Annotated in this window: 51 protein-coding genes (2 of these 51 running past the window's edge); 20 read left to right on the top strand and 31 right to left on the bottom strand. The window is 65.7% G+C overall.

What is annotated here, in order from left to right; all coding sequences use genetic code 11:
• The 5 genes in view from AC1DN9_RS10750 to def are tightly spaced (at most 7 nt apart) and all read right to left on the bottom strand, a layout consistent with a single transcriptional unit that may run on beyond the window.
• On the bottom strand, positions 1-341 hold the 5' portion of the coding sequence (locus AC1DN9_RS10750) for an AzlD domain-containing protein (protein WP_478099892.1). It extends 16 nt beyond the left edge of the window; 341 of the gene's 357 nt are visible here — the first part of the coding sequence; the start codon lies at positions 339-341; its stop codon lies beyond the left edge, outside the window.
• Positions 338-1078, bottom strand: a complete 741-nt coding sequence (locus tag AC1DN9_RS10745; RefSeq protein WP_478099890.1) for an AzlC family ABC transporter permease — start codon at positions 1076-1078, stop codon at positions 338-340. Before AC1DN9_RS10745 ends, AC1DN9_RS10750 begins: the two co-directional genes overlap by 4 nt.
• Complete coding sequence (gene fmt / locus AC1DN9_RS10740) at positions 1078-2031, bottom strand: methionyl-tRNA formyltransferase (protein WP_478099888.1); 954 nt, start codon at positions 2029-2031, stop codon at positions 1078-1080. The genes AC1DN9_RS10745 and fmt overlap by 1 nt, the downstream gene beginning before the upstream one ends.
• Positions 2032-2038: 7 nt before the next feature.
• Complete coding sequence (locus AC1DN9_RS10735; protein ID WP_478099886.1) at positions 2039-2533, bottom strand: hypothetical protein; 495 nt, start codon at positions 2531-2533, stop codon at positions 2039-2041.
• Positions 2534-2535: 2 nt separating this feature from the next.
• Positions 2536-3069: a peptide deformylase gene (gene def, locus AC1DN9_RS10730; protein WP_478099884.1), complete on the bottom strand. Its 534-nt coding sequence runs from the start codon at positions 3067-3069 to the stop codon at positions 2536-2538.
• A 160-nt stretch (positions 3070-3229) separates the two neighbouring features.
• Here def and AC1DN9_RS10725 point away from each other — a divergent pair, with 160 nt between their 5' ends.
• The 3 genes from AC1DN9_RS10725 to AC1DN9_RS10715 all read left to right on the top strand — a co-directional run bounded on the left by AC1DN9_RS10725 (position 3230) and on the right by AC1DN9_RS10715 (position 6209).
• Positions 3230-4450 carry a LysM peptidoglycan-binding domain-containing protein gene (locus AC1DN9_RS10725; protein WP_478099882.1) on the top strand — a complete coding sequence of 407 codons (1221 nt, stop codon included), beginning with the start codon at positions 3230-3232 and terminating at the stop codon, positions 4448-4450.
• 18 nt (positions 4451-4468) lie between these two features.
• Positions 4469-5623, top strand: a complete 1155-nt coding sequence (dprA, locus tag AC1DN9_RS10720) for a DNA-processing protein DprA (RefSeq protein ID WP_478099880.1) — start codon at positions 4469-4471, stop codon at positions 5621-5623.
• Positions 5624-5693: 70 nt separating this feature from the next.
• A complete protein-coding gene (locus AC1DN9_RS10715; protein ID WP_478099878.1) occupies positions 5694-6209 on the top strand; it encodes a Smg family protein in 516 nt (171 codons plus the stop codon).
• Positions 6210-6345: 136 nt separating this feature from the next.
• Here the strand turns inward: AC1DN9_RS10715 and AC1DN9_RS10710 are convergent, their stop codons facing one another.
• From AC1DN9_RS10710 to AC1DN9_RS10690, 5 genes are all read right to left on the bottom strand, one after another.
• Entirely contained in the window at positions 6346-8760 is a 2415-nt protein-coding gene (locus tag AC1DN9_RS10710) for a DUF1631 family protein (protein ID WP_478099876.1), read from the bottom strand.
• A 131-nt stretch (positions 8761-8891) separates the two neighbouring features.
• Positions 8892-9845 carry a protein translocase subunit SecF gene (gene secF, locus AC1DN9_RS10705; RefSeq protein ID WP_478099874.1) on the bottom strand — a complete coding sequence of 318 codons (954 nt, stop codon included), beginning with the start codon at positions 9843-9845 and terminating at the stop codon, positions 8892-8894.
• A gap of 12 nt (positions 9846-9857) precedes the next feature.
• The gene (gene secD / locus AC1DN9_RS10700; RefSeq protein ID WP_478099872.1) at positions 9858-11735 is read right to left on the bottom strand and encodes a protein translocase subunit SecD; all 1878 of its coding nucleotides are present in this window, start codon (positions 11733-11735) and stop codon (positions 9858-9860) included.
• Between the two features lie 223 nt (positions 11736-11958).
• The gene (gene yajC / locus AC1DN9_RS10695; protein ID WP_478099870.1) at positions 11959-12288 is read right to left on the bottom strand and encodes a preprotein translocase subunit YajC; all 330 of its coding nucleotides are present in this window, start codon (positions 12286-12288) and stop codon (positions 11959-11961) included.
• Positions 12289-12498: 210 nt separating this feature from the next.
• Entirely contained in the window at positions 12499-16116 is a 3618-nt protein-coding gene (locus tag AC1DN9_RS10690; protein ID WP_478099868.1) for an indolepyruvate ferredoxin oxidoreductase family protein, read from the bottom strand.
• Positions 16117-16295: 179 nt separating this feature from the next.
• Here AC1DN9_RS10690 and AC1DN9_RS10685 point away from each other — a divergent pair, with 179 nt between their 5' ends.
• A complete protein-coding gene (locus AC1DN9_RS10685; protein WP_478099866.1) occupies positions 16296-16784 on the top strand; it encodes an Lrp/AsnC family transcriptional regulator in 489 nt (162 codons plus the stop codon).
• Between the two features lie 34 nt (positions 16785-16818).
• Positions 16819-18441 carry an MFS transporter gene (locus AC1DN9_RS10680; protein WP_478099864.1) on the top strand — a complete coding sequence of 541 codons (1623 nt, stop codon included), beginning with the start codon at positions 16819-16821 and terminating at the stop codon, positions 18439-18441.
• 28 nt (positions 18442-18469) lie between these two features.
• Here AC1DN9_RS10680 and AC1DN9_RS10675 read toward each other — a convergent pair whose 3' ends face one another.
• The 8 genes from AC1DN9_RS10675 to AC1DN9_RS10640 all read right to left on the bottom strand — a co-directional run bounded on the left by AC1DN9_RS10675 (position 18470) and on the right by AC1DN9_RS10640 (position 25377).
• Positions 18470-18784: a cytochrome C oxidase subunit IV family protein gene (locus AC1DN9_RS10675; protein ID WP_478099862.1), complete on the bottom strand. Its 315-nt coding sequence runs from the start codon at positions 18782-18784 to the stop codon at positions 18470-18472.
• 8 nt (positions 18785-18792) lie between these two features.
• Entirely contained in the window at positions 18793-19491 is a 699-nt protein-coding gene (locus AC1DN9_RS10670; RefSeq protein WP_478099860.1) for a heme-copper oxidase subunit III family protein, read from the bottom strand.
• Positions 19492-19566: 75 nt separating this feature from the next.
• Entirely contained in the window at positions 19567-20187 is a 621-nt protein-coding gene (locus tag AC1DN9_RS10665) for a cytochrome c oxidase subunit 3 family protein (RefSeq protein ID WP_478099858.1), read from the bottom strand.
• Entirely contained in the window at positions 20184-21968 is a 1785-nt protein-coding gene (ctaD, locus tag AC1DN9_RS10660) for a cytochrome c oxidase subunit I (RefSeq protein WP_478099857.1), read from the bottom strand. Before ctaD ends, AC1DN9_RS10665 begins: the two co-directional genes overlap by 4 nt.
• Positions 21965-23125, bottom strand: a complete 1161-nt coding sequence (locus AC1DN9_RS10655; RefSeq protein WP_478099856.1) for a cytochrome c oxidase subunit II — start codon at positions 23123-23125, stop codon at positions 21965-21967. Before AC1DN9_RS10655 ends, ctaD begins: the two co-directional genes overlap by 4 nt.
• A 48-nt stretch (positions 23126-23173) precedes the next feature.
• Entirely contained in the window at positions 23174-23689 is a 516-nt protein-coding gene (locus AC1DN9_RS10650) for a DUF1269 domain-containing protein (protein ID WP_478099854.1), read from the bottom strand.
• A 91-nt stretch (positions 23690-23780) separates the two neighbouring features.
• The gene (locus AC1DN9_RS10645) at positions 23781-25010 is read right to left on the bottom strand and encodes an NAD(P)/FAD-dependent oxidoreductase (RefSeq protein ID WP_478099852.1); all 1230 of its coding nucleotides are present in this window, start codon (positions 25008-25010) and stop codon (positions 23781-23783) included.
• Positions 24994-25377 (bottom strand): VOC family protein, encoded by a 384-nt coding sequence (locus AC1DN9_RS10640; RefSeq protein ID WP_478099850.1) that lies wholly within the window; start codon positions 25375-25377, stop codon positions 24994-24996. Before AC1DN9_RS10640 ends, AC1DN9_RS10645 begins: the two co-directional genes overlap by 17 nt.
• Positions 25378-25523: 146 nt before the next feature.
• Between AC1DN9_RS10640 and AC1DN9_RS10635 the strand changes: the two genes are divergently transcribed.
• The 11 genes from AC1DN9_RS10635 (at position 25524) to AC1DN9_RS10585 (ending at position 36236) form a co-directional block, all read left to right on the top strand.
• Complete coding sequence (locus AC1DN9_RS10635) at positions 25524-26084, top strand: SRPBCC family protein (RefSeq protein ID WP_478099848.1); 561 nt, start codon at positions 25524-25526, stop codon at positions 26082-26084.
• Between the two features lie 85 nt (positions 26085-26169).
• Positions 26170-28074, top strand: coding sequence for an acyl-CoA synthetase (locus tag AC1DN9_RS10630; protein ID WP_478099846.1), 1905 nt, complete (start codon positions 26170-26172; stop codon positions 28072-28074).
• A 164-nt stretch (positions 28075-28238) separates the two neighbouring features.
• On the top strand, positions 28239-29060 hold the full coding sequence (locus tag AC1DN9_RS10625) for a creatininase family protein (RefSeq protein ID WP_478099844.1): 822 nt from the start codon (positions 28239-28241) through the stop codon (positions 29058-29060).
• Entirely contained in the window at positions 29057-29860 is an 804-nt protein-coding gene (locus AC1DN9_RS10620) for an ABC transporter ATP-binding protein (RefSeq protein WP_478099842.1), read from the top strand. The genes AC1DN9_RS10625 and AC1DN9_RS10620 overlap by 4 nt, the downstream gene beginning before the upstream one ends.
• The gene (locus AC1DN9_RS10615; protein ID WP_478099840.1) at positions 29838-30719 is read left to right on the top strand and encodes an ABC transporter permease; all 882 of its coding nucleotides are present in this window, start codon (positions 29838-29840) and stop codon (positions 30717-30719) included. Before AC1DN9_RS10620 ends, AC1DN9_RS10615 begins: the two co-directional genes overlap by 23 nt.
• Positions 30716-32110, top strand: a complete 1395-nt coding sequence (locus AC1DN9_RS10610; RefSeq protein WP_478099839.1) for an FAD-binding oxidoreductase — start codon at positions 30716-30718, stop codon at positions 32108-32110. The genes AC1DN9_RS10615 and AC1DN9_RS10610 overlap by 4 nt, the downstream gene beginning before the upstream one ends.
• Positions 32111-32148: 38 nt before the next feature.
• The gene (locus AC1DN9_RS10605) at positions 32149-33168 is read left to right on the top strand and encodes an ABC transporter substrate-binding protein (protein ID WP_478099837.1); all 1020 of its coding nucleotides are present in this window, start codon (positions 32149-32151) and stop codon (positions 33166-33168) included.
• Between the two features lie 15 nt (positions 33169-33183).
• A complete protein-coding gene (locus tag AC1DN9_RS10600; RefSeq protein ID WP_478099835.1) occupies positions 33184-34152 on the top strand; it encodes a PDR/VanB family oxidoreductase in 969 nt (322 codons plus the stop codon).
• Positions 34153-34189: 37 nt separating this feature from the next.
• Entirely contained in the window at positions 34190-34852 is a 663-nt protein-coding gene (locus AC1DN9_RS10595) for a TetR family transcriptional regulator C-terminal domain-containing protein (protein WP_478099833.1), read from the top strand.
• 293 nt (positions 34853-35145) lie between these two features.
• Entirely contained in the window at positions 35146-35688 is a 543-nt protein-coding gene (locus tag AC1DN9_RS10590) for a hypothetical protein (protein WP_478099831.1), read from the top strand.
• Positions 35685-36236 carry a hypothetical protein gene (locus AC1DN9_RS10585; RefSeq protein ID WP_478099830.1) on the top strand — a complete coding sequence of 184 codons (552 nt, stop codon included), beginning with the start codon at positions 35685-35687 and terminating at the stop codon, positions 36234-36236. The genes AC1DN9_RS10590 and AC1DN9_RS10585 overlap by 4 nt, the downstream gene beginning before the upstream one ends.
• A gap of 15 nt (positions 36237-36251) precedes the next feature.
• On the opposite strand, the gene AC1DN9_RS10580 is transcribed toward AC1DN9_RS10585, so the two are convergent.
• The 7 genes from AC1DN9_RS10580 to mdeB form a co-directional block, all read right to left on the bottom strand.
• Positions 36252-36710 carry a RidA family protein gene (locus AC1DN9_RS10580; protein ID WP_478099828.1) on the bottom strand — a complete coding sequence of 153 codons (459 nt, stop codon included), beginning with the start codon at positions 36708-36710 and terminating at the stop codon, positions 36252-36254.
• Complete coding sequence (locus tag AC1DN9_RS10575) at positions 36707-37897, bottom strand: amidohydrolase family protein (protein ID WP_478099826.1); 1191 nt, start codon at positions 37895-37897, stop codon at positions 36707-36709. Before AC1DN9_RS10575 ends, AC1DN9_RS10580 begins: the two co-directional genes overlap by 4 nt.
• Positions 37894-38709 carry a 2-oxo-tetronate isomerase gene (gene otnI / locus AC1DN9_RS10570; RefSeq protein ID WP_478099824.1) on the bottom strand — a complete coding sequence of 272 codons (816 nt, stop codon included), beginning with the start codon at positions 38707-38709 and terminating at the stop codon, positions 37894-37896. The genes AC1DN9_RS10575 and otnI overlap by 4 nt, the downstream gene beginning before the upstream one ends.
• 32 nt (positions 38710-38741) lie before the next feature.
• On the bottom strand, positions 38742-39416 hold the full coding sequence (locus tag AC1DN9_RS10565) for a class II aldolase/adducin family protein (protein WP_478099822.1): 675 nt from the start codon (positions 39414-39416) through the stop codon (positions 38742-38744).
• A complete protein-coding gene (gene otnK, locus AC1DN9_RS10560) occupies positions 39413-40681 on the bottom strand; it encodes a 3-oxo-tetronate kinase (RefSeq protein ID WP_478099820.1) in 1269 nt (422 codons plus the stop codon). Before otnK ends, AC1DN9_RS10565 begins: the two co-directional genes overlap by 4 nt.
• Positions 40678-41622 carry an L-threonate dehydrogenase gene (ltnD, locus tag AC1DN9_RS10555; protein ID WP_478100021.1) on the bottom strand — a complete coding sequence of 315 codons (945 nt, stop codon included), beginning with the start codon at positions 41620-41622 and terminating at the stop codon, positions 40678-40680. The genes otnK and ltnD overlap by 4 nt, the downstream gene beginning before the upstream one ends.
• A 75-nt stretch (positions 41623-41697) precedes the next feature.
• Positions 41698-44355 carry an alpha-ketoglutarate dehydrogenase gene (gene mdeB / locus AC1DN9_RS10550; RefSeq protein ID WP_478099818.1) on the bottom strand — a complete coding sequence of 886 codons (2658 nt, stop codon included), beginning with the start codon at positions 44353-44355 and terminating at the stop codon, positions 41698-41700.
• A 106-nt stretch (positions 44356-44461) separates the two neighbouring features.
• On the opposite strand from mdeB, the gene AC1DN9_RS10545 reads away from it, so the two are divergent.
• Complete coding sequence (locus tag AC1DN9_RS10545) at positions 44462-44923, top strand: Lrp/AsnC family transcriptional regulator (RefSeq protein WP_478099817.1); 462 nt, start codon at positions 44462-44464, stop codon at positions 44921-44923.
• Here AC1DN9_RS10545 and AC1DN9_RS10540 read toward each other — a convergent pair.
• Positions 44883-45854 (bottom strand): methyltransferase, TIGR04325 family, encoded by a 972-nt coding sequence (locus tag AC1DN9_RS10540; RefSeq protein ID WP_478099815.1) that lies wholly within the window; start codon positions 45852-45854, stop codon positions 44883-44885. The two genes, AC1DN9_RS10545 and AC1DN9_RS10540, sit on opposite strands and share 41 nt — an antisense overlap.
• Positions 45855-46041: 187 nt before the next feature.
• Here AC1DN9_RS10540 and AC1DN9_RS10535 point away from each other — a divergent pair, with 187 nt between their 5' ends.
• Complete coding sequence (locus tag AC1DN9_RS10535) at positions 46042-48444, top strand: PhoX family protein (RefSeq protein WP_478099813.1); 2403 nt, start codon at positions 46042-46044, stop codon at positions 48442-48444.
• A gap of 121 nt (positions 48445-48565) precedes the next feature.
• Here the strand turns inward: AC1DN9_RS10535 and mltA are convergent, their stop codons facing one another.
• A complete protein-coding gene (mltA, locus tag AC1DN9_RS10530; protein ID WP_478099811.1) occupies positions 48566-49705 on the bottom strand; it encodes a murein transglycosylase A in 1140 nt (379 codons plus the stop codon).
• Here mltA and AC1DN9_RS10525 point away from each other — a divergent pair.
• Together AC1DN9_RS10525 and AC1DN9_RS10520 are read left to right on the top strand one after the other, a co-directional pair.
• Positions 49704-49862 carry a hypothetical protein gene (locus AC1DN9_RS10525; RefSeq protein WP_478099809.1) on the top strand — a complete coding sequence of 53 codons (159 nt, stop codon included), beginning with the start codon at positions 49704-49706 and terminating at the stop codon, positions 49860-49862. The two genes, mltA and AC1DN9_RS10525, sit on opposite strands and share 2 nt — an antisense overlap.
• A gap of 172 nt (positions 49863-50034) precedes the next feature.
• Positions 50035-50679, top strand: a complete 645-nt coding sequence (locus tag AC1DN9_RS10520; RefSeq protein WP_478099808.1) for a YiaD family glycine zipper/OmpA-like lipoprotein — start codon at positions 50035-50037, stop codon at positions 50677-50679.
• 228 nt (positions 50680-50907) lie between these two features.
• Here AC1DN9_RS10520 and AC1DN9_RS10515 read toward each other — a convergent pair whose 3' ends face one another.
• The 4 genes in view from AC1DN9_RS10515 to AC1DN9_RS10500 are tightly spaced (at most 24 nt apart) and all read right to left on the bottom strand, a layout consistent with a single transcriptional unit that may run on beyond the window.
• Positions 50908-51534: a response regulator transcription factor gene (locus tag AC1DN9_RS10515; RefSeq protein WP_478099807.1), complete on the bottom strand. Its 627-nt coding sequence runs from the start codon at positions 51532-51534 to the stop codon at positions 50908-50910.
• A 20-nt stretch (positions 51535-51554) separates the two neighbouring features.
• Positions 51555-53624, bottom strand: a complete 2070-nt coding sequence (locus AC1DN9_RS10510; RefSeq protein WP_478099805.1) for a two-component system sensor histidine kinase NtrB — start codon at positions 53622-53624, stop codon at positions 51555-51557.
• 5 nt (positions 53625-53629) lie between these two features.
• Positions 53630-54445 (bottom strand): carbon-nitrogen hydrolase family protein, encoded by an 816-nt coding sequence (locus AC1DN9_RS10505; RefSeq protein WP_478099803.1) that lies wholly within the window; start codon positions 54443-54445, stop codon positions 53630-53632.
• A gap of 24 nt (positions 54446-54469) precedes the next feature.
• On the bottom strand, positions 54470-56463 hold the 3' end of the coding sequence (locus AC1DN9_RS10500) for a YhdP family protein (protein ID WP_478099801.1). 2125 nt of this gene lie beyond the right edge of the window; 1994 of the gene's 4119 nt are visible here — the last part of the coding sequence; its start codon lies beyond the right edge, outside the window; its stop codon occupies positions 54470-54472.

Here is a 56463-nt window from a genome sequence, read left to right as displayed (position 1 = left end):
AGATGCAACGGCAGGTAGACCGCCATCCCCGCCAGCATCGTCCCCAGCACGCCGCGCCGCCAGAAGAAATAGGCGGTGCCGGCCACGGCGCCGTAAAGCCTGGCGTCATGCAGGGTCGAGGTCAGATGGCCTTGCGTCATCACGATCTCGGGAACAATCACCGCGGCGAGCGCGGCCGCGGGTGCATAGTGCAACGCCCGATGCGCCCATTCCGGCAGGCCCCAGGGGCGGTCGAGGATGAAGAAGAAGCAGCGCGTCAGCACCGTGACGCCGGCCATGCCGACGATCACGCCGAGCGTCCACAGATCGGTCTGGCCCCCGCCCAGGTTCGCCAGGTTCACTTGTCGTCCTCCGCGTCAGGGTCGAGTCCGAATTGCTTCTCCAGCCAGAAGCACAGCAGCACCGCCACGCCGATGCCGGCGACGATGTTGAGCTTGAGCGGCAATGCATACGCCGCCACCGCGGTGACACCCGCGATCAGCACGGCCAGTATGCGCAGACGCGTCGTGGCCATCGAGCACACGATCGCGACCAGGCTCAGCACACCGGCGAAGCCCAGGCCCCAGGTCGGCGGAATCATGTTCGCCAGGAAGATGCCGAGAAGGCTCAGGCCCATCCACGAAACCCAGGTCACGCAATAGTTGCCGGTGAGGTAGGCCTCCTGCCCGCGCTGCTCGGCCTCGGACTCGGGCGGGCGCGCGTACTTGCGGGTGAACAGCGCATAGCTCATGTCGGCGGTGAGGTAGCCGTGCGTCATGCGGCGCCAGCGCGGCATGTGCATGAGGTAGGGCCGCAGATGCAAGCTGAAGACCACGAAACGCAGATTGACGCAGAAGCTCGTGGCCAGGATCACCCAGGCCGGGGCGCCCGCGATCAGCAGTGGAATGGCCGCGAGTTGCGAGCTTCCGGCGTAGACGAGGACCGTCATCGCGATCGACTCGAACAGGCTCATGCCCGCCTGGAGCATTGCCACACCGGTCATGAGGCCCCAGGCGCCGATGCCGAGGGCGACCGGCAGCATGTCGCGCAGGCCCTCGCGGAACTCCGGCTGACGGCGGATGGATTTTGAGAGGAACATCAGCCGAAAACCTGCCCGGGCTTCACATCGAAGCCGCGCAGGAATTCGGCGACAGGTAGGCGCTTGCCACCGGCACGCTGCAGTTCGGAAATGACGACGACGGAATCCTTGGCGGCGACGAGGATGCCGGTGGACGAGACCGCGAGGACCGTGCCCGGCGGCTCGTCGGCAGCCTCGCCTCGGGCCTCCGCCGCCCAGAGCTTGACGGTCTCGCCATCCAGCGTGCTGCTCGCACCGGGGAAAGGATCGAAGGCTCGGATGCGACGCACGATCGTGGCCGCATCCAGCGACCACGCCACCTGCGCCTCGCTCTTCTCGACCTTGTGCGCGTAGGTCACGCCTTCAGACGGCTGGGGCTCGGCGTGGAGCGTTCCGGCGTCGGCCTGCTTCAAGGCTTCCACGATCAGGCGACCGCCCATTGCAGCGAGCCGGTCGTGCAGCCGCGCGGTCGTGTCGTCGCCGATGGGGGTCGATTCGCGCAGCAGCATGTCGCCGGTGTCGAGGCCGGCGTCCATCTGCATGATGGTGACGCCGGTCTCGGCATCGCCCGCCTCGATCGCCCGATGGATCGGCGCAGCGCCGCGCCATCGCGGCAGCAGGCTCGCGTGAATGTTGAGGCAGCCGAGCCGCGGCGCATCCAGCACCCACTGGGGAAGGATGAGCCCGTAAGCGGCGACGACCATCACGTCGGCTTTCGCGCAGGCGACGGCATCGCGCGCTGCCGAGGCATCGTCGGGATACTTGCCGTCGAGCCGCAGGCTGCGCGGCTGCGCTACCGGCCAACCGCGGCTGACCGCGAACTGCTTGACCGGCGAAGCTTGCAGTTTCATGCCGCGGCCCGCCGGGCGGTCGGGCTGGGTCAACGTCAGGACGATCTCGAACCCGGGCTCCGCTGCAATCGCCTCCAGCGCGACGCGGGCGAAGTCGGGCGTACCCGCGAACGCGACCTTCATGTGGCGCTCACCGGCCGACGCCGATCTGGTCTCGGAAAAACTCGTCGCCGACGTTGTAGTGATCGACCACGCCGTCCGGACTGACGTAGATATAGAGAAGGCGCCGTTGATTGATGTGCTTGTAGCGCCAACTCCACACGTTGCCGTCGAAGGAGGTCACGCGCGTGATTTCGTAAGGCCGCCCGTAGGTGCGCAGTATGTCGGCCTCTCGCCAGACACCGGGCTTGATGGTGCTGCCGAACAGTCCTTCGAAAAGCTCCTGCCGCACGGAAACGACTTTTCCGCTCGCGTCCACGTCGATGTTGGACACCTCGAATCCCATCGGCGCGCGCGAGTATTGCAACCGTTCACCGCCATCCGGCAAGGGATAGGTCGCCGTGGGCGTGCCCACTTGCTGCAGCACCTGGGCCCGCGGCGTTCCCAATGCAGTCCGTGTCGGATCGCTTGCGCAACCGGCCAAGGCCGTCGTCAATGCTGCGGCCAATAGCCATCGACGATTCATGATCAACGCCGCCCTTCGCGCTGGTCGAGCTTCTGGTCTTCGCGTTGCTGCTTGAGCAACTTGCTCTTGATGCGATTGCGCTTCAAGGGCGACAGATATTCGACGAACACCTTGCCGAGCAGGTGATCGAGTTCATGCTGGATGCAGACAGCCAGCAGGCCTTCGGCCTCGATGGTCTGCAACTCGCCCTCGGTGTCGAGCGCCGTCACGCGCACCGCGGTGGAACGCTCGACTCCGTCGTAGATGCCCGGCACGGACAGGCAGCCTTCTTCGTTGATGATCTTGTCGTCGCTGGCCCAGACGATCTCCGGGTTGATCAGGACGACAGGCTTGTCGCGTTCTTCCGACACGTCGATCACGACCAGGCGCTCATGCACATCGATCTGCGTGGCGGCGAGGCCGATGCCGTTGGCGTCGTACATCGTCTCCAGCATGTCGGCGACCAGGGTCTTGATGCGGGCATCGACACCCTGCACCGGTTTGGCCACCGTATGCAACCGCGCATCGGGGTAACTCAAAATGGTTCGTTTTGCCATGAAAGCGAGGAAAAGTTGTCGCTATTTTCGCCATTTCCGCGACGCGCGAATGTGAGACGGGGGATATACATTGCCCAATCTAGGGCTTCAGCGCAAAATTCGTAGCAAATTGTGAGGATTCGTACGTTCTGCGTGGCGCAGTGTGTGCACACCATCAACCATGAATAAATTCCGAATCAACGAACACCTGCGTCCCAGCCTTTTCGCCACCTTGACAGCCCTCGCCGCCATCGGCACGGGCGTCACGACGGCTTCCGCGCAAACCTATCCGATCACACCGCAACAGCGCGCCACCGCCCAGCAAACCGCCCAGGCCGGAATTCCGGTCAGCGAGCTGGCCCCCAATGCGCCCGACGAATACACCGTCAAGCCCGGCGACACGCTCTGGGCGATTTCCCGTCTCTACCTGCGCAGTCCGTGGCGCTGGCCCGAGCTCTGGGGCATGAATATCAGCGAGATCTCGAACCCGCATCGGATCTACCCGGGCCAGGTGCTTTATCTCGACAAGACCGGCGGCCGTGCCCGTCTGAGCACACGCCGTGGCGGCGCCCCCAATGGGACCGTCAAACTGTCGCCGCGCACACGGTACGAATCGCTGTCGGGCATGGCGCTGCCGACGCTCAATCCGAGCCTGATCGAGCCTTACCTGAGCGAGCCGATCATCATCGACCAGGACACGCTCAACACTGCGCCGCACATCGTGGCCGGCAACGACAGCCGCGTGCTCCTGGCCCGCGGCGACCGTGCCTATGCACTGGGCGACGCCAATTCGGCACTGATCGAGCAGCCCGGCCCGATCCAGACCTTCCGTATCTTCCGCAACGCGACGCCGCTGAACGACCCCGCCACGGGCGAACTCCTCGGCTATGAAGCGGCGTACCTCGGCAGGGCGCAGCTCATGCGCAGTCAATCGATCGAAGGCCAACTGGTCGAGGGCAAGGAAGTCACGAATGTCGTCCCGGCGACCATCGACATCGTTGCGGCACGCGAGGAAATGCGCGCCGGCGACCGTCTCCTGCCGGAGCCGCAACGCCAGCTGATGAGCTATGCACCGCGCGCACCGGAACAGGTGATCAACGGGCGCATCGTCTCGGTGTACGGCAATGCCGTGCAGTACGTGGCGCAGAACCAGGTGGTGGTGATCAACAAGGGCACACGCGACGGCATCGAAGCCGGTCATGTGCTTGCGATCCTCAAGAACGGCGAAACCGTCGTCGATCGCGCGTCCAACACCACCTACTCCGGAAAGCAAGTCGTGAAGCTGCCGAATGAGCGCATCGGCCTGCTGATGGTGTTCCGCCCATTCGAAAAGGCCTCCTACGCATTGGTGCTCGAGATCAGCGACGCGCCGAAGCCGGGCGACCTGCTGGTCAACCCCTGATGGTCGCTTTGCTTTCGCGTGGAGCGTGAAGAGCTAGCAAGCTGGCTGAGGCTATCGCTGACGCCGGGCATCGGCAGTACAGCGGGCCGGAGGCTGCTCGCGGCTTTCGGCCTGCCTGCCGAGGTCTTCCGGCAGACGCCGGGCGCGCTGCAGCAGGTCGCGACAGAGGCGCAAGTGCAAGCGCTGCTTCGGGAGCCGGCGGAACTGCCTGCGCTCCTCGACAAGACGCTCGAATGGCTGCAGCACACCGACAGTCAAGGTGCGACCAGACGCATCCTGACCCTGGGCGATGCGGGCTATCCGGCGTCGCTGCTGGAAATGGCCGATCCGCCGTTGATGCTCTACCTGCTGGGCGCACCGCAATTCGACCTGACGCAACTCGATCGCAGCATTGCCATGGTTGGCAGCCGCAACCCCACGGCCCAGGGCGCGGAGAACGCGCGCGCTTTCGCGCGGGCCTTCGGCGAAGCGGGCATCACGGTTGTGTCCGGCCTCGCGCTGGGTGTCGATGGCGCTGCGCACACAGGCGCGCTGGAGGCGAGCGGCGGACCTGACCGGCTGGCAACCGTTGCGGTGGTGGGAACCGGGCTGGATCGCGTCTACCCTGCCCGGCATCGCGAACTCGCGCATCGCATCGCGGCCCAGGGCCTGATCGTGAGCGAGTATTCGTTAGGAACACCGCCGCTCAACCAGAACTTCCCCAAGCGCAATCGCATCATCGCCGGCCTGTCGCGCGGCACGCTGGTGGTGGAGGCTGCCCTTCGATCGGGCTCGCTGATCACTGCACGGCTCGCGGCGGAACAGGGCAGGGAGGTGTTCGCGATACCGGGGTCGATCCATTCACCGCAGTCGCGCGGCTGCCATGCGCTCATCCGACAGGGCGCGAAGCTGGTCGAGTCCGTTGGCGATGTGCTCGAAGAATTGCGCTTCGATGCATCGCCGGCGCCTTCATCCGGGACATCCCCCCAGCCAACGCTTCACGCGGAACCTGCGGACGGTGGCGAATCCGGTCTGCTGGGCGAAATGGGCTTCGATCCGGTGAGCCTCGATGCGCTCTGCGCCCGCACAGGCTACAGCGCTGCGGAGCTTCAGGCTCGATTGCTCGAACTTGAACTGGACGGGCGCGTCGCCCGCCTGCCTGGAGGGTTGTTCCAGCGCGTCGCCGCTGCTTGAGCCGCTGGGCTGCCTGCATGTCGTCGTGTTGACGCAACTTTTGAGAGCCCGGGTGGGCTATATTGAACCCATGTTCGAAGTGCTTGTGTTTGTCTACGAAAACTACTGGCGCGGCGACGCGTGCCCCGAGCCCGAGCAATTGGGGCGCAAGCTCAGCGCGCAAGGCTTCGATGCCGAAGAGATCCGCGATGCGCTGCAATGGCTCGACGGACTGAGTCTCGCGACCCAGGGTATCCAACTCAGCAGGCATGCCGACAGGGCCACCGCCACCGTGAGCATTCGAAGCCGGAGCGATGACGTGATGGCCCCGTCCCCGGGATCGATTCGGGTCTATTCGAGCGTCGAGCAGACGCACATCGGCGCCGAATGCCTGGGCTTCATCAGCTTTCTGGAATCGGCCGGCGTCCTGCCTGCCGGCATGCGCGAGATCGTGATCGAACGCGCGATGGCGACCCCAAGCGAGCCACTGTCGCTCGACGAACTCAAGATCATCGTGCTGATGGTGCATTGGAGCACCGGCGTCGAGCCCGATGCGCTGGTGCTTGACGAACTGTGCGACGACAGTAGTTCACGCGTGGCGCATTGACTGAGCTCGCCCCCAGGTTGCCCGCACTTCGTGTCGGGCGCCCACCCCCTACCGGGGGCAACACCAGCGGCCCGGCCAAGCCGGTTCCGCGGTGTTTCACGAACGGGGCTGACTTCGTCGGCCGCGGGCGGAACCGCTAGTTCAGTAGGCGTTCGGGGTTGGCGTCTAGCTTGGCCAGGGCTTCGCGGGTTGCGCGTACCGTCAGCGTTTCTTCTTCTGCCGGCACCAACAGGCCTGCTTGGAGGTAAGACGCTAGCCTTCCGACCTGGATCAGGAAGCTGCGACCGTCGCTGGAGGCGAAGAGGTGCAGTTGCTTGCGGTCGCTGCGCCAGACGAATTGGACCTGGCTCACGCGGTCGTTGTGGTCGAGCATGAACCAGTTGCCGACCTGGAGTTCGTGCGCCCAGGCGAGCATGTCCTCGCTGACCTTGGTGCCGGTGTCGGGCACCACCTCGATCGAGGCGGCGTCGACGCCGAGCAGGAGTTCGATGCTCGCGGCGTCCAGGGGCAGGTCGGTCGCACTTTCGTCGGATACGAAATCTTCAAGGTTGGCGAGCCGCTTGGCCATGGCCTCGATCTTTGCCTGCGGGATGGCTTCGGTCTTCGACATGAAGGCATCGGACAGGGTCGCGCCGATGGTCTTGATGTGCGCTTCCTGGGGGTCACCGACGATGCCCAGCAGCGTCATGCCCTGGCGCAGGCGCTGGAGCAGCTTGGGAAGATCCTGGATCACGCGGGTGCGGTCGTTGCGGTTCGGCTTGGCGCTTGCGGCCCACACAAGATCGGAGGCGGAGCGCTTCAGTGTCACCGTCTGCTCGTCCTGCGGCCCGTAGCGCAGGGCCGCGATGGCCAGCACTTCGGCCCAGACCTTGAACAGGAATTCGCGGATCTCCTCGCGTACCGGCATGTCGTTGAGCATCTTGCGCAACTCGATGGTGTACTGGATCGCCATCGTCTCCTTCTGCTCGACCTGCTGTGCCACGCTCATCACCTTCTGGGTGGTGTCGCTCTGCGTGAGGTACTTGTTGAGGAAGGCGACGAATTCGTCGAACACCAGCTTGAACACGCGCTGGCCGGTTTCCGGATATTGCTCGATCACCTGCACGACACGGCGGATCTCGCCTTCCAAGGCGCTGCCGGAAATGGCGGCCGCGTCGAAGCCCATCACGCACGAACCCATGCGGTCGATCAACATGCGGGCCGGATGCTGCAGGGTGCCGAAGAACTCGGGCTCGGCGATGGCCACGCGCAGGACGGGCATCTGGAGCCGCGCGAACCACACACGCGCCGAGAAAGGAATGCGCTCCTCGGCGAGGATGGCCTGGAACATCAGCGCCACGATCTCCACGGTCGCCTTGTCCGCCGTCGTCGGCGCCTTCTTCTTCAGCTCGGTGCTGCGCCGCCGAAGCTCGTTCGAGGCGTTGTGAACGGCAGCGGCCTGATCGCCCACGACGTACTGCGAGGACGCGACTTGGTAGGCTGCTTCCGCATCTGCGATGGCCGCAGCGAAGGCCGGTGCGCCGCCGCCGACGCCGCCGCCCATGGCGCCGACCCCGCCGCCACCCACCATTTCGCCCCCGGCCGCCAGGCGCTGCTGCGCGATGTCACCGCCGATGCGAGCCGTCACGAATCGCTTGAGATTGAGCAGGACGCCCTGCGCGCGCTGACGGGCCATCAGCAGCGGCGAGCCGCCGGTCACGAGCATCGTGTCGCCGCCGGGCAGTCCCTGCCCGCTTGCACCGCGGCCCATGCCGACACCGATCGCGGCCGGCGCGAAACTCCCTGGCGGTGCGCCGAAGCCGCCACGCACGGGCTGGGCTTGTTGTTGCCCCGCAATACCCATCGGCGCGCTGGCGGCATGAGCGAAGCTGCCGCCAAGAGCGGCGGCGCCCGAACTGACCGAGCCTGTTCGCCGGACAAAGCTCTTGAGGTCGATCTCGGGCATCACGTCCTTCCCGACGAGGAAGGCGTTGGCATCCTTGTAGGCCTTGACGACGGTATCGACCATGTGCGACTGCACCTGATCCTGGACCTTGCCCCACAGTTCGCGGCTCAAACCCACGGCCAGCCATTTGTCGACCAGCACCTTGGCCAAGGCCTCGGGTTTCAGGATGTCCTTGGCATCGAGCTCATGGGTCCCTTCCAGGTGCTGGATCCGCAAGCGCAGGTCATTGAGTTCGAAATTGGCCTTGTCCTGGATGGACTGCGCGAGTCGCGACGAAAGGATCCCGGTTTCGACCACTTCGTCGCCAATCAACTCGAGGCGCGAGAGGGAATTGGACGCCGTTCCGGTCGGGCTGCTGCTGGCCAGCGCCTTTCGCCAGGCGGCCTGCGACTCCTTGACCCAGTTCGACCCGTTCGCCTGGAACGCCAGGAATCCGTCGCGGTTCTCCTGCATGTCGCGCGCATTACCGACTTGTGCAGCCAGCGCAACCAGCCGCTCCCGGATCGCATGGGCCACCGGCTCGATCACCCCCTCGGTGGCGGCAACGAAAAGCTCGCGCGTTTCGCGGGAAAGTTGGAGGGAAGAAGCGTGGGACCGCGTGGGCATGGATGAACAGGACGGCAATTAATTCGATTGGGCAATCACGCGAGCTTGCATCGGGAAACGTAACCGCACAAGAGCCGGCAATGCTCGGCAACCCCAACGCAACACACGTGCCGGGCCGAAAAGTTGACAGCTCACACGGTTGCGCCGGCATTCGGATCGTCCGGGTCCCCTTCCCGCTTGATCGGCCCCTTCACCAGATCCTCGCGCTTCACGCCCAGCCACATGGCAATGGCGGCCGCCACGAAGGCTGACGAATAAATGCCGAACAGAATCCCGATGGTCAGCGCCAGCGCAAAGTAGTGCAGCGTGGGACCGCCGAAGAAGAACATCGAGAGCACCACGAGCTGGGTCGAACCGTGGGTGATGATGGTTCGGCTGATGGTCGACGTGATCGCGTTGTCGATGACCTCGCGGGTGGTCATCTTGCGATAACGACGGAAGTTCTCGCGGACCCGGTCAAAAATGACCACGGACTCGTTGACCGAGTAGCCCAGCACCGCCAGCACCGCCGCAAGCACCGCCAGCGAGAACTCCCACTGGAAGAAGGCGAAGAAGCCCAGGATGATCACCACATCGTGCAGGTTGGCCAGCACGGTCGCGAGGGCGAACTTCCATTCGAAGCGGAAGGCCAGGTAGATCATGATGCCGACCACCACCATGCCCAGCGCCTTGAGGCCGTTGGTGGTCAACTCTTCGCCGACCTGCGGCCCGACGAATTCGGTGCCGCGCAGCGTTGCCGACGGATCGACCGCCTTGAGGGCGTCCATGACCTGGGTGCTCTGCTGGGCCGAGGTCTGGCCCTTTTGCACCGGCAGGCGGATCTGGACGTCGCGCGAGGTGCCGAAGTTCTGCACCTGCACGTCCGCGTAGCCGAGCTTGGAGATGGTCTCGCGCACCTTTCCGACGTCGACCGACTGCTGGTAGGCGACCTCCATCACCGTGCCGCCCGTGAACTCCACCGACAGATGCAGGCCGCGATGGAGCAGGAAGAACACCGCCAGCAAGAAGGTGATGAGGGAGATCGCGTTCAGCACCAGCGCGTGGCGCATGAACGGGATGGTCCTGTGGATTCGGAAGAACTCCATTTTCTGTCTCTCTTATTTCGCGTCGGGCACGACCTGATTGCCCGGCTTCCAGACGGTGCCGATCGACAGGGTCTTGAGCTTCTTCTTGCTGCCGTACCAGAAGTTGACGAGCCCGCGCGAGAAGAACACGGCGGAGAACATCGATGTGACGATGCCGATGCAATGCACGACGGCGAAGCCGCGGATCGGTCCTGAACCGAAGGCCAGCAGGGCAATGCCCGCGATCAGCGTGGTCACGTTGGAGTCGAGAATCGTGCCCCACGCGCGGTCATAGCCCGAATGGATCGCCGCCTGCGGCGTGGCCCCGCCGCGCAGTTCCTCGCGGATCCGTTCATTGATCAGCACGTTGGAGTCGATCGCCACGCCGATCGCGAGCGCCATGGCCGCGATACCGGGCAAGGTCAGCGTGGCCTGCAGCATCGAAAGGACCGCCACCAGCAACAACAGGTTGACCGCCAGTGCGATCGACGAGAACACGCCGAAGAGCGCGTAGTAGAGGCACATGAACACCATGATGGCGATGAAGCCGTACATCACGCTGTCGAAGCCCTTCTTGATGTTGTCGGCGCCCAGGCTCGGACCGATCGTGCGTTCCTGGATGATCTCCATCGGCGCAGCGAGCGAACCGGCGCGCAGCAGCAGCGCGAGGTCGTTGGCTTCGACGACGCTCATCGAACCCGAGATCTGGAAGCGGTTGCCCAGTTCGCCGTTGATCGAGGGCGCCGTCAGCACTTCGCCCTTGCCCTTTTCGAAGATCAGCATCGCCATGCGCTTGCGATAGTTCTCGCGGCTGACGTCGCGCATGATGCGGCCGCCCTTCGCGTCCATCGTCAGGTCGACCTTGGGTTGCTGCGTCTGCGAGTCGAAGCCGGGTTGCGCATCGGTGAGGTTCTCGCCCGTCACCAGCACCTGCTTCTTGACGATCACGGCGCGGCCCTGGCGATCGAGGAATTTCTCGGAGCCGAAAGGCACCGGCCCCGTGCCCATTTCGGCCGCGCGGCCCTCGGCGCTCTCGTCGACGAGGCGCATTTCGAGGGTGGCGGTGCGGCCCAGGATGTCCTTGGCCTTGGCCGTGTCCTGCACGCCGGGCAACTGCACCACGATGCGGTCCAGCCCCTGCTGCTGGATCACCGGTTCGGCCACGCCGAGCTCATTGATCCGGTTGTGCAGCGTCGTGATGTTCTGCTTGAGCGCCGCGTCCTGCAGGCGCCGCGCGGCCTCCGGCTTGATGGAGGCGACAAGCTTGAAGTCGGTGCCTTCCTGGCTCTCGACCGTCGTGAGATCGGGGAACTGGTCCTGCAACAGGGCCTTGGCCGCTTGCAGACCGGCGGTGTCGCGGAATCGCATGTCGATGGTCTGGTCGACGCGCGTGACCGACGTGCCGCGCACGCTCTTGTCGCGCAGCCCCGTCCGAATGTCACTCGCGAAGGATTCGGCCTTCTTGTCCATGGCGCCCTTCATGTCGACCTGCAGCAGGAAGTCGACACCACCACGAAGGTCGAGGCCCAGATACATCGGAAAGGCGTGCAGCGCCGATAGCCAGGACGGCGAGCGCGAAAGCAGGTTGAGCGCGACGACGTAGGGCGGCTCGCTCGGATCCGGCACCAGCGCGTGCTGGAGGACGTCCCGCGCCTTGAGCTGGTCGTCGGTGTTGGTGAAACGCGCACGCACGGAAGTGGCGTCGAGCGTCAACAGGTCGGGCGCGAGGCCGGCGGCCTTGAGCGCCTCCGCGACCCGGGTCTGGGTGCTGGCGTCGACCTTGACGGTCGACTTGGCCGCCGACACCTGCACCGCAGGCGCCTCGCCGAAGAAATTGGGCAGGGCGTAAATCAGCCCCACGAGCAGCACGATCACGATGATCGCGTACTTCCAGACCGGATATCTGTTCATGTTTTTACTCGCCCCCAGGTTGGCTCACTTCGTGTAGCCGCCCACCCCCTACCGGGGGCGCTACATGCGGCGCATGGGAAATAAAGTCACTGCTCATGAATTTCGGCCGGCAAAGCCAGGCCCGTTGGTGAAACACCGCGGAACCGGCTTTGCCGGGCCGCTGGTGTTGCCCCCGGTAGGGGGTGGGCGGCTACACGAAGTGAGCCAACCTGGGGGCGAGCCATTACTTGATTGCGCCCTTGGGCAGGACCTGGACGACGGCGCTGCGCTGGATCTGCACTTCGATGCCCTTGGCAATTTCGATGGTCAGGTACTGCTCGCCGATCTGGGTGATCTTGCCGAGGATGCCGCCGGACGTCGCGACCTCATCGCCCTTGGCGAGGGCCTCGATCATGGCGCGGGCTTCTTTCTGGCGCTTCATCTGCGGACGGATCATGACGAAGTACAGCACCACGAACATGAGGACCAGCGGCAGCATGCTGCCGAGCGAGGACATCATGTCGCCGCCTCCGGCAGCGGGTGCGGTCTGGGCGAAAGCAGAGGAAATGAACAAGGGAGTCTCCAGCAGAGGGAAGAAATAAGAGCGCCGGCCTCCAATACAAGAGGTCCCGCGGGTCCGCAGCAGTGCGAAAACCAGCCGCGCAGCGCGGCCCGGCCGCGCACAGCACCGAGCATTGTATTCGGCGGCACCCGACCCGCCGGGGGGAACCTGGCGAGGCGATCAAGGGCATTCAGCCCAGCGGCTGGAGGCCGCTCGTGACGCTCAGGCAGCGGCCTTGACGGCCTGCGGATTGCGCCACTTGGCCATCAGGTCGGCCCAGCGGACGCGGGCGGCGGCCAAATGACGGTCCTTCACGTGGCCGTAGCCGCGAATCTGCTCGGGCAGGCTCGCAATCTCGACGGCTGCCGCATGGTTCGCGGCGTTCAGGCTGGTGAGCACTTCGTCGATGCTCGCGCGGTATTCGCCGATCAGGGCGCGCTCGGTCTTGCGCTCGTCGGTGCGACCGAAGATGTCCAATGCCGTTCCGCGCAGGCCCTTCAACTTTGCGAGCAGCCGGAAGCCGGTCAGCATCGCGGGGCCGAACTTCTGCTTTTGCAACTCGCCCTTGGCGTTCCTCTTGGCGATGATGGGCGGCGCGAGGTGGTAGTTGAGCTTGAAATCCTTGCCCATCTGGCCCTCGAACATTCCTTCGACGCGTTCGAGGAAGCTGCGGTCGGTGTGCAGGCGGGCGACTTCGTACTCGTCCTTGTAAGCCATCAGCTTGAACAGATAGCGCGCGACGGCTTCGCTCAGGCTGGTCTTGCCCAGCGCCGATTCCGCCTTCTGCACCTTGGCGATGTACGTCTTGTACTGTTCAGCGTAGGCCGCGTTCTGGTAGCCGGTCAGGAATTCGACGCGGCGCGCCACCAGGGTGTCGATCGACTCGCGCTTCTTGAATTCGATGATCTGGCCCGGCTGGACGCGCTTTTGCAGTTCCACCGGCCGTTGCGCGGCCTGGCGGCCCCACTCGAAGGCCGCCTTGTTGTTGTCGACGGCCACGGCGTTGAGTTCGATCGCCCGCATCAGCGAAGCGAGTTCGAGCGGAATCCACCCCTTCTGCCAGGCGTAGCCCAGGATCATCGGGTTGACGTAGATGCTGTCGCCCATGAGCGAGGTCGCGGCGGCGTCGGCATCGAATGCACCAACCGCATCGACGCCGACCGCACGGGCGATCTCGGCGGCGCAGGTGTCCTGCGGGTTCTGCCAGTTGGCGTTGCGCACGAAGGCCGCCGTCGGACTGCTGTGGCTGTTGAGGGCCACGTGCGTGCGCCCTTCGCGCATGCGCGCCGTCGTTTCGGCATTGACGCTGACCAGCGGGTCGCAGGCCAGGATCAGGTCGGCCGCCGCCGTGCCGACGCGCGTGGTGCGGATGTCGTCCTGCGTGTCGCCGATCAGCACGTGGCTCCAGGTGGCGCCGCCCTTTTGAGCGAGGCCCGCCGCATCCTGCGTGACGATGCCCTTGCCTTCGATGTGCGCGGCCATGCCGAGCAACTGTCCGATGGTGATCACGCCGGTGCCACCGACGCCCGCCACCACGATGCCCCAGACCTGTCCGCCAGCGAGCGAGGGAATCGCCGGCTCTGTCAGTGCACCGAGTTCGACCGGCGACGAGCCCTTGGTCTTCGACTTCTTCTTGAGCTTGCTGCCCTCGACGGTGACGAAGCTCGGGCAGAAGCCTTTGAGGCAGCTCATGTCCTTGTTGCAGGTGCTCTGGTTGATCGTGCGCTTGCGGCCGAACTCGGTTTCGAGGGGCTCGACCGACAGGCAGTTGCTCTGCACGCTGCAGTCGCCGCAGCCTTCACAGACCAGTTCGTTGATGACGACGCGCTTGGCCGGATCGACGGCCGTGCCGCGCTTGCGGCGACGGCGCTTTTCGGTCGCACAGGTCTGGTCATAGATGATGGCCGTCGTGCCCTTGATCTCGCGGAACTCGCGCTGGATCTCGTCCAGTTCGTCGCGATGACGCACCTTGACGTTCTCGCCGGGCACGTTCACGCCCTCGTATTTCTCGGGCTCGTCGGTGACCACGACCACCTTGACCGCACCTTCGGCATGCAGGCTTTCGGCAATCTGCAGCACCGAATGACCTTCCGGCCGCTCGCCGACCTGCTGGCCACCGGTCATGGCGACCGCGTCGTTGTAGAGGATCTTGTAGGTGATGTTCACCCCGGCGGCGATGCTCTGGCGGATCGCCAGAAGGCCACTGTGGAAGTAGGTGCCGTCGCCCAGGTTGGCGAAGATGTGCTGGTCCGTCGTGAAAGGTTGCTGGCCGACCCACGGCACGCCCTCGCCGCCCATCTGCGTGAAGCCGATGGTCGAACGGTCCATCCAGGTGGCCATGAAGTGGCAGCCGATGCCGGCCATGGCGCGCGAACCTTCGGGCACCACGGTGCTGGTGTTGTGCGGGCAGCCCGAGCAGAACCAGGGCTGGCGCGTCGCGTCGGCCACGCCGATCGTCTGCGGCGCCGCCATGGCGCGCTCCTTGGCTTCGAGAATCGCGAGTTGCGCGTCGATGCGCGCAGCCATGTCCGCGCCCGCGGCGGCGAGGATGCCGGTCTTCTTGAGACGCTGGGCAATGGCCTTGGCGATCAGCGCAGGGTTCAGGTCGGCATTGGCGCGCAGCAGCGTGTGCGCGGTCGGATTGGGCATCGACCATTCGCCGCCCGAATAGCCTTCGGCCTGATGCACTTCGCCTTCGTCGAACTTGCCGACCACGTTGGGCCGCACATCAGGGCGCCAGTTATAGAGCTCTTCCTTGAGCTGGTATTCGATGACCTGGCGCTTTTCCTCGACCACGAGGATCTCCTGCAGGCCGGTGGCGAAGGCGCGCGTGAGTTGCGCCTCCAGCGGCCACACCACCGCCACCTTGTGCAACCGGATGCCGAGTTGGCGGCAGGCCGCATCGTCCAGGCCCAGGTCGATCAGCGCCTGGCGGGTGTCGTTGAAGGCTTTGCCGCTGGCCATGATGCCGAAGCGGTCGTTCGGCCCTTCGATCACGTTGTGGTTGAGGCGGTTCGCGCGGATGTAGGCGAGCGCGGCGTACCACTTGTAGTGCATCAGCCGCGCTTCCTGCTCCAGCGCATGGTCGGGCCAGCGGATGTGCAAGCCGCCGGGCGGCATCTGGAAGTCGGTGGGCGTCACGATCTCGACGCGCTCGGGATCGATCATCGCCGTGGCGCTCGATTCGACGATCTCCTGGATCGTCTTCATGCCCGACCAGATGCCGGCGAAACGGCTCATCGCGAAGGCGTGGATGCCGAGGTCCAGGATGTCCTGCACGTTCGCCGGGAAGAACACGGGCGTGCCGCACGCCTTGAAGATGTGGTCGCTCTGGTGCGCCGCGGTCGAACTCTTGGAGATGTGGTCGTCACCGGCCACCGCGATAACGCCGCCCCAGGCGGTGGTCCCGGCCATGTTGGCGTGCTTGAAGACGTCGGAGCAACGGTCCACGCCGGGGCCCTTGCCGTACCAGATGCCGAAGACGCCGTCGAACTTGTTGGTGCCGGCCGGTGAGAAGCCGAGTTGCTGCGTGCCCCATAGCGCGGTGGCCGCCAGCTCTTCGTTCACGCCCGGCTGGAAGACGATGTTCTGTTCCTTGAGGAACTTGCTGGCCTTCCAGAGCGCCTGGTCGTAGCCGCCGAGCGGCGAGCCGCGATAGCCGCTGATGAAGCCCGCCGTGTTCTTGCCCTGCTGCTGGTCGCGCAAGCGCTGCAGCATCGGCAGCTTGACCAGGGCCTGCACGCCGCTCATGAAAGCGCGGCCGTAATCGAGTGAATATTTGTCGTCGAGCGTGACCGTTTCCAGGGCCTTGCGAATGTGCTCGGGCAGCGGTGCATTCATCGTGTTTGTCTCCAGTGTCCAGTGGGCTGAGCCTTGTGGGCGTGGCTTGCGAGGCATCCGGGTCGGATTCCCCTCGGCCATCATCACGCAAAGTGTATGCCTGCTCCAGCGACAGGTGTTTGCGTTCTTTGCCCGTTAGACACCGCATTTTGAAAGGAGCTTGCTTAAAATCAGCATAAATGGAAAGCATTGACAAGTTCGACCTCGCCATCCTGCAAGAACTGCAGGCCGATGGGCGGCTCACCAATGCCGAGCTTGCGCAACGCGTGGGCCTGTCGGCCGCGCCGTGCTGGCGCCGCGTCCGGGCGCTGGAGGAAGCCGGCTTCATCAAGGGCTACCACGCGGAGATCGACCGGCACAAGATCGGGCTGGGCGTGCTCGCCTTTGTGCGCGTGGACGCCGAACGCACCGCCGGCGACGTCACACGCAAGCTCGAAGACGCGATCCGCAAGCTTCCGGAAGTGATCTCGTGCCACTACATCAGCGGCACCGGTACTTTCGAGCTGCAGGTGGTTTCGCAGGACCTGGACACCTTCTCGCGCTTCGCCCTGCAGCATCTGCTCAACCTGCCCAACGTGAAAGACATTCACACCAGCTTCTCGCTCGGCGAGGTCAAGGCGAGCCATGCGCTGCCGCTTGCCCACCTTGATCCCAAGGCGGCGCGCTGAAGGACGACAGGCGCGCCACCTGACAATAAGCCCGATGCCACCGATATCGCCCCAGGAGACAATCACCGCCCGCGCGCAACCAGCGCGCGTCGGCCCGCTCGAACCGCTCGGGCTCCCCGTGTTCCGCATGCTGTGGAGCACCTGGCTGATCGCCAACATCTGCATGTGGATGAACGATGTGGCAGCGGCCTGGATGATGACGTCGCTCACGACGTCGCCGATGTGGGTCGCGCTGGTGCAGTCGGCCTCGACCCTTCCGGTGTTTCTCCTCGGCCTGCCCAGCGGCGCGCTCGCAGACATCCTGGATCGGCGGCGCTGGCTTGTCGCGACGCAATTCTGGCTCGCGGGCACCGCGATCGCGTTGTGCGTGGCCGTCGTGCTCGACGTGATCAACGCGCCGCTGCTGCTGGCGCTGACTTTCGCCAACGGCATCGGCCTGGCGATGCGCTGGCCGGTGTTCTCGGCCATCGTGCCCGAACTGGTACAGCGCACGCACCTGCCGGCGGCGCTCGGTCTCAACGGCATCGCAATGAACGCCTCGCGCATCGTCGGCCCGCTGCTCGCCGGCACGCTGATCGCGAGCGCGGGGACCGTATGGGTGTTCGGGCTCAACGCTGTGCTGTGCGTGGCGTCGGGCTTCGTCGTGCTGCGCTGGCGGCGCGAGCACACGCCCAATCCGCTGGGCCGCGAAAAGCTGATCAGCGCGATGCGCGTGGGCGTGCAGTTCGTGCGTCAGTCGCAGCGCATGCGCGCGGTGCTCACGCGCGTTGCGGTTTCCTTCCTGCACTCCACGGCACTGCTCGCACTGTTGCCGCTGCTGGCGCGCAACCTGCACGGCGGCGGGGCCGGCACATTCACGCTGCTGCTCGCGTCCATGGGCGCGGGTGCCATCGTGGCGGTGCTGTTCCTGCCGCGTCTGCGGCAGGCGATGCTGCGCGACCAACTGGTGCTTCGCGGCACGCTGCTGCAGTCGGGTGCGGCCGCGATCATGGCCTTCGCGCCCAACGCCTGGGTGGCCGTGCCCGCGATGTTCCTCTGCGGCATGGCCTGGATCACGGTGGCCAACTCGCTCTCGGTGTCGGCGCAGCTTGCGCTGCCCGACTGGGTGCGCGCGCGCGGCATGTCGATGTACCAGATGGCGATCATGGGGGCGAGCGCCTTCGGCGCCGCACTCTGGGGCCAGGTGGCGGAGCTCACGTCGCTCTATGTCAGCCTGGGCATCGGCGCCGCCAGCGGGACGCTGTGCATGCTGCTGGTGCTGCGCTACGTGACCGACGGCACCGGCGAGGAGGACGACACCAGTCCCGCCAAGCAGGGCTGGGCCACGGGTCCGCCGAACAGCGCGCCGGGCGAGCAGGGACGCGTGGTGATCACGGTCGAATACCTCATCGACCCGGCTCGCGCGGCCTCTTTCCTGCTCGTGATGCACCAGACGCGCCGCGCCCGCCTGAGCCAGGGCGCGATCGCATGGGAACTGCTGCACGACATCGCAGACCCGCAGCGCTACGTCGAGCAGATCGTCGACGAGTCATGGACGGAGCATCTGCGGCGATTTCACCGCGCGACGGCGGCGGACATCGCGCTGCGCGAGCGGCGGCTGGCGTTTCATCAGGGCGAGTCGCTGCCCGTCGTCACGCGCTACATCAGCCACCGGTAAGGGCCTGCCCCCAGGCTGCGCGCAATGCCTAATGAAAGAAGAGCAACCGCGTCAGGAAAGTGTGGCCGGCCTCCGCGAACATCAGCCCGACCAGCACCAGCAAGGCAAGCGGCGGCAGCAGGATGGCGTAGACCAGCGCCAGCCTCTCCCACGCCATGTGCATGAAGACCGCGACGATCAGCCCCGCCTTCAGCAGCATGAAGATGATGATCAGGCTCCATCGAAGATAACCCTGGAAGTGGAAGTAGTCGACCAGGTACGACATCGTGCTCAGCACGAACAGCAGCCCCCAGATCTTCAGGTAGAGGCTGATCGGATGTTGTTGGCCCGTGCCTGTAGTCATGGTCGACCTCACCAGAGATAGAACAGCGCGAAGATGAACACCCACACCAGATCCACGAAGTGCCAGTACAGGCCCGCGATCTCGACGATCTGGTAGTTGCCGGTCTTGTCGTAGTCGCCGCGGATCAGCTTGAATGCGACGGTGAACAGGTAGATCACACCGGCCGTCACGTGCAGACCGTGGAAGCCGGTGATCATGAAGAACGCCGAGCCGAACTGCGCCGCACCCATCGGATTGCCCCAGGGCCGCACGCCTTCGTGGAGGATGAGCTTGGACCATTCGAAGGCCTGCATGCCGACGAAGAGTTCGCCGAAGGTCGCGGTGACGATCATCAACGTGGCCGCGTTGATGCGGTCGCGGCGATAGGCGCAGTTGACGGCCATCGCCATCGTGCCGCTGCTGCTGATGAGCACGAAGGTCATGATGGCAATGAGCAACAGCGGCACGTCGGCACCGCCGACATTGAGGCCGAAAACCTCGCTCGGATTCGGCCAGGTCGCGGTGGTCGACACCCGCACCGTCATGTAGCCGGTGAGGAAGCAGCTGAAGACGAAGGTGTCGCTCAGCAGGAAGATCCACATCATCGCCTTGCCCCACGAGACGTGGAAGGCCTGGCGATCGGAAGACCAGTCGGCGATCAGCCCCCGCCAGCCGCTCACGGCGACGGTCGGGGCCGAAGACGAGGGAGCGATGGTCGCAGTGGTCATTGGATAACCTCCGTGCTTCGCACTGCGGTGCGAGCTTGCTTGGGGCGGCCCGGCGCGGCGCTCATGGTTACTCCTTCACGCCGTGCCGCAGATAAAGCGCGCCACCTCCGGCGTCACCCAGCCCAGCAAGGCGAACAGCACCAGCCAGACCGCCAGCATGAAGTGCCAGTAGCGCGCGCACAGTGCGATGCGCCATGCTGAACCGAAGGGGCTGTCCCAGGCGGTCCGCATCGTCCAGGCCCAGCCGGCCAGGCCGCCGATCAGATGGAGTCCGTGCATCGCGGTCAGCAGATAGAAGAAGCTTCCCGCAGGATTGCCGGCGGGCATCACTTGCGCACGCCACAGTGTGTCCCATGCCCACAACTGCACGGCGATGAATGCCAGCGCGAAGAGGCCCCCGGCAAGCAGCAGCCGGTGCGTCCGCCTCAGCGCCGCGCCGCGTGCCGCCGCGGTGGCCCGCTGCAACGTCACGCTGCCGGCAACGAGCAGCGAAGTGCTGAGCCACAACTGCCATGGCAGCGCGAGCGTCACGGCATCATCGCTGTTCATTCGAATCAGGTACGCCATCGCGAAAAGCGAGAACAGCGCGGTCGCAACGCCCATGAACACCCACAGCCCGATGCTCGCCGCGCCGCCGTGTGCGTCGCGAGGTCCGCCGCCACGATCGACGCCTCTGGCCGCCAGTGTCGCGGTCATGCCGGTGCTCCCTGGGCGCTGCCCTTGCCGTGGGGTTCGGGCTCCACGCCACCGGCCTCGGGGGGCGCATTCTGCGCAATGAAGTCTTCCTTCGCGCCCGGCACGCCATAGGCGTAGGCCCAGCGATAGGCCACCGGCAGCCGCGGCCCCCAGTTGCCATGGCCCGGCGGCGTGGTGGGCGTCTGCCATTCGAGCGATGCAGCCCGCCAGGGATTGGAAGTCGCAGGCCGGCCTCGCCAGAAGCTCCAGGCGAGATTGAACACGAACAGCAACTGCGCCACGCCCACGATCAGCGCCACCACCGTGATGAAGGTGTTGAGCGTGAAGGCTGATTGCGGAATGAACTTGTAGCCGTCGAAGTTGTAGTAGCGCCGCGGCATGCCCAGGACGCCGAGGTAGTGCATCGGGAAATAGATCAGGTAGGTGCCGATGAAGGTGATCCAGAAGTGCAACTGCCCGATCCGGTCGTCCAGCATGCGGCCGGTGATCTTGGGATACCAGTGGTAGATGCCGCCGAACACCACCAGCAGTGGCGCGACGCCCATGACCATGTGGAAGTGCGCCACCACGAAATAGGTGCCCGAGAGTGGAATGTCCACGCTCACGTTGCCGAGGAAGAGCCCCGTGAGTCCGCCGATTGCAAAGGTGCAGACGAAAGCCAGCGCGAAGAGCATCGGCACCGACAGATGGATGTCGCCGCGCCACAGCGTCAGCAGCCAGTTGTAGACCTTGATCGCGGTCGGCACCGCGATGATCAGCGTGGTGGTCGCGAAGAAGAAGCCGAAATACGGATTCATGCCGCTCACGAACATGTGGTGCGCCCACACGACCACGCTGAGTGCACCGATGGCGACGATGGCCCAGACCATCATGCGGTAGCCGAAGATGCACTTGCGCGCGTGCACGCTGATCAGGTCGGACACGATCCCGAAGGCGGGCAGCGCCACGATGTAGACCTCCGGATGCCCGAAGAACCAGAACAGGTGCTGGAACAGCAGAGGGCTGCCGCCCTTGTAGTTGGTCACCTGCCCCATCGATACCAGCGCCGGCATGAAGAAGCTGGTGCCCAGCGTGCGGTCGAGCAGCAGCATCACGCCGCTGACGAACAGTGCCGGAAAGCCCAGCAGCGCAAGGATGGTCGCGACGAAGATGCCCCAGACGGTCAACGGCATGCGCATCAGCGTCATTCCTTCGCAGCGCGCCTGCAGCACGGTGGTGACGTAGTTCAGGCCGCCCATCGTGGTCGCCACGATGAAAATGATGAGCGACACCAGCATCAGCTCGATGCCCCCGTCGTAGCCGGGCGTCCCTTGCAGGATCGACTGCGGCGGATACAGCGTCCAGCCCGCACCGGTCGGCCCGCCGGGGATGAAGAAGCTCACCATCAACACCACGACCGAGAGCAGGTACACCCAGAAGCTCAGCATGTTGAGATAGGGGAACACCATGTCGCGCGCCCCCACCATCAACGGGATCATGTAGTTGCCGAAACCGCCGAGGAAGAGCGCGGTGAGCAGGTAGATCACCATGATCATTCCGTGCATCGTCACGAACTGGTAGTAGCGCTCTGGGTTGATGAACTCGAACACGCCCGGGAAGCCCAGTTGCAGGCGCATCAGGTTGGAAAGCACCACCCCCACGAGCCCCACCGCGATGGCGGTGCAGGCGTACTGGACCGCGATCACCTTGTGGTCCTGGCTCCAGACATAGCGCGTCAGGAAAGTCAGCGGCCGGTGGTGTTCGGAAGCGTCATCCTGGGGCAAGACATTGGCGTGGTTCATCGCTGCGCCTTCTGTTCGGTTGCAGCCTGCGCCGGCGGGCTGCCGAGACTCTGGATATAGGCCACCAGCGCGGCCAGTTCTTCATCGCTCACGTCCAGCTTGGGCATGACCGGCGCGAAGCCCTTGACCTGTCGGGCCTGCGGATCGCGGATGAAGCTGCGCAAGTAGTTCTCGTCGACCAGTGCGGTGGAACCGTCCGCCATCGTCTCGGTCTTGCCGTAGAGGCCCTTCCAGGTCGGTCCCACGCGCGGCGTGCCGTCGATGGTGTGGCAGGCCACGCAGCCCTTGGATTCCGCGAGCGCCCGCCCCTGCTCGACGCGCGCGCCGGCACCCGCCGCACCTTCGGCCGGTGAGACGGCCGGCGCCTTGACCTGCGTCTTCGCGAAGGTCGGCTGCGCCGCCAGCCAGGCGTTGAAGCTGGCCTCGTCTTCCACCACCACGAAGCCGCGCATGTTGGGATGCCCGACGCCGCAGAGCTGCGCGCAGAGCGCCTCGTAGCGACCCGCCAAGGTCGGCGTGAACCAGAAGCGGCTGACCTGGCCCGGCACCGTGTTCATCCGCGCGCGGAATGGCGGCACGAAGAAGTCATGCAGCACGTCGTGCGAGCGCGCCAGCACCAGCACCGGCTTGCCGAGCGGCAAGTGCACCTCGTTGGCTGCGACCAGGATGTCGTCCTGTCCGGCCGGATCATCCGGGTCGAGCCCGAACGGATTGCCTCCCTTGACGAAACGCGCGTCGGTCGCGCCGAACTTGCCGTCCGCACCCGGGAGGCGGAAGTGCCATTGCCATTGCTGCCCCAGCACTTCGAGCTCCATCGCGTCGTGCGGCGACCTCACGTAGTTGGCGTAAACCACCAGGCCGGGCGCCAGCAGCGCCATGATGCCGACGGAGGTGCCGCCGATCAGCCAGCGCTCCAGTTTCTTGTTTTCGGGTTCATGCGCCGCGCGTCGGCCATCGCGATGCCGGAAACGCAGCAGTGTGTAGACAACGAAGAGATTGATCGCGACGAAGAAGATGCCCGTGATCACCAGCGTGATGGTCAGGGTGTCGTCCATCGCTTGCCAGTTGGATGCCAGGGGCGTGGTCCACCATGGGTTGAGCCAATGGAACAGCACGGAGCCGACGACGATGAGCAGCAGAGCGACAGCCATGATCATGGGCGGTACCTCGACTCGTCATAGGCATCGCGCCATTCAAGCGCGCTGCTAGCGGAACGCCGGGACCTGCAACTCCTCGCCCTCGAAAAGGGCTTCGGGATGCGCAGTCCGCAACAGCGTTTCGACGTCTTGCGCGCGCGAACGCGGCAAGTCCACCATCAGCAGGATCCAGCCCTGGGCCAACGCGCCTTCGAAGCGACGAAGCCGGGGGCTCGGGATCGAGATGCCGATCATGCTGGCCGACCATGCGCCGACCACGCCGCCCAGGACGCCCAGCACCACGGCCAGCTCCCATTCGGGATCGTCGCCCAGGACCGGAAACATCAACGCGGCGATCAGKCCGACGACCATGCCGCAGGCGCTGCCGACCACCCATCCTGTCTTGGCCGCGTGAACGAGGTCCGAGGTCTGCCACACGTTCGCCGCGTGAAGGCCCGTCGTGTCAGTGTCTTCCGAGCCGGCGAAATGAATGTGCGCAACGTCGACGCGCGCCTGCACGAGATCATGCATCGCTCGCCTGGCGCTCGCCAGATCCGGCATCAGCCAGTAAATGCGTCTCCTCATGGCACCCTCCTTTCCGTCTTGCGACGATAAGGAACCATGACGACTTATATGCTCAAGGAGCGTGGTTATCAAGTCGGCGCCCGCCGACTCTTCATCCCAACGGAAGAAGAAGGCGCAGGACGCCCGTGGTCGTCACGAGGCTGCCCGGGTTGTGGGTCTCCTCCAGCACGCCGCTCAGGCGGTTCATGATGCTTTCGCTATGGCGCGCTCGCCGGATGAGGAGGTCGGCCAGCCACGGATGGTTGTTGATGCGATTGGCCTGCTCGTAGGCCGCGAAGCGCGGCTTCAGCGCACCGAGCGCGGATTCGTAGCGAGCGCGCGCTTCGCCATCGTCCAGGCCTTCGTCGCGATGCGCCTCGATCGCTGCTGCGGCGAGCATGCCGGTCTCCAGCGCCTTGCCGATGCCTTCGCCGGTGAAGAGATAGGTGCTGCCCGCCGCCTCGCCCGCCACGAGGAGTCCGGGACGCGACCAGCGCGCGCCGTCGAGCGAGCAGCGCAAGGGCGCGCCCTTGAGTGGTCCAAGCGATACGCCGCCTGCCATCAGGTCGCGGGCCGGCCCATGGACGCGGGTGAAGGCATCGAAAAGATCGCGCAGGTTGACGTCGTTCTGGCCGATGACGCCGACGCCGATGTTGAACACGCCCTCGGCACACGGAAAGATCCAGCCGTAGCCGCGCCGCAGCGCACGGTGCCACACGACGTCGAGACTCGTCAGCCGATCGGTCATGGCGTGGTTCTTTACATAGCCGCGAAGCGCGATGCCGCTCGGCGCGCGTCGCTCGCACACGCCGGCCGCGGTCAACGGCCCGGATGCCGCGCCGGTCGCCAGCACCGTCCAGCGCGCGCGCACGGCGTGCGGGACGCCGCCTGCCAGCGTGAAGCGCGCACCGGCCACCCGCTCATCGGCATCGAGAAGCGGTGCCTCGAAGCGCGCCGGCGCGAGCCAGCGCGCACCGGACGTGAGCGCGGACTGGCGAAGGATGTCGTCCAGATCGCGGCGCGGCAGCACGGCCAGCCGCGCCGGCACCTCGACCCTTCCGCCGCGCGGGCCGACACAGCCGACGTGCCTCGCGCTCCGGGCGCGCGCCAGCACTTCGTCCAGCACCCCGAGCCTTGCGAGCGCGCGGTGTGCGTCGGGAATCAGCCCGTCGCCGCAGACCTTGTCGCGCGGAAACTCATGCTGGTCGGCGAGCACGACATCGAAACCCGCGCGCGCGAGCATCTGCGCACACGCGCTGCCGGACGGCCCGGCGCCGACAACGAGCACGTCGCAGGACGACGTGGCTGCTTCCGCGATGGCCGGCTCAGCCGCCGCTGCCATAGGGCCGGGTGAGGATCTCGAGGAAGTGGCCATCCGGGTCGCTCCAGTAGAAGCCTCGGCCGCCGTCGCCGTGGTTGATCTCGCTGGGCCGGTGTTGACCTGGATCGGCCCAGTAAGTGATCCCATGCGCGCGAATGCGGCCGAATATCTCGTCGAACTCGCTTTCGCTCACGAGGAAGGCGTAGTGCTGCGAGTCGACCTCGCCGTCGACCTGCATGAAATCCAGCGTGACGCCGTTGTCGATCTGCACGCCGAGGAACGGGCCGTACCGGACCGGCGCGCCGCGCCCGAGCAGTTCCGCCAGCAACTCCGCGGACGCGCGCGGATCGCGGGCCTTGACGATCGTGTGATTCAGCTGGATGGGCATGTTGCTTCTCCCGGCAAGATCGCAAATAGTACGGTTGCCATCCCGTTTGTGGGAAGTGCAGGGGAATGATGAGGTGACCCCATGAGCGCCGCGCCGGGCCGCCCCAAGCAAGCTCGCACCGCAGTGCGCAGCACGGAGGTTAGCTAATGAGCCGCGCCTGGAAGTTGGCCGTCGCGACCGTCTTCGCGCTCGCCCTGCTGGTTGCCCTGCTCTTCTTGCCGGCGGAGCTGGGCAGCACTCGGATCGTCTCGGCGGTCGACATCGCGCGCCCGCCGTCGGAGGTCTTCGCCTATGTCACCACGCCTGGTCACTGGCCGCAGTGGCATCCCTCGTCCCTCGCCGTCAGCGGCGCCGTGGACCACCCGCTCCAGGTCGGCGAGTCCGTCATCGAGGACTTCGAGGTCGCCGGTCGCCGCGGACGCGTGACTTGGCGCGTCACCGCCCGCGAACCGGACCGCCTGTGGCGCATCGCCGGGACCATCGAGGGCCGCGAGTCGGGCACCGTCGGCTATTCGCTGGCGCCCGCCGCCACGGGCACGGGCACGCACTTCGTCCGCGAGTTCGAGTACCAGACGCCGAATCTGCTGTTTGCCATGCTCAACCAGCTCAGTCTTCGAAGCCGCATCGAGGCCGAGTCTGCCCAGGCCGTCCGGCAGTTGAAGGAGCGCCTGGAATCGGCCGGCGAACCCGTTCAGCGTTCGGGTTAGTTGGGTGGCCTCGGCGCAGGCAGCGCCCCAGAATTCCGCAGACATCCAGTTCGCCGCCGCTTCAAAACTACTCGGAGGAGACATCATGGTCGGTCCATGCTTGCTCGATCGTCTGATCGGCGCCGAGGCGCCTTCGCTGCGCACGGCGGAGGAAGTGAAAGCCTTCGAATCCACACCCTACGCCGAGCGTGTCGCCGCCCAGAGCACCTACGAGGCACTGCGGATCGGCGCTTCGCACGCGCCTGACGAGCCGGCACTCCACTTCCTGATGCGGGGCGACCCGGACGAAACGCCATTCACGGTCACGCGCCGCCAGTTCATCGGCCGCGTCACGCAGGCTGCGAACCTGTTCACCGACCTGGGCGTCGGACCGGGCGATGTGGTGAGCCTGCTGCTGCCGCTGGTGCCGGAAAGCTTCTACGCGCTGTTCGGCGCACAGGCGGCCGGCATTGCGAACCCGGTGAATGCCTTGCTTTCGTCGGCCCAGATCGCCGAGATCCTGCGGGCAGCGAAGACCAAGGTGCTGGTGGCGCTCGGCCCCGTCGAGGGCTCCGACATCTGGGACAAGGTGCAGGCCATCCGCGGCGAGTTGCCCGATCTCGAGGCCATCGTGGTCGTGCACGGGGATTCGGACGAATCCCGGGCAGTGCACAGCTTCAAGCAACGAATCGATGCCTGTCCGTCCGACCGCCTGCTCAGTGGGCGCCGCATCGCCGCCGACGACATTGCGGGCTACTTCCACACCGGCGGCACGACGGGCTCGCCCAAGCTCGTTCGCCACACCCACGGCAACCAGGTCTACCAGGCCTGGGCGCTGAGCCTGATGCTTCCGGTGGGTGCTGGCCGGGCATTGCTCTTCGGACTGCCCCTGTTCCACGTCGGCGGCGCCCTCACGCAGGGGCTGGCCACGCTGTGCGCCGGCGGCACGCTGGTGGTGATATCGCCCGCCGGCTGGCGCGACCCCCAGGCGGTCCGCAATGTGTGGCGCCTGGTGGAACGCTTTCGGCCGGTCTTGTTCGGCGGGGTGCCGACCGTGCTCGCAGCCGCTCTCAACGTGCCGATGGGTGGCGCCGACGTTTCCAGCATCGAGATCGTCTCGGGCGGCGGTTCCGCCATTCCGGTGGCCGTCGGCAAGGCGTACGGCGACTTGCTGCATCGACCGGTGCTGGAGGTCTACGGGATGACCGAAACCTCCAGCGTTCATTGCATGAGCTATGCCCATCGGCCGATGCGCCTCGGGTCGGTGGGCCACGCATTGCCCTACAGCCGCGTGCGCGTCGTGAAGCTCGATGCTGAAGGGCGCTGGCAGGGTGACTGTGCAGCGAACGAGATCGGCGTGGTGGCGATGGCGGGACCCGGCGTGTTCAAGGGTTATCTCAGCGACACGCACAACCGTCAGGCCTTTGTCGAACCCGGCTGGGTCAATTCGGGCGACCTCGGCAGGCTGGACGAGGATGGCTATCTCTGGATCACGGGACGCGCCAAGGATCTGATCATCCGCGGCGGCCATAACATCGATCCGCTGGGGATCGAGGAAGTCTTCTTCCAGCACCCGGCGATTGCGCTGGCGGCAGTCGTCGGCCAACCCGATGCGCGTGCCGGGGAGATGCCCGTCGCGTACGTCCAATTGAAACCCGGCGCGGCGCGCGACGAGGCGGCCTTGCTCGAGTTCGTGCGGGAACGCACGCCCGAACGGGCTGCCGTGCCGGTGAACATCTTCTTCGTCGACCCGATGCCGCTGACGGCTGTGGGCAAGATCTTCAAGCCGGCGCTACGGTGGGATGCCGCGCGACGCGTGGTGACGCAGTTGCTGGCCGACCTCCCGCAGGCCGGGGACTTTCAGGTCGAGGCGGCCGCACACGCGGTGCATGGCAGCCTGGTCAAGATCGGCATCCGCGGCGTGCCCGAAGCAGAGCGGGACGCCCTTGCACGGCAGATCGACGAGCGGATCGGGCGGCTCGAAACCCGGCACGAGATCGTCTGGCGGTGAGCATGATTTGACCAGTTGATCACAACTGACTCGCGAACCTCCAACCGCCAAGACCGCGTTCACTCATAGTTTCATCTTCCCCAAGCATCTTTCGGGTAAACGCTAGGCCATCTTTTTTTACCAAGTGGATAATTTAAGCACCTTCACGATGAATGAGGTGCTTGATGACTTCCACCCGCCTGCGCAGCCGCTTCTGGTCCGACCTGACCAGCGAAGAGTTTTCCCGCCTCGATCGGTCCCGACTGATCGCCGTGCTGCCCGTGGGTGCCACCGAGCAACATGGTCCGCACCTGCCGATGTCCACGGACACGGCCACCATCGACGGCATGGTGCGGGCGACCATGCCGCACCTGCCGGACGACCTGCCCGTGCTGTTCCTGCCCACGGTCGCCTACGGCAAGAGCAACGAGCATTCGCGCTATCCGGGCACGCTCACCGTGTCGGCCACCACGCTGATCTCGCTGTGGAAGGACATCGGCGCCTGCGTGGCCAAGGCCGGCGTGCGCAAGCTGGTGCTCTACAACAGCCACGGCGGCCAGATGGCGGTGATGGACATCGTCGCCCGCGACTTGCGCGAGTCGCACGACATGATGGTCGTGGCGGCCAACTGGTACACGCTGGGCCTGCCTGAAGGGCTCTTCACCGCGCACGAAGGCAAGCACGGCGTGCATGCCGGCGATCTCGAAAGCTCGGTGATGCTGCACCTCACGCCCGACCACGTGCGCCCCGAGCGCTTCCGCAACTTCCGCTCCATGACGGAAGACCTCGCGAAGGAAAGCAAGTTTCTGTCGATCACCCCCAGCGGCAAGCTCGGCTGGCAGATGCATGACATCAACCCGGCTGGCGCGGCCGGCGACGCCACGCGCGCCACGGCCGCGAAGGGTGAAGCCGTGCTCGACCACGTCGGACGGCGATTCGTCGAATTGCTGCAGGAGGTCGACCGCTTCCCGCTCGAACGCCTCGCCAACCAGCCGGAATGGGCATGAACTCTTCGCCCGTCTCTTCCGCGCCGCCGCTGGTCAGCCTGCGCAACGTCAGCAAGCGCTTCGCCAACGGCACGCTCGCGCTGCAGGGCATGACGCTCGACTGCGGCGAGCATGACTTCATCAGCTTCCTCGGCCCCTCGGGCTGCGGCAAGAGCACGGCCCTGCGCCTGATTGCCGGGCTCACGCGCATCAGCTCGGGCGAAGTCGCGTGGTCGCGCGCCAACAGCGGCGCATCGACCAGCGATCGCGAACTGGGCTTTGTCTTCCAGGAGCCGACGCTGATGCCCTGGGCGAAGGTGTTCGACAACGTGTGGCTCCCGCTCAAGCTGGCCGGCACCAGCCGCGACGCTGCGGCACCCGTCGTCAGGCAGGCGCTGGAGATGGTCGGTCTTTCGCGCTTTGCCGACGTCTACCCGCGCGAGTTGTCGGGCGGCATGAAGATGCGCGTGTCGATCGCGCGGGCGCTGGTCACGCGGCCGCGCCTGCTGTTGATGGACGAGCCCTTCGCCGCGCTCGACGAGATGACGCGCATCAAGCTCAACAACGACTTGCTCGCGATCTGGCGCGAGCACCGGTTTTCGATCATCTTCGTCACGCACAGCGTCTACGAATCGGTCTACCTGTCGAACCGCATCGTCGTGATGGCACCCCGGCCGGGCCGCGTGATCGACGAAATCCGCATTGACGAGCCCTATCCGCGCGGGGAGGCCTTCCGCACCTCGACCCGCTACAACGCGCACTGCACGGCGGTGTCGCAATCACTGCACGGAGCCCTTCATGGCGTCGACATCGATCACTGACAACCGGGCGCTGTCGGAACTGCAGGACGCGCCCTCGGCCGCCGAGCTCCAGTCACGCGACGACCGCCTGCGGCGCCGCGAAAACCTGCTTCGCATCGCGGTGCCTACCGCCGTCGTGGCCGGTCTGCTGTTGCTGTGGGAAGTGCTGGTGCGCGTCAACCACGTGCCGCACTACATCATCCCCGCGCCCTCGCTCATCTTCACAACGCTGATCGACAACTGGGACACGCTGTCGAGCGCGCTCTGGTTCACCGTCAAGCTCACGCTGCTCGCGCTGGTCTCGGCCATCGTCGGCGGAGTGCTGCTCGCGATTGCCTTCTCGCTCTTCAAGTGGGTGGAGATCGGGCTCTTTCCGATCGCGGTGATCCTGCAGGTGACGCCGATCATCGCGATCGCGCCGCTGATCCTGATCTATGTGTCGAGCACGACGGCTGCCCTGCTGCTGTGCGCGTGGATCGTGGCCTTCTTCCCGATCCTGTCGAACACTGTCATCGGCCTGAAGAGCGCCGACAGCAACCTGCGCGACCTTTTCCACCTCTACAGGGCCTCGCCCTGGCAGATGTTCCGCTACCTGCTGGTGCCGAGCGCGCTGCCGTATTTCATGGCGGGCCTGAAGATCGCCGGCGGGCTGAGCCTGATTGGCGCCGTGGTCGCCGAATTCACTGCCGGCACCGCAGGCCGTGAAACCGGACTGGCCTCGCGCATCCTCGAATCGAGCTTTCGCACCGAGATCCCGATGATGTTCGCGGCGCTGCTGCTGGTGTCGCTGTTGGGCATCGCGATCTTCCTCGTGTTCGCCGCCTTGTCACGCATGGTGCTCGGCCACTGGCACGAAAGCGAAATGCGGAGGGAGAGATGACTTCCGCACTGATGGAACGCCAGGCTCCCGCGCCGGCCATTGACTGGGATGCCGTGCGCGGCGACCTGCACGGCCTCAACGTGATCGTCTCGCCGGGGCAGCGCAAGCAGCTTTCCAAGGACTTCTACTGGTACAGCCCGATCCTCACGCAGCAACTGGCCGGCTGCGTGGCCGATCTGGTCGTCAAGGTGTCGACCGAAGACGACGTTCGCCAGGCCGCCGCCGTCGCAGCGAAGTGGAAGCTGCCGCTCACCGTGCGCGCGGGCGGCACCGGCAACTACGGCCAGTGCGTGCCGCTCGAAGGCGGCCTGGTGCTCGACGTCGCGCAGATGTGCCGCGTGCTCGACATCGGCGAAGGCAGCGTGCGCGTGCAAGCCGGTGCGCGCATGCACGACATCGAAATGGCCGTCGCCGAGACCGGCCAGGCGCTGCGCATGTGGCCTTCGACCTGGCACGTCGCCTCGATCGGCGGCTTCATCGCCGGCGGCTTTGGCGGCATCGGCTCGATCCGCCACGGCATCCTGCGCGACCCGGGCAATCTGCTGCGTGCGCGTGTGATGACGGTGGAGCGCGAGCCGCGCATCATCGAACTGCACGGCGACGAGATCCAGCAGGTGCATCACGCCTACGGTACCAACGGCGTCATTACCGAGGTCGAAGTGGCGCTGAGCCCGGCCGTCGAGTGGGTGCACTGCATCGCGCTCTTCGATACCTACAGGCGCGTGATGGATTTCGGCGTCGCGGCGAGCACGCCCGCGCTCGAGCTGTTCCTTCTCTCGGCGGTCGACGCGCGCTTCTCGCCGTACTACGCGACGCTGGGTGCGCACTTTCCGCCGGACCGGCATGCGATGTTCGCCATGGTTGCGCCGTCGTCGATGGCGGCCTTCCGCGATCTCGTCGCCGCGCACGGCGGCACCGTCTCGCTCGAAGGCACGGAGGCCGAACTCCACGCGTCCGGCCTGCCCCCCGCCTACGAATGCGCCTACAACCACACGACGCTGCAGGCGCTCAAGGTCGACCGCACGTGGACCTATCTGCAAGTGGCCTACGCGCAGCCCTTCGACCCGGCGGTGGTGGATCGCCACATCGCGATCTTCGGCGACGACGTGTTGCAGCACCACGAGTTCGCGCGCGCCGGCGGCGAATACGGCACGTTCTCGATCCTGCTGGTGCGCTGGAAGGGCGAGGCGCACCAGTACGAAGTGATCCGAGAGATCGAATCGCAAGGCGGCTGCCAGGTCTTCAACCCGCACGTCGTGACCATCGAGGACGGCGGCATGAAGACGATCGACACGCAGCAGATCGAATTCAAGAAGCGCAGCGATCCGATGGGACTGATGAATCCCGGGAAGACGCGCGGCTGGCGCCCCGACATGGCTATCGATTCATGAGCTCACATTCCCACAGAGACAACCCCCAAGGAACCACGATGCGACCCCAAGTCACCTTCATCGCCCGCACCCTCCTGGCCACACTGCTCGCCGGCACCGCCTTCGCCGCCATCGCGCAGGACAAGGTCGTGCTCGCCACCAACTGGCGCGCCCAGCCCGGCCACGGCGGCTTCTACCAGGCGCTGGCCGACGGCACCTACAAGAAGTTCGGACTCGATGTCGACATTCAGCAAGGCGGCCCGCAGGTCAACAACCGCCCGATGCTGCCGGCCGGCAAGATCGACTTCCTGATGACCGGCAACATGCTGATGGCCTTCGACAACATCAAGCAGGGGGTGCCCACCGTCGTCGTCGCCGCGTATTTCCAGAAAGACCCGCAGGCCATCATTGCGCACCCGGGCCAGGGCTTCGACAAGTTCGCCGATCTCGCCAAGGCCAAGACGGTGCTGCTCGCGAAGGACGGCCAGATCAGCTACTGGCAGTGGATGAAGAAGGCCTATGGCATGCGCGACGAGCAAGTGCGGCCCTACAACTACAGCCTCTCGCAGTTCCTGGCGGACAAGCAGGCGGTGCAACAGGCCTATGCGACGTCGGAGCCTCTCGCGGTCGAGAAGCAGGCCGGCTTCAAGCCCGTGGTTCTGTCGCTGGCCGATGCAGGCTGGTCGACCTACGGCATGGTGATCGAGACGCGCCAGGACCTGGTCAAGACCAAGCCCGACGTCGTGCGCCGCTTCGTGGAGGCCACCAACATCGGCTACTACAACTACCTCTACGGCGACCGCAAGGCGGCCGACGCGATGATCCAGAAGATCAACCCGGACATCAGCGACGAGTTCATCGAGAAGTCGATCCCGATCCTGCGCGCGCACATCGACGTGGGCGACGCGACAACGAAGGGCATCGGCGCGATCACCGACGAGCGCATGAAGGACTTCTACGACAAGGCGGTCTCGGCCGGCCTCTACAAGCCCACGGACTTCAACTACCGCGACGCCTACACCACGCAGTTCGTCGACAAGGGAACCGGCCTGGACGTGCGCAAGGCGCTCGCCAAGTAGCAAGGCGACAAGAAGATGGTCGAGCGCACTCTCACCGTGCGGGTCGCGCGGGTCGCGCGCCAGACGCCGGAGATTCTCTCCTTCGAGCTCGCGCATCCCGCGGGTCGTGCGCTGCCCGGCTACGAGGCCGGTGCGCACATCGACGTGCACATGCCCGGCGGCTTCACGCGCCAGTATTCGCTGGCCCGGGACAGCGGCGCGGGCGAAGGCGCATCCTCGTACCTGATCTGCGTCAAGCGCGAGAACGAGAGCCGCGGCGGCTCGGCCTCCATGCATGCGCGGGTGCGCGAAGGCGATCTGCTGCCGATCAGCGCACCGCGAAACACCTTTCCGATCCGGGCCGGGGCCAGGCGCCACATCCTGCTGGCCGGCGGCATCGGCATGACGCCGCTGCTGGCGATGGCACAGACGCTCGCGCGAACCGGGGCGGAATTCCAGTTGTGCCTGTTCGTGCGCGGCGAACAGCATCTGGCGTTGGCCGACGCGCTGCGCGATCCGCTCCTTGCACCGCATCTGCGTCTTCACTTCGACGACGGCGGCGACGCCTCGCGAAAGATCAACCTCCGGCAATTGCTGGCCGTGCGCAAGCCCGGCACGCATCTGTACGTGTGCGGTCCCGGCGGCTTCATGCGGGCCGTGCGCAACGCCGCCGCCCATTGGCCCGACGATGCCGTGCATGCCGAGTACTTCGCTGCGCCCGCGGACGCGGCTGGCGGTACCGGAAAGCCTTTCGTGCTGCGACTTGCCCGGCGCGGCATCACCGTGCCCGTTGCCGGAGACCAGACCGCCGTCGACGCGCTGCACGAAGTCGGCATCGACATTCCGGTGTCGTGCGAACAAGGCCTGTGCGGCACCTGCGTGGTGGAGGGCACCGGCAAGGACGCCGAACACCGCGATTTCTGCCTCACTCGCAGCGAACGCGACCACAAGGTGGCGCTGTGTTGTTCGCGCGCCAAAGGCGAGGAATTGGTGCTCGACTTGTGAGCCTTCCCACGGAGGAGTCTGGCACCATGTACATCCGATGACGACTGCACAGAACAACGCTGTCGAAGAAGGCCCCGAGGCACCGGCGACGCGCGGCCGCGCGCGCAAGTACACGCAGGTGTTGGCCGTGATCTATCAGTCAGCGGTGGAAGTGTTCGCTGCGGATGGCCTCGCCGGCGCTTCGACACAAGCCATTGCCGACAAGGCAGGCCTGTCGAAGGCGCAACTGCACTACTACATCGAAAGCAAGGAAGCCCTGTACCGGCAGGTGCTGCAGGACATCATCAACGACTGGATCGGCGTCTTCGGCTTCAGCGACGAGTCCTTCGGGCCGCGCAAGGTGCTCAGCGACCTGATCCAGCGCAAGATGGTGTTCTCGTTCGAGCATCCCCTGCGTTCCCGGATCTTCACCGCCGAGATGATGCGTGGCGCCCCGGTGCTCAAGTCGATGATGGGCACGAGCAAGCAGCGAACGGACCAGGCGGCGGCAGTCATCCAGAACTGGATCAATCAAGGATTGATGGACCCGGTCGATCCGATGCTGTTTCTCTTCCACCTGTGGGCGGTGACGCAGTTCTATGCGGACCACGCGACGCAGGTGGCGTTCTTTCGCGATGTGGCCGAAAGTGACGAGAAGGACCGCCGGTACCTCATCGAAGAGGTGACGGAGTTTCTGCTGAAGGGCGCAGGCGTACGCTAGAACGCCGGAAGGGTCTCACGTCGAGACTGTTCTTACGACACCCCGAGACCAGTCTTCTAGACGCCGCGGTCTCGCATTCCTAAAGTCCTCACTCGAAGGCGCTGCCTCGGATTTGCTCGCGTCAAAAAGGGCGCGGACAACCTGGGCTTGAGGTCCTGGGCACGGTGACTCTAGGAAAGAAAAAATGGATGAAAGATAGGCGGGGAGGTCGAACTGCGGTGAGGTCCAGGATCGACAAGATTGCGCTGATACCGGTGACACCTCCTCACGAATTTCGCATCGAAGATCGGACCTTGGCGGCACCATTTCTTCCGATTTCGGGGTCCGAGGTATTGGACCGCCACGGCAAGGGCGGCTGCTTCCATCAGAACCTGGAATCCGTACGCACGCTGCTGGGTTCGAGATTCACTTCCGCACTCCACGACGAGCTGACGAAAGCCGACTTGACAATCTCGAAGGTTGACGTCCCTTGCGGGTCGAGTGCCGGAAAGATTGACTACAAGACCTTGCCCACTCGCGATGCTGTGTTGCACGTGGTCTTCGCCGACGTTGGCATGTGTTCTTCTCACTGGTCGGACGAATACGAACCGCGCATCAATGTATCGGCCTGCCTCATGGCACACCCTCACGCGCCTGACTGGCTGTTCCGCGACCATTTCTACTACGGCGCAGATGCCAGTGGCAACACGGCCTGGAGCATCCCCGCCGATCCGAAGTTCAAGTATGACAATTTTGGAGCCATGGTCGACAGAGCCGACGAGGTCGGTGAAGCCTGTGAAGTCGCCCTCGACTTGCTCGCGCAACGCATCGCAAATCAATTGCGTGCAAGTCTATGAAACTCGTCGCGCGCGTGCTGAATGTGTTCCGGCCACATTCGGAAGAAAAAAAACCGATCCGTACCATTGCGCGTGAGCAGCGTTCTCGCGCCCTCACCGACATCCGGGAATTTCTGCTTCTTCATACCTTGGAGTCCTTGCGCACGCGACTGGCGGAAGCAGGCGTGGCGATGGACGTGAAACTCCCACAGCATCCAGTACCCGTGCTTCTTGATCACGTGGGCCTGCACGAGGTCTTCTCGCAGATCGGGGATCTGGCCTGTCGCGTCATGCCCGCGGGTGGCACACTGAAGTTGCTGGCGCGCGTGGATGGCGCGCACGCGGTCGTCAATTTCATGGACAACGGATCGGCTAAGGAGCCCCAACTCGGACGATGCTTCACAGCTGCATTTTCCAGCGACCTGCCGCGGAGCCATCACGACCACTTGGATTCGATCGCACGCGTAGCGCTCTGCGAGCGGATCGTTAGCGATCACCGCGGGCGCATCTACGCAGCACCGTCACCGTTGGGCAGTCTCGGCATTACGCTTCGGCTGCCGCTCTGCTAGCGCCAACGACCGATTTCAGCGCGTCGGCAAGTACATCGTCGCTTCCACCTCGACCAACACTTCATCCCCCGGCAGGAATCGCGACACTTCCACCACCGTGCTGACCGGCGGCTCACCCGGGTAGAACAACCCCCGCACGCGGTTGTACGGCGCGTAGTTCGGCAGATGCGTGAAGTACTGCACCAGCTTGACCACGTCGTCCATCGTGCCGCCATGCTCTGCGGCGATCTGGCGAATGCGTTCGAGCACGAACCAGCTTTGCGCGACGATCGGCGCCTCGAAGATGTCGACCGACATCTGCCCCGTGGCGTAGCCCAGCGTGCGCAGTGCCGTGCGTGCCGCTTCGGGAATGTCTTCGTAGCTTGCGACCGCGCGGCGTGTCGTGGGGTCGACCGCGACCACGCCGCTCATGAAGACGAAGTCTCCCACCCGCTTGGCGGCGGCGTAGTTGGCCATCGGTTTGCCCATGCTCATTCGGTGCTCTCCAGAATGCGGCCCGCACGGATGACGGTGCGTTGCCGTCCACGCGGGTCCAGAAGTTCGTACTCGTCCGTCGCGGCCAACAAGACCAGGTCGGCGGGGCAGCCCGGCGCGATGCGACCATCCCACGCAAGCCGGAGCGCTTTCGCAGGGCTCACGGTGATGGCGTCGAGCCAGTCGGTCGCAGGCGAGAGGTGCGCCATTTGCACGCCGAGGCCGAAGGTCTCGATCAGGTCATAACCGCCATAAGGATAGAAGGCGTCCTGCACGTTGTCGGTGGCCAGGCTGGCGCGAATGCCATGGGCCGCAGCCTCGCGAACGCGCGTGATGCCGCGCTGCAGGGGCGTGCGGTCCCAGGCGCCTTGCAGGTAGAGATTCGTCGTCGGCAGGGACACGAGATGAATGCCCGCCTGCGCGCAAAGGGCCAGCGTGTCGCTGGCGGACACATCATCCTGCACCGACAGCGAACACGCGTGGCCGCACGTGACGCGCCCCTGCATGCCGCGCGCAATGGCGATCTGCGCGATGGTGCGCAAGCCGGTCGCGTCTTTGTCCAATCCCTCGTCGACATGGAAGTCGAGCGCGAGCCCAAGCTCCTGTGCAAGGTCGAACACGCGCCCCAGCTTGTGCACGATGCCATCGTTCCGATAGACGAAGGCACCCATCACGCCGCCCCCGCGCTTCACCGTTCGCGCGATGCGTTCGCCGGCCTCCAGGTCGGCGAACAGGTCGAGCGGCGTGAGCGCGACAAACTGGAGTTCGATGCGGTCGCGCCACGCGTCGCGCAGGCGCTCGAAGACCGCGAGGGACGTCGGCGCATCGGCCTCGCTCCAGTCCAGATGGGTGCGAAGACCGCGCGTGCCACTGCGCCAAGCCTCATCCAACGCACGCTGCATGCGTGCGTGAAGCCCCTCCGCCGTCCAGCTTGCACGGTGCGCGGCCATGCGTCCGATGGCCGCGAAGAGATTGCCCTCTGCCGCGCCGACTTCCCGGACGGTGTAGTTCTTGTCGATGTGGGCATGCGCGTCGACCAGTCCGCTGAGCAGCGTGCCGCGCGCGGGCTGTTGCGACGGCGCAATGGACGCAACCCGTTCCCCCGCCAGCACGACATCGAACACTTCGGCAGCGCCCGCGTCGAAAGCCCGCAGTCGCGGAGGGATCCGTACGGCTTCGAGCTTCATGCGCGCGGCAGGGCGCGCAACCAGGCGAGCCCGGCGGTCGTCCCGTTCGCCACGGCGCCGCGCTGCGGCCGGTATTCGCAGCCGACCCAGCCCTTCCAGCCGCATTGCGCGGAGACCTCATCGATCACGTCGAAAAGATAGCCGTGGTTCAGTTCCCCGATATCGGGTTCATGCCGCTCGGGCACGCCGGCGATCTGGAAGTGGCCGACACGGCCGGTCGGCAGGTATTTGCGGATCTTCATCGCCACGTCACCCTCGACGATCTGGCAGTGATAGAGGTCCATCTGCACCTGCACGTTCAGCGCGCCGACGGCATCGATGATCTCGTGCGCGTGGTCCTGCCGGTTCAGGAAGAAGCGCGGGATGTCGCGCGTGTTGATGGGCTCGATCAGCAGGTCCCGCCCGGCCTTCGCCGCCTCGACCGCGGCCCAGCGCAGGTTGTCGATGTAGAGGGGCTGCACCGTCTCGCGCTCCACGCCGTCCTGCACGAGGCCCGCCATCACGTGGATGCGCGGGCAGTTGAGCGCGACGGCATAGTCGATTGCCTTCAGGATGCCTTCCCGAAACTCGGCCTCGCGCCCGGACAGGCAGGCCAGCCCGCGATCGCCGCCATCCCAGTCGCCGGGCGGTCCGTTGAACAGCACCTGCTCCAGGCCGTTGGCCGACAGGCGCGCCACGAGTTCGTGCTGCTTGTAGGCATAGGGGAAAAGGTATTCGACGGCGCGGAAGCCGTCCTTGGCGGCGGCTTCGAAGCGGTCGAGAAAGTCAAGCTCCGGATAGAGCATTGAAAGATTGGCGGCAAATCGAGGCATCAACGGCTCCAATGGTCCGGGGGTGAGCATACCTACCAGCGGGCGCCGAAATTCCGGCGCAGCTCGTTGATCTGGGTTTCATTCAGCGGCGGGGGCGCGGGCCGCGTCGACTGACGGCTAAGGAACCAGAGTCTTGCGGTTTCTTCCAGTTCCTCGAGCGTGGCCATCGCCGCGGCCGGTGAAGCGTGCCAGACGTTGGGGCCAAGACGCTCGAGCACCACGGCGCGTATCGGCGTGCCCTGCGTGCCGTATTGCTCGATGATCTGCGCCACCAGCGCCGCGGCGTCGGGCGCGCCGGGCCGGTGGTAGGGAATCACCGGCACATGGCCCACTTTCATGACGAAATAGGGCGTGAGTGCGGGCAGAAGCTCGGCGCCCGGCGCGTTCAGCGTGAGCGCCACGCAATGCGTGCTGTGCGTGTGGATCACGCAGCGCGTGTCAGGGTCGAAATGCCGGGCCGAACCATAGATGCGCGCATGCAGGGCCATGGTCTTGCTCGCCAGATCGCCATGCGTCTGGCGCAAGTTGGCATCCAGCCGCGCGAGGCGCGACGGATCGAGACGGCCCAGGCAGGCGTCAGTCGGTGTGATCAGGAATCCGTCGTCCAGCCGCACACTGATGTTGCCGGCTGTGGCGTGGACATAGCCTCGCTCGAAGAGGCTGCGGCCGATGCGGCAGATTTCCTCGCGGACCTGGGCTTCATTCATCCAAGGAATGTAAAGGCTTTGGTGAAGAAATCGTCGGTGCCGAAGTTGCCGGACTTGAGCGCAATATGCAGGCCTGCTCCGCCTGCCGCGTCGCTGTGCGCGTGGCACCACGGCACGCCGGGATCGATCTGCGCACCGATCTGCAATTGCGCAATGCCCAGTGCCTGCACACAGGCGCCGGAGGTCTCGCCGCCCGCAACCACGAGTTGCCGCACGCCGCGCTCCACCAGGCCCCGCGCGATGGCGGCGATGACACGTTCCACCATGGCGCCTGCCTCCTCGACGCCAACCCGGCCTTGCACCGATTTCACGGCGCCGGGATCGGCAGTGGAATAGACCAACACCGGACCCTGTTCGAGCAGCGGGGCCGCCCATTCCAGTGCCTGCGCAGCAACGTCGGCACCGGCCGCGATCTGAAGCGGATCGATCGCCAACGCCGGACGCCCTGACGCGATGAAATCCGCGACCTGCCGGTTGGTCGCGAGCGAACAGCTGCCCGACACCACCGCCCGCAACCCATGCGCCGACGGCAGCGCGCCCGCCGTGGACGACGGCGCGATGCCGAAGTTGGCCGGCAGTCCGATCGCCACGCCCGAACCGGCGGTGACCAGCGGCATGTCGGCAAGGGCCGGGCCAAGGCGCATCAGGTCGTCGTTGGAAACTGCATCGACGATGGCGACGCCCACGCCTTCCGCGCGCAATTGCGCGATGCGCTCGCGAATCGACGCCGCGCCGCGAGCCACCGTGGCGTAGTCGATCAGCCCCACCTTGCGCCGTGTCTGCGCCTGCAGCACGCGCACGAGGTTGGCATCGGTCATCGGCGTCAGCGGATGGTTCTGCATTCCGCTCTCATTGAGCAGCACGTCGCCCGCGAACAGGTAGCCCTTGAACACGGTGCGCTTGTTGTCGGGAAAGGCGGGCGTCGCGATGGTGAAGTCGCAGCCCAACGCATCCATCAGCGCTTCGGTCACCGGCCCGATGTTGCCCTCCGCCGTACTGTCGAACGTGGAGCAGTACTTGAAGTAGACCTGCCGTGCGCCTTGCGCGCGAAGCCACCGAAGCGCCTCCAGCGACTGCGCGACGGCGTCGGCCGGCGCGATGGTGCGGGACTTGAGCGCCACCACCACGGCATCGACCTCGGCGGCCAACGGCGATGCCGGCACGCCGATGGTCTGCACCACGCGCATGCCCGCACGCACGAGATTGTTCGCTAGATCGGTCGCGCCCGTGAAATCGTCCGCGATGCAGCCCAGCAGGATGCTCATGGTTTGGATGATGTCTTCGAATTCGCAGGGAGTTCGATCCCCGGGAAGATCTTGATCACGGCGCTGTCGTCTTCCTTCGCATGGCCGGCGGTGGAAGCCTGCATGAACATCTGGTGCGCGGTGGAGGCGAGCGGGAGCGGAAACTTGCTCGCGCGCGCCGTATCGAGTACCAGGCCCAGGTCCTTCACGAAGATGTCGACCGCCGACAGCGGCGTGTAATCGCCGGCCAGCACATGGGCCATGCGGTTCTCGAACATCCAGCTGTTGCCCGCGCTGTGCGTGATGACTTCGTAGAGCGCTTCGGGCGCCACGCCCTCACGCAGGCCGAGCGCCATGGCTTCAGCCGCCGCGGCGATGTGCACGCCGGCGAGCAGCTGATTGATGATCTTCACCTTGCTGCCCGCGCCGGCGCGATCGCCCAAGCGATAGACCTTGCCAGCCATGGCGTCGAGCACCGCGTCGGCCTGCGCGTAGGCTTCGGGTCGCGCCGAACTCATCACCGTCATCTGTCCGCTCGCGGCCTTGGCCGCACCACCGGAGATCGGCGCGTCGATGTAATGAATGCCCATCGCACCGAGCCGCGCCTCGAGCGCCATCGACCAGTTCGGGTCGACCGTCGAGCACATCACGAACACGCTGCCCGGTTTCATCGCTGCGGCGGCGCCGTGCTCGCCGAAGAGCACGGCCTCTGTCTGCAAGGCGTTGACCACGACCGAGATGACGACGTCGCATGCGCCCGCGACCTGTGCGGGCGTGCCCCAGGCCACGCCGCCCGCCTCCGCAAAGCGCAACGCCGCACCGGGCCGCATGTCGCACACATGCATTTCATAGCCCTTGGCCCGCAGCGTGGCCGCGATGCCCGCGCCCATGGCGCCGAGGCCGATGAGTCCTGCTTTCTTCATGGAAATTCCCGAGGCGTCGAACGATGGCCGGCGCTCCAGCGAGCGCGGCGCGAAGACGCGATCTTAGGAATCCACAGCTGCGCTTCACAACGGGACTAACCCCGCTTGGCTTTTTCAGCGCGATGCCAGCGAATACCGCGCGGCGCGCACGATGCTTTGCGCATCGACGCCGAAGAAGCGGCGCAACGCTGCGCGCGTGTCGCTGCGGCCGAAGCCATCGGTGCCGAGCGTGATGTAGCGCCGCCCTTCAGGGAGGAAGGCGCGGATGCTTTCGGGCACTGCACGGACGTAGTCGGTCGCGGCGATGACGGGGCCGCTCCCGCCGGCAAGCTGCTTCGCGATGAAAGCCGTGCCCGGGTCGGCTTCGCCCGACAGTGCGCGCTCTTCGCAGGCGCGGCCGTCGCGCGCAAGTTCACTCCAGCTCGTGATGCTGAAGACATCCACCGCGATGCCTTCGCCGGCCAGGAGTTCGGCAGCCTTGATGACTTCCGTGAGGATGGCGCCGGAGCCGAGCAGGGTGACCGCCTGCGCGCCCTTCCCGCCCTTTCCGCCCTTCCAGGCGCTGAAGCGATAGCAACCGCGCAGCACATCGCTCTCGACGCCCGCCGGAAGATCGGGCTGCGCGTAGTTCTCGTTCATCAGCGTGACGTAATAGAACGCGTCCTTCTGCTCGACCATCATCTCCCGGATGCCTGCGTCGACGATGACGGCCATCTCGCCGGCAAAGGCGGGGTCGTAGGCCTTGCAGTTCGGAATGGTCGCGGCGATCAGATGGCTCGATCCATCCTGGTGCTGCAATCCTTCGCCACCCAATGTGGTGCGCCCCGATGTGGCGCCCAGCAGGAAGCCGCGCGGACGCTGGTCGGCCGCCGCCCAGATCTGATCGCCCACGCGCTGGAAGCCGAACATCGAGTAATAGATGTAGAAGGGCAGCATCGCCAGCCCGTGCACGCTGTAGCTGGTCGCCGCGGCCGTCCAGCTCGCGATGGCGCCGGCCTCGCTGATGCCCTCCTCGAGAATCTGGCCATCGGTGGCCTCGCGGTAGGAAAGCACCGAGCCAATGTCTTCCGGCGCGTAGCGTTGGCCCACGCTCGAATAAATGCCCACCTGCTTGAAGAGATTCGCCATGCCGAAGGTGCGTGCCTCGTCGGCGACGATCGGCACCACGCGCGGACCGAGCGCCTTGTCCTTCATGAGGTTGCCCAGCATCCGCACGAAGGCCATGGTGGTGCTCATCTCCTTGCCGGACGCGGCGACGGCGAATTGCGCATAGGCCGCGATATCGGGCTTGGGCACGGCATCGCACGCGGTCTCCCGGCGCGGCATGCTGCCGCCGAGCGCGGCGCGACGGCCGAGCAGGTAGTGCATCTCGGGGCTGTCTTCAGCCGGCTTGTAGAAAGCAGCGGTGGTCGCCTGCTCGTCCGTGAGCGGCAGGTTGAAGCGGTTGCGAAACTCGATGAGGTCGGTGTCGTCCAGCTTCTTCTGCGAGTGCGTGGTCATCTTGCCCTGGCCGGCGGTGCCCATGCCGTAGCCTTTCTTGGTGTGGGCAAGGATCACGGTGGGCTGGCCGGCGTGCACCGCGGCGGCCGCATAGGCGGCGTGGATCTTCACGAGGTCATGGCCGCCGCGCTTCAGGCGATCGATCTGCTCGTCGGTCATGCCTTGCGCGAGACGCGCGAGTTCCTCGTCCTGGCCGAAGAAGGTGTCGCGGTTGTAGCGGCCATCCTTGGCGGCAAATGTCTGCATCTGGCCGTCGACGGTGTTGGCAAAGGCGCGCACCAGCGCGCCGTTGACGTCTCGCGCGAAGAGGCCGTCCCAATCGCTGCCCCAGACGAGCTTGATCACGTTCCAGCCGGCGCCGGCGAAGAGCTTTTCGAGCTCGTCGATGATGCGGCCGTTGCCGCGTACCGGCCCATCGAGCCGCTGCAGATTGCAGTTGACGACCCACACAAGGTTGTCGAGCTTCTCGCGCGCCGCGAGCGTCAGCGCGCTCATGGATTCGGGCTCGTCCATCTCGCCGTCGCCGAACACGCCCCACACCTTGCGGCCCTCGCAGTCAAGCAGATTGCGGTGCGTGAGGTAGCGCATGAACCGCGCGTGGTAGATCGAGCTGATGGGGCCGATGCCCATCGAGCCGGTCGGGAACTGCCAGAAGTCCGGCATCAGGTACGGGTGCGGGTAGCTGCTCAGGCCACGCGCGCCCTTGCCGTCGACGAAGGCCGGCGCCGTCAGTTCCTGGCGGTAGTGCATCAGGTCCTCTTCGCCGAGGCGGCCTTCGAGGTAAGCGCGGGCATACACGCCGGGCGCGCTGTGCGGCTGGAAGAACACGAGGTCGCCGCGATGCGATGGCGTGCGGGCGTGGAAGAAGTGGTTGAACCCCGTTTCGAACAGGTCCGCCGCGCTGGCGTAACTCGCGATATGGCCGCCGAGTTCGCCATAGGCCTGATTGGCGCGCACCACCATCGCGAGCGCATTCCAGCGCATCAGCGAAGCAAGCCGCTCTTCGATCGCGAGATCGCCAGGAAAGGCGGGCTGCGCCTCGACAGCGATGGTGTTGACATACGGCGTGGACAACTCCGGCTGCCATCCGATGCGCTGGGCACGGGCCATGCGCGCGAGTTCGTCGAGCATCCAGCGCGCCCGCTCGGGGCCATGCGTCTCCGCCAGCGCGACGAAGGCTTCGCGCCATTCGGCGGTTTCGACGGGGTCTGGGTCATGCAAGGACATGTCGAGCAGCGCGCGCAACTGGTCAGGAGAGATCGGGGCGTTCATGAGCCGCACTTTAGGCAGCGATTGTCGACATGAGATGCCGTTTCTACAACGTTGCTCGCAATCTCGCAGCATAAAATGCCGCGCTTCATTCCGATTGAAGCATTTCATGCAACTCGACGCGATCGACCTTCGCATCCTGGACGAGCTCCAGCGCGACGGCGCGCTTTCCAACGTGGAACTCGCGCGCCGCGTGCATCTTTCGCCGTCGCCCTGCCTCGCGCGCGTGAAGGCGCTCGAGATGGCCGGCGTCATTCGGCGCTACGTGGCGCTGGTCAACGCGAGCGCGCTCGGGCTCGGTCTCAACGTGTTCATCTCGATCAGCCTGAAGACGCAAAGCAAGCAATCGCTGGCCGACTTCGAGCAGCGCATCGCGGAGCACGACGAGGTCATGGAGTGCTACCTGATGACAGGCGACAGCGACTACCTGATCCGCGTCGCGGTGGCCGACATCGCGGCGCTGGAGAAATTCATCCTCGAACAACTCACGCCGATCAGCGGCATCGAAAAGATTCGCTCCAGCTTTGCACTCAAGCAAGTGAGATACAAGACGGCGTTGCCGCTGCCCTAGACGCACGCGAGCGCCGAACTCTCGACCACGCGCGGTGCACGCGCCCAACGAGTGGAGCGGCGGGCAGGGCAGGCTCGATGCAGCATCTTGACGGACTGTCGAGCGGCGCTTCGAGCGTCGAGTCTGGGCGAGAAAAATAAAACCCGGAAAAAGCTTGAATGAAGAGTTCCGGATGACCCGGAATCAGCAAGGACCGCTCGTGCACCTTCCATTCTTCGATCAGCATGTATCCAAGTGCCTCGATCTCACTGACGAAACTCTTGCGGCTGAAAACCTGTACGGGCGCGTAGCAGCCGTGGCCGATGTTCTGGGCCGTCACGAAGGCGCTTCCATCGTAGATTGGAAGCTTGTTGATGAGGATATGAGGGGGTCGCGCCCCTGACATTTGAAGCAAGCGATCGATTCGACCTTCGTCGATGTATTGAAGGGCGCCAGCGGAAAGCCAGATGCTGGCGTACCTTCCGGCCTCCTTGAAATCGACCGTGAAGCGAAGCGCCATGGCTTCGTGCAGGGCGGCAAACTCCCTGCCGACGGCCACCATCGCCGGCACCTCCACCACCTGCCAAATCAAGTCGTCCGGCATCTGGAGGTAGCGCCTGTACGCGTAGTAGTGCACGCCAAAGGAGCCGCCGATGTCCAGCACCGTCGAGGCGCCACCCCAGAAGGCCTGCTGCAGCCACCACATCATGGGGTAGTCGTAGGCAAACACGTGTCGGGTGTGCTCGTCGTAGCCTTGGGCCAAGGCCGGATGATCAAATTCCAGACTGTGCGGCAGCCAGGCACGCGCGGCGTCGAAACTTTCGAACACGCCAAAGTAGTCACAAAACCCTTCAGGCGTGAAGAACTGCTTGCGCTTCAATCGGACCCGTGCCGGGCGAATCGGGACATCCAGCAGCTGACGCAACTGCCTCGCCAAGTTGAGCATCATCATCGCGTCCTGTCCCCCTACCGGAATCCACTAGCAAGCCGCGAAAGCCCTGTCACAAAAAGAACACCAAAGAATTAATCAATAGCGGATTTTCGGTCGACTGCAACCGGTATATCCGCACGGAATCGCAGGGAAACAGAAGTTTCATATTGCATCGATATGGTCAGGCTCCCGTCAGCCAAACCATACGATGAAACATCTCTCCGCACCCCCCGCGCCGGTCGATTCCATTGACCCCGACGACCTCGACAACAACCCGAGTTCGAATGCCAGCCTTCACGAGGTCATTGCCACGCGCATGCACCGCCGCCACTTGCTGCGCGGCGGCGTTGGCGCGCTGACTGCGGCCACCCTGGGCCCGCTGGCGTTGAGCGCCTGCGGCGGAGGCAGCAACGGCGCTGTCTTCCCGCCCGCGCCCGCGCCCTCGCCTTCCCCGGCACCGGCGCCGGCACCCGCACCAGCCCCCGCGGCCGAGCCCAAGCTCGGCTTCTCGGCAGTGGGCAAGGACCTCGCGGATCGCATCACCGTGCCCGCCGGCTACACCGCCACCGTGCTCTACGCGACCGGCGATTCGATCGACCCTGCCGTCTCCGACTACAAGAACGACGGCAGCGACGACACCTTCAACCGCCGCAGCGGTGACCAACACGATGGCATGCACTACTTCGGTCTCGGCGCCGACGGCAAGCCGTCCCTCACCGCCAACGACCGCGCACTGATGGCGATCAACCACGAGGCCATCAACGGCACCGTGGTCTTCATGCATCCGAGCGGGCAGACCAACGCCGGCTCGAGCGCCGGACCGCGCCCCGAAGCGGAGGCGCTCAAGGAAGTGGAAGCGCACGGCGCCTCCGTGGTCGAGATCGCGCGGTCGAACGGCAAGTTCGCGGTGGTCAAGGGTTCGACCTTCAACCGCCGCATCACGCCGCGCACGCCGATGGCCTTCGGCGGCCCGGCGAGCGGTTCGGCCCTGCTGAAGACCACATACTCACCCGCCGGCACGGACACGCGCGGCATGATCGGCAACTGCGCATCCGGCTATACGCCGTGGGGCACCTACCTGACCTGCGAAGAAAATTTCGCCGGCTTCTTCCGCCGCGGCGCGACGGACGACGCCAAGCGCAGTGCCAAGGAACTGGCCGCCTTCAAGCGCATCGGCCTTGCACAAGGCGCAGGCGGCGGCCAGCGCTGGGCCACCGTCGCGCCAATCGACGGCACGAACACCGAGTACGCGCGCTGGGACGCGAGCAGCCTCGGCGCCTCCACCGACGGCACAGATGATTTCCGCAACACGGCCAACACCTTCGGCTGGGTGGTCGAGATCGACCCCTACGATCCGAACTCGAAGCCGGTCAAGCACACCGCGCTCGGACGCTTCGCTCACGAAGGCGCGTGGCCCAGCAACCCGGTCGTCGGCAAGCCGCTGGCTTTCTACATGGGCGACGACTCGCGCAGCGAGTATGTCTACAAGTACCTGTCCAATGCCGTGTGGAGCGCGGCCGACGCAAACCCGGTCGACCGCCTCGCCACGGGCAGCAAGTACCTCGACGACGGCACACTCTATGCGGCGAAGTTCAATGCGGACGGCACGGGCACCTGGCTCAAGCTGGACCTGAGCAACACGGCCATTTCCGGCAACGCCGCGTACGCCTTCGCCGACCTCGCCGACGTGCTGGTCAACGCGCGCCTCGCCGCCGACGCCGCTGGCGCCACCAAGTGCGACCGCCCCGAGTGGACCGCCGTGAATCCGAAGAACGGCGAGATCTACATCACCATGACCGAGAACCCGGACCGCGGCGCGGTCGGCACGACGAGCAGCAACAACGTGCCCAACCCCGACGTGGATCCGGCCTTCCCGCGCTACTGGCTCGACAACAAGGGCGTCTCCACGCAGAACGCCACGGCCTCGACCTCGAAGGGCAACGTCAACGGCCAGGTGATGCGCATCCGCGAAACCGGCAGCGACGCATCGGCCACCACCTTCGACTGGGACATCTTCCTGTTCGGCAGCCAGGCGAAGGCCGATGCCGGCCTCGACGACGTCAACTACCAGAAGAACGTGAACCTGTCCGGGCTGTCGGAATTCAACGACCTGTCCAAGCCCGACGGCTGCTGGTTCTCGCACGCGAGCGGCATCCTCTGGATCGAGACCGACGACAACGCCTACACCGACGTCACCAACTGCATGCTGCTGGCGGCGATTCCGGGCGAATACGGTGATGGCGGCAAGATCGACGTCGTCAACCAAGCCAACGGCAAGCCCGGGGCCGCGGGCACAGGCCCCGTGACCGTAGGCACCTATGCCGGCAAGAAGATGAACGACACCATCTTCAAGCGCTTCCTCACCGCACCACTCGGCGCCGAAGTCACCGGCCTGGCCGAATCACCCGACGGCAAGACGCTCTTCATCAACATCCAGCACCCGGGCGAGAACACAGCCGCCGCGAACATCGCGGACCCAGGCAAGTACGAAAGCCACTGGCCAGGCAACGGCGCAGGCGTTGCAGCCTACGGCCCCGGCGGCGCAACAGCACGCCCCCGTTCGGCGACAGTGATGATTACCAAGGACGACGGCGGCGTCATCGGCCTCTGAACACGCCCGTTCTCCGCAACGCCTTCCAGAAACACCGCGGAACCGGCTTTGCCGGCCCGCTGGTGTTGCCCCCGGCAGGGGGTGGGCGGCTACACGAAGTGAGCCAACCTGGGGGCGAGCCCTATTTCGGCCAGAGAGCCCACAGGCGAAGGGATTGATTCATTTTTGCGGCGATGCGTCCGGCCTCCGCGCCTGTGCCGGCGAAATAGTCGGCCCTCACCGCACCCACGATCGCACTGCCCGTGTCCTGCGCGACCACCAGCTTGGCCAGCGGCATCGCGGGGCCCGGTGAAGCGAGCCATACCGGCGTGCCGTAGGGAATGCTGTCGCGGTCGACCGCGATCGAGCGACCCGCCGTAAGCGGCACGCCCTGCGCACCTACGGGACCGGAGGATGCGTCGACCTCGCTCATCGACTCCTCCCGGAAGAAGACATAGCGCGGATTGCTCCACAGCAATTGCGACAGACGCTGCGGGTTTTGCGCCACCCACTGCTTGACGTCGTCGGGCCACAAGCTCACCTTCGGCACACCCTGGCTGATCAGCCATTGCTGCACGCTCCGATAAGGCTGCTCGTTGGTGGCCGCGAAGGCGACACGGATCACGTGCTGCGAGCCGTCGGCCTCGGTCATGCGCAATCGCCCCGAACCCTGGATGTGCAACATGAGCACGTCGATCGGATCGGCGAGCCATGCGATCTCGCGGCCCCGCAGCGCCGCCTGCGCCTGTGGCAGCGTATCGATTTCCTGCCGCGTGTACCACGGTCGCTTCGGCACAAGGCCGGCCGGCGCCTGATAAAGCGGCACGGTGTTCGTCGCGGTGGGACGGCGTGTCGCTTCGAACACCGGCTCGTAGTAGCTGGTGAGCTTGCCGTCGGTGGGGCCGGTCGGCGATTCGACCCGATACGGCTGCAGTCGCTGCATCATCCATGCGCGCTGCTCGTCGGTCTCCGCAAGGGACAACTCCCGCACCTCGCGGCAAAGCGGCGCGAAGGCTGCGTTGGGGCGTGCGCAGTTCGAGATCATCGCGACCCAGCCTTCATGCAGCGCGTCGTCGTTGAACCCCGGCAGATCCGACCACGCGACGGGCACCCAGCGGCTCTTCGGATGCGCGAGCGAACCGGTCAACGGGCCGAGATCGCGTGGCGGCGCGTTCACACTCGGCGCTGTGAGAGGGAGCTCGGGCTGCCTCGTGCTGGTGGAACAGCCGGCGAGCGTTGCTACGATCGCGAGCCCAACCAGCCACTGGAGTCCTTTTTTCATGGGTCTGATTTTGCTTGAAGCCCTGGGCGCGGGAGTCGTGTTCATCCTGATCATCTGGTGGACCATGTTCTCGGGCCGCAAGCGTGGCGAGTTGCACGACGACGATGCCGACGCCGAGGACACGCCCACGTCCGACAAGCCTTCGCAGCGCGATTGAGGCAGAGAGCCTGCGCGCTACGCTTTCAATAGCACGCTTGCCATATCCGGCAAGCCTTTCCAGGGAGCGGCATGGCCGCCAGGCGTTACATGCTGAAACCGCCGCCACGGCTCGAAACGTCGAGCGCTCTGGATAATCGGCGCGGTCAGTTTTCACCACCGAAAGGGCTTCAATGAAAAAACTCGTACTCGCAACCTGTGCCGCGGCATATGTACTTTCGGGCTGTGCCGACATGACCGCAACGCAGAAGGGCACCGGCATCGGCGCCGGTGTCGGTGCGGTCGCCGGCGCAGCGATCGGATCCGCCACCGGCCACAGCGCTGGCACTGGTGCGGCCATCGGCGCCCTGGCGGGTGCGGCGGGCGGCTACCTGTGGTCGCAGCGCATGGAAAACCAGAAGCGCCAGATGGAAGCCGCGACCAAGGGCACCGGTGTCGCCGTGACCCAGACGCCGAACAACGAGCTGAAGCTCGCGATCCCGAGCGACGTTTCCTTCGACGTCGGCCGTTCGGTGATCAAGCCCAACTTCTCGCCGATCCTCGATCAGTTCGCTTCCGGACTGCGCAACAACCCCAACGCCGAGGTCCGCATCGTCGGCCACACCGACAGCACCGGCACCGACGCCATCAACGACCCGCTGTCGATCCAGCGTGCCGCGGCCACGCGCGACTACCTGATCGCACGCGGCGTGTCGCCGACCGCCTTCAAGATCGACGGCCGCGGCTCCCGCGAACCGATCGCCGACAACAGCACACCCGCGGGGCGCGCGCAGAACCGCCGCGTGGAAATCTACGTCGGCGAACGAGCGCAAGGCTAGCCTCACCCCAAACAGACACGGCATCGGAGCCCGGCCGGCAAAGCCAGGCCCCTTCGTGAAACACCGCGGAACCGGCTTCGCTGGGCCGCCGGTGTTGCCCCCGGCAGGGGGCTGAGGGCTGCGGCTCCAAGCCTGCCTGCGCAGGCTTGGACGGCCCGAAGAGCCGCTGCCTCAGGCAGCGACTCGAGGCGGCTCCACGAAGTGAGCCAACCTGGGGGCGAGCAACAATCAGACGCCGCGCAGGAGGTTGGCCAACTCTACGGCTGACTTGACTTCCATCTTTTCGAACACGCGCGCACGATGGACCTCCACCGTGCGCACGCTGATCGATAGCTGGTCCGCGATCAGCTTGTTGGGCAAGCCCTCGATCACGCAGCGCATCACGTCGCGCTCGCGATCGGTCAGTTCACCGATGCGCCGCTTCAACACCTGACGCGCACGCTCCGCCTCGATGGCGCGCAACGAGGCGCCGAGCGCCTGCTCGATCCGGTCGACCAACGCATTGTCGGAAAAGGGCTTCTCGCAGAAGTCGAAGGCGCCGCGCTTGACCGCGTCGACAGCCGTCGGCACGTCGGCATGGCCGGTCAGGAAGATCACCGGCATCGCGTCCAGGAGACCGCGCTCCACCAGTCGGTCGAACAACACGAGGCCGCTGGTGCCGGGCATGCGCACGTCGAGCAACAGGCAATGCGGACGATCGCTCAGCGGTTCGTCGGCCAGCCGCGCTTCGAAGGCTTCGGCGTTCGCGAAGCTCTCGCTCGAAAGACGTCGCGAACGCAGCAACCAGGCCAGCGCCTCGCGAACGCTCGCATCGTCGTCGACGATAAAAATCAGGGCATCGATCAGGGGTTGCATGGCGATCAATCAGCGAGCCTTCAGGCAGCCGGCAGGGTAAAGCGAAAGACAGTGCCGCGCGGGTGCTGCGGCTCGAACATCAGCACGCCGCCGTGCTGCTCGACAACCGTGCGACACAGGCTGAGGCCCAGGCCCATGCCGTCGGATCGCGTGGTGAAGAAAGGAGTGAACAGGCGAGCGGCCACATCGTCGCTGATGCCCGAGCCGACGTCCGATACGGAGAACTCGAGCCAGCGGCGTGCGTCCGCGGCCGAGACGGTCTCGGGGCCGCGGCCCACGGCGCCCGCGCGAACGACCTTGAGGCGCAGCACACGATCGCCCAGCCCCGGCATGTCCATGGCCTGCATGCCGTTGCGCGCCAGGTTGAGCAGAACCTGCTCGACCAGCGTGCGGTCGCAATACACCGAGGAGAGGTGGTCGTCGAGAACGACTTCGACCTGCACGCCCAGTTTGCGCGCCTGCAGGAGCACGAGCGGAAGCACCGCGTCGATCAGGGCATGCGGCGCGACCGCCTCTCGCGTGCGATCGCGCCGCCGCACGAAGTCATGCACGCTGCGAATCACCTGGCCCGCCCTGTCGGCCTGCTCGGCGATGCGGCGCACCGCCATGGCGACCTCGTCACGGTGGCTCTGCAGCGACGATTCATCGTCGGCATGCAGCAGATTGAGCGAGCCGCTCGCATAACTCGCGATGGCGGCCAGCGGTTGCGTGAGTTCATGGCTCAGGAGCGACGCCATTTCGCCGACGGTCGCGAGACGCGCGCTGGCCTGGAGCCGCTCCTGGCTCGCGCGCGACAGCTCCTCGATGCGGCGCTGCTCGCTGATGTCGATGAAGGCGCTCATCCAGCCCGTCTGCGAGCCATGCGCGTTGATCAGCGGCGCCTCGAAGATCAGCACCGGAAAGCGGCTGCCGTCCTTGCGCATGAAAACCGATTCGAACCCTTCGCGCGGGGGCACGCCGCCGGCCATGCGTACGGCCTGCCGGCGCTGGTATTCGTGCGCGAGTTCGGTCGGCCAGTAGGGCGCCTCGTCGCCGCCGCTGGCGGTGAGCTCCTCGACGCTGAAGCCCACCATCTCGCAGAAGGCCGGGTTCACATAGGTGATGCGGCCCTGGAGGTCGCGCGCCCGAAGGCCCGTGATGACCGAGTCTTCCATGGCCTTGCGGAATGCGAGCGCATCGGCCAGATCGTGCTCGGCACGCAGGCGCCGACGCGTATCGCGCGCCAGCAGCACCAGCACGGACACGAGCGCGATCGAAATCGCCGTGACAAGCGCCGTCAGCATGTTCGGGAAGAGATCCGGAACGGCCCGCCAGCCGTCGACGCGCAGCATCAGGGGCGCACCCGGAAGATCGATCAGCTGCTGCGAAGTGAAGACGCGTGTGCCGACGCGGCGCTGCACGCCGATCGCCACCAGCCGCGTGCCGTCGACCTCGGTGAAGGCGACTTCCTGCCCGCGGCTCAGCGTCGGGGCAACCAGTTCGGTCAGCATGTCCCTCAGCGAATAGGAAGCCACGAGATAGCCGCCGCCCTCGACCGGCAGGCACATTTCCATGACCTCCAGCCCGTTGCCCTGAGTGACCGGGACATAGTGGCTGGGTGAGTACGCGACCGCCCCCAGCTTGCGTGCCGTCGCGCAAGCGAGATCCACATCGGGGTGTGCCTGGCCCCGGTCGACGTCGTCGAAGATGCGCCTGCGATAAGGCGTATCGACCGCGGCCTGCGGCCGCAATGCGGCGTCGCGCCACTCGAGCCGCAGCCATTCGCGGTGCTCGCGCAGCAGGCTCCCGGCGCGGAGGTCCCACTGATCGCGATTCACGCCGTCCGCGAGCGAAGCGCGCAAGGTCTGCGCGTTGCGCTGCAGGCCGACGCGCAAGTCGGCCACCGCATCGGCCGTGTCACGGTCCAGCACCGTCTGCGCCTGCTCGACCTCGTGCCGGCCGGCCAGCCAGACGACGGTGACGAGCAATGCAAGAACGAGGATGGCCAACAGCACCCAGAGGAACCAGCGCCGCCATACGGAGCGCAGGAAGCGCAGCCGCGCGAAGGCGGGACGAAGGACGCGTGCGACAGGCAGCGTGGGCGAGGACACCGTCTTCAGATCACGCGATGAGACAACGCCGGCAGCTGCGTGCGCGCACGCTCGACCTGCAGCGCGTCGATGTCGAACAGAACCACGGCCTCGTCATTGGCCTGTTGCGCGACGACGGTGCCCCAGGGGTCGACCACCATCGACTGGCCCCACGTCCGCCGGCCGTTCTCGTGCTTGCCGCCCTGCGCGGGCGCAACCACCCAGGCGAGGTTTTCGATGGCACGCGCACGCAGCAGCACCTCCCAGTGCGCGGCGCCAGTGGTGTGCGTGAACGCGCTGGGCACGAGCAACAGTTCGGCACCCTCCCGGGCCAGCGCCCGATAGAGCTCGGGAAAGCGCAGGTCGTAGCACACGCTCATGCCGATGCGCCACAGATGGCCGTCCCGCGAGGGCAGATCGAAAATCACGGGCTCGCTGCCGGGCGCGATCACGCGGCGTTCGTCGTAGCGTTCGCGGCCGTTGTCGAAGAAGAAGAGATGGATCTTGTCGTAGCGCGCGACGCATACGCCGTCGGGCGCGTAGACCAGCGAGCTGTTGAACACATGGTTGTCGTCGTCGGTTTCGAGCGGCAGGGTGCCGCCGACGATCCACAAGCCGAATTCCCGTGCGGCATCCGCGAGAAAACTCTGCACGGAACCCGCGCCGGCGGTTTCGCGCAGCCCGAGCTTGTCGGTATCGCGCGCGCCCATCATGCAGAAATACTCGGGCAGCACGGCGAGTTCGGCGCCTCCCTCCGCGGCTTCGGCCAGCAGCGCGTGGGCGCGCGCCAGGTTGGCCTCGCGGGCGATGGCCGACACCATCTGGATTGCAGCGACTTTCATGGCGGATCTCTCCTTGTGCTCGTACTAGCGCGGGGCGGGCGCCACCGGCGCGCTTTGGGCCTCCGGCAACAGCCGGCGGGGCACCTTGGTGATTTTGGGATCGGTCCAGGTGCCGTCAATCTTGAACTCCTGCGTGGCCGCCGCAACCAGCGGCCTGCTCAGCACCATCTGCGCGAGGAAGGTGCCGAGGCCGATGGCGGGATTGATCGCCGTCGCCACCAGGGCGGCCGTGCCCGCGTTGATCTCGGGCACGACGACCACGCGGATGCTCTGCGTTTCGCGGGCAAGGTCGGCCGAACCGTCCATCAGCACGGCGGCATTGACGCCCTTCATCTGCAGGTTGTTCGTCGTCGCCACCCCCTGGTCAAACGTGACGTCGCCACGCAGGAAGTCGAATGCGAAACCTTCGCTGAAAACATCGCGGAAGTCGAGGGTCAGCCGCCGTGGCAAGGCCTGGAGGCTGAGTACGCCCAGCAGCTTGGCGATGCCGGGATCGGCCTTGAGGAACTGCCCTGATTCGACGTTGATCTGCAACTGCCCGCCAAGGCTGGGGTAGTCGATCGAGAACGGAGAGCCGGTCCACTGCACGGCGCCTTCGAGCCGGCCACGCCCGCGCCGCACCACGTCCTTCATTCCGAAGCGCGTGAGAAGGTTGCCCGCGTCGGCGATCTCGAGCTTGAAATCCATGCTGGTGCGGCGCTGATCGCGGCCGGCTGCGGCACCGCTGCCCGGCGGCGCGGCCCATGCGCCTTGCGCCGTGAAGGTGGCATCCGGATTGATGAGCGCCAGACGGTTGAGCCGCCATTCGCGTCCGACGCCGCCGCGATTGACCGCATCAATCTCCGCCCGCCCGAGCTGATGTCCGAAGAGTTCGAAGTCGTCGACGATGATGTCGAGCGCAGGCAGCGTGCTGGGTTGTTCGTCGAGCAGGGATTCGACAGCGGTGGCTTCGCTGCGCGCGATCTTGAGCCGTGCCAACCGCGCATACAGTCGCCCGGCCTGCGTATGGCGGTATTCGGCATAACCGCTGAGTTCGGTGGCGTCGATGTTGGCGCGCCAGAGGGGGCCCTCGCGCGTGCCGCCCAGCACGACGTCGTGCAGCGTCCTGCCGCCCAGGGCGAGTTCCCGCGCCCGCAGCGCAATGAGCGTGGGCAGGAAGGAGAGTGCATCGTCGGCGCTGTCGGTGGCGCCGGTCGCTTCGGGCGCCTTGCCGGTGGTGTCGCCGAAGAGCGCCTGCCAGGCGGCGATATCGAGCCGATCGAATCGCAGGTTCGCGAACACGCCGCGATCCGGCGGTGCCGCGGATTCGCCCGTCGCCAGCCCGACGCCGATGCCGCCGCGCAGTACCTTTGCATTGCTGCCCGAAATGTCGCGCACGTACGTTGCCGACACGGCGCGACCCAGCTCGACCGAAATCTGATCGTTGACCACCGGCGTGGACCGGGATTCGCGCAGCACGACTTTCTTCTCGATACGCAAGGGCATCGACTCCTCGGCTGCCTTGGTCAGCGGCGGCGGCATTTGAAGCCCCAGTCCTTGCAGGCTGCTGGTGAGCAGAAATTCCGGAACGCCGTCGCGCACCGAGAAAGTGGCGGCATAGGCGGTGCCGCCCGTCGTGCTTCGTGCCAGCCGCGCGAGCCAGTCGACCTCGCGCGCCGCGCGCAGTCCTTCGGCGGTCGCGTTCCCTTGCACGCGAATGGTCAGGTCCTGGTTGGTGCTGCCGAATCGGCCGGTGCCTTCGATGCGCACCGCGCCTCCCAACGCACTGGCCTGGATGCCCGCCAGCGAAAAGCCGGTCTCGGTGAAGTTCACCGTGCCACGCGCCTGGGCGAGGGCGGGCGCCGTGGGAGCGAGTTGCAGATCGTTGTCGGTGAGCGCAATGCTGGCCTGCACCTTCGACTTCTCCATGGCCGAGAGCGGAAGTTCGAGCCGAAGCTTGTAGTCCGCGTTGCCGGTCGCGCGCATGTCGGCGAGCGTCTTCTCGGCCTCTCCGGCGAGCGGTGCGCCGACCCGCAACA

This window comes from Variovorax sp. 05L425 (assembly GCF_056397705.1).
This window is presented reverse-complemented; position numbering and strand designations above follow the sequence as displayed.

What these genes read in the sequence shown, in the direction of transcription:
- AC1DN9_RS10745 (WP_478099890.1), bottom strand. Translation starts at nt 1,078, where the DNA reads ATGTTCCTCTCAAAATCCATCCGCCGTCAGCCGGAGTTCCGCGAGGGC.
- fmt (WP_478099888.1), bottom strand. Translation starts at nt 2,031, where the DNA reads ATGAAGGTCGCGTTCGCGGGTACGCCCGACTTCGCCCGCGTCGCGCTG.
- AC1DN9_RS10735 (WP_478099886.1), bottom strand. Translation starts at nt 2,533, where the DNA reads ATGAATCGTCGATGGCTATTGGCCGCAGCATTGACGACGGCCTTGGCC.
- def (WP_478099884.1), bottom strand. Translation starts at nt 3,069, where the DNA reads ATGGCAAAACGAACCATTTTGAGTTACCCCGATGCGCGGTTGCATACG.
- AC1DN9_RS10725 (WP_478099882.1), top strand. Translation starts at nt 3,230, where the DNA reads ATGAATAAATTCCGAATCAACGAACACCTGCGTCCCAGCCTTTTCGCC.
- AC1DN9_RS10715 (WP_478099878.1), top strand. Translation starts at nt 5,694, where the DNA reads ATGTTCGAAGTGCTTGTGTTTGTCTACGAAAACTACTGGCGCGGCGAC.
- AC1DN9_RS10710 (WP_478099876.1), bottom strand. Translation starts at nt 8,760, where the DNA reads ATGCCCACGCGGTCCCACGCTTCTTCCCTCCAACTTTCCCGCGAAACG.
- secF (WP_478099874.1), bottom strand. Translation starts at nt 9,845, where the DNA reads ATGGAGTTCTTCCGAATCCACAGGACCATCCCGTTCATGCGCCACGCG.
- secD (WP_478099872.1), bottom strand. Translation starts at nt 11,735, where the DNA reads ATGAACAGATATCCGGTCTGGAAGTACGCGATCATCGTGATCGTGCTG.
- AC1DN9_RS10690 (WP_478099868.1), bottom strand. Translation starts at nt 16,116, where the DNA reads ATGAATGCACCGCTGCCCGAGCACATTCGCAAGGCCCTGGAAACGGTC.
- AC1DN9_RS10685 (WP_478099866.1), top strand. Translation starts at nt 16,296, where the DNA reads ATGGAAAGCATTGACAAGTTCGACCTCGCCATCCTGCAAGAACTGCAG.
- AC1DN9_RS10680 (WP_478099864.1), top strand. Translation starts at nt 16,819, where the DNA reads ATGCCACCGATATCGCCCCAGGAGACAATCACCGCCCGCGCGCAACCA.
- AC1DN9_RS10675 (WP_478099862.1), bottom strand. Translation starts at nt 18,784, where the DNA reads ATGACTACAGGCACGGGCCAACAACATCCGATCAGCCTCTACCTGAAG.
- AC1DN9_RS10670 (WP_478099860.1), bottom strand. Translation starts at nt 19,491, where the DNA reads ATGACCACTGCGACCATCGCTCCCTCGTCTTCGGCCCCGACCGTCGCC.
- AC1DN9_RS10665 (WP_478099858.1), bottom strand. Translation starts at nt 20,187, where the DNA reads ATGACCGCGACACTGGCGGCCAGAGGCGTCGATCGTGGCGGCGGACCT.
- ctaD (WP_478099857.1), bottom strand. Translation starts at nt 21,968, where the DNA reads ATGAACCACGCCAATGTCTTGCCCCAGGATGACGCTTCCGAACACCAC.
- AC1DN9_RS10655 (WP_478099856.1), bottom strand. Translation starts at nt 23,125, where the DNA reads ATGATCATGGCTGTCGCTCTGCTGCTCATCGTCGTCGGCTCCGTGCTG.
- AC1DN9_RS10645 (WP_478099852.1), bottom strand. Translation starts at nt 25,010, where the DNA reads ATGGCAGCGGCGGCTGAGCCGGCCATCGCGGAAGCAGCCACGTCGTCC.
- AC1DN9_RS10640 (WP_478099850.1), bottom strand. Translation starts at nt 25,377, where the DNA reads ATGCCCATCCAGCTGAATCACACGATCGTCAAGGCCCGCGATCCGCGC.
- AC1DN9_RS10635 (WP_478099848.1), top strand. Translation starts at nt 25,524, where the DNA reads ATGAGCCGCGCCTGGAAGTTGGCCGTCGCGACCGTCTTCGCGCTCGCC.
- AC1DN9_RS10630 (WP_478099846.1), top strand. Translation starts at nt 26,170, where the DNA reads ATGGTCGGTCCATGCTTGCTCGATCGTCTGATCGGCGCCGAGGCGCCT.
- AC1DN9_RS10625 (WP_478099844.1), top strand. Translation starts at nt 28,239, where the DNA reads ATGACTTCCACCCGCCTGCGCAGCCGCTTCTGGTCCGACCTGACCAGC.
- AC1DN9_RS10620 (WP_478099842.1), top strand. Translation starts at nt 29,057, where the DNA reads ATGAACTCTTCGCCCGTCTCTTCCGCGCCGCCGCTGGTCAGCCTGCGC.
- AC1DN9_RS10615 (WP_478099840.1), top strand. Translation starts at nt 29,838, where the DNA reads ATGGCGTCGACATCGATCACTGACAACCGGGCGCTGTCGGAACTGCAG.
- AC1DN9_RS10610 (WP_478099839.1), top strand. Translation starts at nt 30,716, where the DNA reads ATGACTTCCGCACTGATGGAACGCCAGGCTCCCGCGCCGGCCATTGAC.
- AC1DN9_RS10605 (WP_478099837.1), top strand. Translation starts at nt 32,149, where the DNA reads ATGCGACCCCAAGTCACCTTCATCGCCCGCACCCTCCTGGCCACACTG.
- AC1DN9_RS10600 (WP_478099835.1), top strand. Translation starts at nt 33,184, where the DNA reads ATGGTCGAGCGCACTCTCACCGTGCGGGTCGCGCGGGTCGCGCGCCAG.
- AC1DN9_RS10595 (WP_478099833.1), top strand. Translation starts at nt 34,190, where the DNA reads ATGACGACTGCACAGAACAACGCTGTCGAAGAAGGCCCCGAGGCACCG.
- AC1DN9_RS10585 (WP_478099830.1), top strand. Translation starts at nt 35,685, where the DNA reads ATGAAACTCGTCGCGCGCGTGCTGAATGTGTTCCGGCCACATTCGGAA.
- AC1DN9_RS10580 (WP_478099828.1), bottom strand. Translation starts at nt 36,710, where the DNA reads ATGAGCATGGGCAAACCGATGGCCAACTACGCCGCCGCCAAGCGGGTG.
- AC1DN9_RS10575 (WP_478099826.1), bottom strand. Translation starts at nt 37,897, where the DNA reads ATGAAGCTCGAAGCCGTACGGATCCCTCCGCGACTGCGGGCTTTCGAC.
- otnI (WP_478099824.1), bottom strand. Translation starts at nt 38,709, where the DNA reads ATGCCTCGATTTGCCGCCAATCTTTCAATGCTCTATCCGGAGCTTGAC.
- AC1DN9_RS10565 (WP_478099822.1), bottom strand. Translation starts at nt 39,416, where the DNA reads ATGAATGAAGCCCAGGTCCGCGAGGAAATCTGCCGCATCGGCCGCAGC.
- otnK (WP_478099820.1), bottom strand. Translation starts at nt 40,681, where the DNA reads ATGAGCATCCTGCTGGGCTGCATCGCGGACGATTTCACGGGCGCGACC.
- mdeB (WP_478099818.1), bottom strand. Translation starts at nt 44,355, where the DNA reads ATGAACGCCCCGATCTCTCCTGACCAGTTGCGCGCGCTGCTCGACATG.
- AC1DN9_RS10545 (WP_478099817.1), top strand. Translation starts at nt 44,462, where the DNA reads ATGCAACTCGACGCGATCGACCTTCGCATCCTGGACGAGCTCCAGCGC.
- AC1DN9_RS10540 (WP_478099815.1), bottom strand. Translation starts at nt 45,854, where the DNA reads ATGATGATGCTCAACTTGGCGAGGCAGTTGCGTCAGCTGCTGGATGTC.
- AC1DN9_RS10535 (WP_478099813.1), top strand. Translation starts at nt 46,042, where the DNA reads ATGAAACATCTCTCCGCACCCCCCGCGCCGGTCGATTCCATTGACCCC.
- AC1DN9_RS10525 (WP_478099809.1), top strand. Translation starts at nt 49,704, where the DNA reads ATGGGTCTGATTTTGCTTGAAGCCCTGGGCGCGGGAGTCGTGTTCATC.
- mltA (WP_478099811.1), bottom strand. Translation starts at nt 49,705, where the DNA reads ATGAAAAAAGGACTCCAGTGGCTGGTTGGGCTCGCGATCGTAGCAACG.
- AC1DN9_RS10520 (WP_478099808.1), top strand. Translation starts at nt 50,035, where the DNA reads ATGAAAAAACTCGTACTCGCAACCTGTGCCGCGGCATATGTACTTTCG.
- AC1DN9_RS10515 (WP_478099807.1), bottom strand. Translation starts at nt 51,534, where the DNA reads ATGCAACCCCTGATCGATGCCCTGATTTTTATCGTCGACGACGATGCG.
- AC1DN9_RS10505 (WP_478099803.1), bottom strand. Translation starts at nt 54,445, where the DNA reads ATGAAAGTCGCTGCAATCCAGATGGTGTCGGCCATCGCCCGCGAGGCC.